Raw genomic sequence first — 57,671 nt, 5'->3', positions numbered from 1 at the left:
TTTCCGTTATTTTTTAAACTAGCCACACCCGAACAAGCCGCACGCGTTCATGACCGACTCAAAGCCGATTTTCTGCAGGCAGGCGGCTGGGTGACAACACTTAATCATACGGGGCAACAATGGGATTGGCCAAATGGCTGGGCACCGTTGCAATGGATTGTCTATCGGGCGCTGACCAATTATGGGTTTACCCAAACCGCCAATGAAGGGCGCGACCGATGGCTGGCTCTAAACGACAAAGTTTTTCGAGCTACTGGCAAAATGATGGAGAAATACAACGTCGTTGATGCGGCTCTAACTACGGGAGGAGGAGAGTATCCAAACCAGGATGGTTTCGGCTGGACTAATGGCGTTTACTTAGCAATGAATGTATATACTAAATAGTAAGTTATTGATGATTAGTGACTTGTGTTGATTTTGTATTTATGGCACTGAATTTGTAGAGTAAGTTTCTAACAACTTACCCAATAAATTTAGTAGGCTATGAAAAAGCTCTTCGTAACTGTGTTGGCAGCTGGTATGACTACTGCTGCCTTTTGCCAGAAGACGTTTATTCTATCGCATCAGGATAAAAAAGGTTTTTTTGCTGTATCGGCGGGGGCTAGCGTGCCCGTTGGCCGGTTTGCCAGCTGCTCAGCTACCGACGATCAGGCCTGCATGGCTGGAAATGGACTTGCCTTTAACGTATCGGCAGGTTACCGAATCGCGGGGCCTGTAGGCTTAATGATTCGGGGCGAGCAACATCGGAACTCGGTAAATACAGGTGCAATGCTCGATGCCCTGTATCGGAACGAATCAGATGTCTGGACGGCAAGGGCCGATAACTGGTCAATCCTTACAATGATGGTCGGCCCATACGTGTCGATTCCAGTAACGGGTAGATTATCGGTAGATGCTCGCCTGCTTGCCGGACGCGCACTGGCTGTGCTGCCTAACACATCGATGTCGGGTACATTCGGTCACACTGAAATGTCGCTTAAAACGACGGGTTCTCAGAGCAATGCAATGGCTTATGGTGGCGGGTTGTCATTGCGGTATCGCCTTGGGCGGAGTACGGCGCTTAACCTGAATGCCGATTATAGCCGTTCTGATTTTACGTTCAATAACCTTACGTCGATAGCTACCAGTGCGAACAGCGTTTCTAAAAGTTCAAACTACAGTAGTGACCGGACCGTTGGCGTTGTAAGCGTATCGGCTGGTGTATCATTGCTATTCGGTACTAAATACCGTCCGTTCTAGCAACCGTTTGCTAAGCTCAGTCGACAGTTCATCCCTATTGGGTTGTAGCCTTGCCGTCGGGAGTGTAGTTTAGTGGCTGATTCTTAATCAACCTAACGTATGACACCGACTCGCCGACATGCCGTTCTTCGGCGTGTAAAAGATATTACCCTTAGTACGACCCTTAGTTTAGCACTGCTTGGTGGTGCCGTTGCGCTTCAGAGCTGTGGTAACAACAACTCCGACTCCGACGAAGAGCAAACCGAAACTCGTTTTGGAAAAGGTGTACGAACCTATATCACCGAAACGGCCCCCGGTAATTTTAAAATCACCGACGAAGTCCAGGCCAATCCGGGGCAGGCCGGGGCTATTGTAAGTTATTTCGATGGCCACCGCGACACCTTAAGTGTTGAAGCCGCCAAACGACTTGTTGAAACCGATCAGTCCACCAGTACCTATCTTCATAACCCAGGCGCGTATCAGGCTCACCATCATAATGGCTTAGCGAATGCGCTATTGTGGGGTAGTCTTGGCTACATGTTGGGACGATCTACGGCGCCCCAATATCAGGATGACGCCCGTCGATACGGTTCCGGAATCTATGCGAATACCGATTTATATAATCGCTCCACACGCGTTGGCGAAAGTGTTCGAACTTCCCGTGTAACACGCTCTGTTCGGCCATCGAGCGGGCGTAGTGGATTTTTCGGAGGCCGTAGCCGTAGTTTCTCCTCATAAGTTGGATAAATTAAAGATAGTGAGGCAACTAATTGCCTGGCTTCTGCCGTTACCTGATTACTATAAGTCAGGGAATTGACAGGTAATATTGGTCTGAACACTTATGAATCGGAACGCAAATTGGGAGCGGCTACAACAGGAATCATTTGATGTATGTATCATCGGTGCCGGTGCCAGTGGTGCCGGTGCTGCTTTAGATGCCGCTCTACGTGGCTACCGAGTCGCGCTGATTGACCGGGGTGATTTTGCCAGTGAAACCTCTTCCCGTTCCACCAAACTGATTCATGGGGGCGTTCGCTATCTGGAGCAGGCGATTAAAAAGCTTGATCTGGCTCAGCTTCGACAGGTACGTCATGGCTTAGCCGAACGCCGGACAGTTATTCGAAACGCTCCGCATTTAGCTCATCCACTGGCTATTCTTACACCGGTATTCAGTTGGTTCGAAGGGCTTTATATGACTGTCGGGCTAACGCTGTACGATATGATTGCTGGGCATGATTCCTTTCCCAAAGGAAGCTGGCTCAATCAGTCAGAGGCTTTAGCTAAAAGCCCGATGCTAACGCGCCAAATGCACAGTGCCGTATTGTACTATGATGGACAGTTCAATGACGCCCGTTATGCACTTGCGTTAGCTCACTCAGCCGAAGAGGCCGGAACGGCTGTGGTAAATTATGCAGCTGTAACTGGTTTTACACGGGAAAACGGCCAGCTTAAAAGCGCTACGGTACAAGATCAACTCACGGGCGAAACAATTGACGTAAAAGCCACGGTATTTCTGAATTGCACTGGACCCTACTCTGACGCACTTCGCCTGTTGGCTAATCCATCAATCGACCAACGTATCCGGCCGAGTAAAGGTGTTCATATTGTATTGCCCCGCGAAACGCTGGCTACCGATTATGCTATACTCATTCCAAAAACTGCCGATGGCCGGGTTGTATTCGCGATTCCATTTGGTGATAAAGTATTTGTGGGTACCACAGATAATGATTACGAAGATCTAAATCTGGAACCCATGCTGGAGCCCGATGAGGTCGATTACCTGATCGAGACGGTGCGCCCTTATTTAGCTAAATCACCTAATCGTTCGGAGATACAGGCTGGCTTTGGGGGGATTCGCCCGTTGATTGTGAGTAGCCGGGCCGATACAAAAACACTGCTTCGCGATCACGAAGTAGAGCACGATCCAGAATCGGGCTTATTAAGCTTATTGGGTGGCAAATGGACGACCTACCGGGTTATGGCACAGGATGCTGTTGACCGTGTTGGCGAGTTACTGAATAAACCCGTCAAGAGTACGACCGAAAACCACTACTTGGTTGGGGGAGAAAACTATCGTTTCGATGATTGGCAACGGTTGCAAACCCAATATGGCCTTCCAGTTGATTCCTGCCAACATCTGATGCGGACTTATGGCAATCGTGCTGAAGCGGTTGCGAAACTAACGCAGCAATCAGTTCTGGCAGAAAAACTAATCGATAGCCAGCCTTTTCTGAAGGCAGAAGTTGTGTATCAGGTACGGGAAGAAATGGCGGTTACACTACGCGATGTGTTGGCCCGACGCTGGCGACTAGAGCTTTCGAACTGGCAGTTAACGGCTCAACTAACTCCTCAGGTTGCCGAGTTAATGGCGGCCGAACTGGGTTGGACTGAAGCGCACCGTTCGGAACAGATTTTGGCTTACCAGCAGTTACTAGGCAGGTTTATAAAACAAGCTGGACTGCCTTTCGAACAGTCCGTTGTTGCTTCGATATAAGTTCGTCTCTTGACTTGGTCGAGACAATATGGGGCGATTTATTGCTTCGCTTTATGCGCGTGGCTCACCTCCCGAACCATCGTCATCAACCGTTTCCAGCATCGGCCAATGGTTTTTTTGTCCTGCTCTTTGACGGTTGCCGTTGTCGTAGCTGGTGTTTCGGGTTTAGCCGTTGTATTACGGGCTAAAACGGGAGTTTCTTTTACGGATTCTTTGCCAGTGGTTGAGGGCGTAGTGAATGCAACTTGTGAAGGCATCGCGACAGTAACTGAAGTCACGAACGAACAGGCAACTAAGGAAGCGGTGGCTACGTAGCCTGCTGCTTTTTTCATCAAAAGAGTTCTCATGAGGTAGTTGGTTTTAGAATTACTGTCAGGTCATTCAGCAAGTCTTACAAAGAGGATGCATTCATCGCTAATATAACCAAGGAATAGTATTATTGCCTCATAGAGTTGAATTAAAATAAAAAATCTTGCTTCCTTCTATTTCTTATCAACTATAATGCCAAAAAAATATTGTTTTGCATCGGTGCCGAAAAACAGTATTTTTTTATTGCGTTCATGAGTCTTCACCGTCTTGTTCGTTATTTGGCAATTATTGACCGTTGGAAACTGTTATCTTTGCCACAAGATGGTCAATAAAGCTATGAAGCAAGCCACATATCGCGTTTTATTACGCAAAGAGCCAGAGGGTGTTTATACGGCGATAGTTCCGTCTATTCCAGGTTGTGTAACATGGGGAGAAACTATTGAAGAAGCGATAGCAATGGCTCGTGAAGCTGCTGAAGGATGTTTGGAAGTGTATGCAGAAAAGGGAATTCCGATTGAGGATGACAGTGAAACGTTTGAATATTCAATCAATCTACCGTTAGCCCCTTTGACTGATCAGGCCGCTTAAATTTCTAATGGATTACTCACCGAAACGATTGATTAATTTGTTGAAGGAACGTGGCTGGGAATTGCAACGCATAAAAGGTAGTCACCACATCTATTTTAATGAAGAACTAAATCGTACTATTCCTGTGCCCATGCATGGTAATCGGGATATGGCGAAGGGGACATTTTACACCATTTTAAAACAGGCCGGAATTGACCGGGATGAAATCTAATAACGCATGTTCGAGAATCTTCAGGATAAGCTAAATAAGGCCATTAAAACCCTTAAAGGGCAGGGCCGCATTACCGAAATCAACGTTGCCGCAACCATCAAAGAAGTCCGTCGCGCGTTGACCGATGCCGACGTAAACTATAAAGTTGCTAAAGAAATCACTGACCGTATTCGCGACAAAGCGCTTGATCGGAAGGTGCTTATTTCGGTTGAACCGGGCCAATTATTCGTCAAAATCGTTCAGGAAGAGCTGACGGAGTTGATGGGTGGCGAAGCCCAGGGAATCAATATCAAAGGTGATCCCGCTGTTATTCTGATTGCAGGGTTGCAGGGGTCTGGTAAAACGACCTTTTCGGGTAAGCTGGCCGCTTACTTGAAAAAGCAGGGACGGAATGTGCTGCTTGTTGCCGCAGATATCTATCGCCCGGCGGCTATTGACCAGTTGAAAGTGCTGGGTGAGCAGGTTGGCGTAGATGTACATGCCGAACCCGAAAACAAAGACGCGGTTAGCATTGCCAGGAATGGTATCGACCAGGCGCGTAAAACGGGTAAGAAAATCGTGATTATCGATACGGCCGGACGTCTGGCTGTCGATGAAGCGATGATGCAGGAAATTGAGGCCGTTAAACGCGCCATTAACCCAACCGAAACTCTGTTTGTGGTTGACTCCATGACGGGGCAGGACGCTGTCAACACCGCCAGAACGTTTAACGAACGCCTTAATTTCGATGGCGTTGTGTTAACCAAGCTCGATGGTGATGCACGGGGCGGTGCCGCATTATCTATCAAAACGGTTGTTAATAAACCCATCAAGTTCATTAGCACGGGTGAGAAAATGGAAGCCCTCGACGTGTTCTATCCAGATCGGATGGCGAGTCGGATTCTGGGGATGGGCGACGTAATTTCGCTGGTAGAGCGGGCGCAGCAGGCGTTTGACGAAGACGAAGCCAAGCGCATCAACGCCAAGATGCGGAAGAATCAGTTCGACTTCGACGACTTCCTGTCGCAATTACAGCAGATCAAAAAGATGGGTAACGTCAAAGATCTGCTCGGCATGATTCCGGGTATGGGCAAAATGATCAAGGATTTAGACATCGATAACGATTCGTTTAAGCCCATTGAAGCCATTATTAGTTCGATGACACCCAAGGAGCGCAGTCGTCCTGACATCATCGACGGGAGCCGTAAAAAACGCATCGCAGCGGGTAGCGGTACCAACATTCAGCAAGTAAATAACCTGCTGAAACAGTTTGACGAGATGCGGAAGATGATGAAGAAAATGAACACCATGCAGGCATCCGGCAAAATGAACAAAATGATGCGTTAGTAAATCGGGCATCCAGTACCTATAAAACAGGCTCCAATGTATTGTCACATTGGAGCCTGTTGTTTTTACACCTGTAGCGAAGAGGCAATTAATCGGTTGCCAGCGTCCGGCGCATGGGCTGAGGCTTCCAGTACGTCAAACTACGCCATACCCACTCAAATGGCCCAAACCGGAAATAATTCAGCCAGATGGGAGAGATAATCAGCTGAAATAGCCAGACACAAGCCACGACATAATACAACTGGTGGTAAGCGAGTTTTCCGTAATACCCCAGGCCATATCCGTAAAAGAAAAGGGTACAGATAATGGATTGCATGAGGTAATTGGTAAAGGCCATTTGACCCACTGCCGTCAGGGATTTCATCAGCCAGGGTACCACATTTGATCGGTAAATCAGTATCAACAAACTAGCGTGGCCAAGCGCCAGCAGGATTCTACGTACGTCGTAAACCTGAAACGGTATGGTTCGGAAGGTGTCAACTACCTGAGTAGGATGGACTAGCCAGGTTAATTCCGATTGTACATAGAACCAACTGATCGGCAACCCTATACCATAGCCAATCAGGAGCGTTAAGAGATAGGTGGATGTAGGGAGCTTATTTGCGAAAAATCCCCATTGCAAAAGAGCCATCCCGATGAACATCATTAGCAGCATATCCCAGCCTCCGAAGTAGGTGCCATATATTTCATCGTCGCTGTTGCGAGGGAGTAAATGAGCGAAGACGGCTCCGTAGTCACCCCGCATGGCTTTTAGTTCTTTAGCCTCTTTTTTAGGGTCACGTTTCGTATTCTTCTCGAATTTTTCCCAGGCAGCCTTCGCTTCTTTCTGTTTCTCTGTCGGCTTTTTATGGACCTTCTCTAAAGCAACCGCTTCCAGGTAACCCGCCCGATTAGCTCGTAACTCGGTATACCACAATTCGGTGCGAATGGTGTTGATACCCAGACAGGCAATAGCCAAGCCAATTAACCACGCTGCTTTGGTTCGACGGAAGGGATAGAGGAGCATACCACACAGGCCGTAAAAGAACAGAATGTCGCCAAACCAGAGTAAGATATAAGCGTTAAAAACTCCGAATAAAACCAACCATAACAAACGACGATAGTAGTATTCCGCTACTGTAGGACCATTTTCTGACTCTTGTTTATTTTGGGTAAACAAAACCATACCTGCGCCAAACAGCATCGAAAATAGGCCACGCATAGTGCCTTCAAAGGCAACGCCTACAATGGTAAAGGCATAAAAATCGGGCCCTTCTGGTTTGCTGAGTACTGTCCTGAGTGTAGTCCATAAAAAGCCAAATCCTGGAATGTTCATCATCAATATTCCCAATAACGCAAAGCCCCGAATCAGGTCGATCGTTTGAATACGGTCGGCTTTGGCTACGGGCTGTGGGACTCGTTCGTTTATTTCTGAATTGTGCGTTGTCAGTATGGTATCAGTGTAAATAGGAGCTGTGGTGTCAGTCGGTATGAGTGAGATTGGATTCGTTTCCATAGCTTAGTTTAGTTGAGAGGTGTGTATCAAAGTAAAATGGGCGCTGGGGCCGGAGTCGACTGCGTTAATCGCATGGGTTGCTGCTCACCATAAGTCAGCGAACGCCAGAGCCATTCCAATGGGCCGAATCGAAAGAAATGCAACCAGACTGTACTGAAGACCAGTTGGATCAACCAGATTTCAGCGACGACAAAATAGAGTTGATAGAACTTCAGATCGCCGTAATAGCCGAGTCCATAGCCATAAAAGAATAGTGTGCACAACACCGACTGCATTAGGTAGTTTGTGAAGGCCATTTGCCCCACTGCCGCCAACGATTTCCAGAGCCACTGCGCTACACCTGACCTATATAGCAGTAAAACCAGACTAGTCCAGCCAATACCCGAGAAGGCTCGTTCAAACGGCATCAGCAGATCGCTAAGCGGTACTATACTGGTGCTAATAAATTTGCTGTAGTCGGTTATAGCTAGTTCGTGCGAAGGAAGTGAAAGCCAGGCTATCGTTTGACCAATAAGCAAACCTCCAATTGCCAGCAATGTGTATTGGCCGGTCGTGAGTTGATTTGAAAAGAATCCCCATTTAAACAAGGCCATTCCTAACAGCATCATGGACGTAATATCCCACAGGCCAAATCGGTAGAAGAAGGGGGCTTCCATTTGCTGTGCTTTCGGAAGCTGATGATTCCAGACAGTAACGTAGTCGGAGCGCATGGCGAGGATATTCGCCCGGTCGGCCTTCTTATCGTACTTTTTGCTTTTTACAATCCCTTCCCAAGCCTCTTTATCGTCTTTTTGTTCGTCGGTCAGTTTTACTTTTTTTGGGGCAGACTTGGCAGCTTTGGCCTTTTTTTCGAATGCAACAACTTGTTGGTACTTCTCATATTTCTGCTTTTGTTCGGTAAAACTCCAGTAATTCTTTCCACTATAAATAAGACCTGCAACAATTGCACATACCAACAATGTCTTTGCCGACAGACGTTTGAATGGGAATAGAAAAATACCCACGATGCCATAGTTAAACAGAATATCTTGATGCCACAGCAGACCAAGCGCATTGACTAATCCAAATACTGCCAGCCAAAGTTGGCGTCGAATAAATAGTTCAGGTGCTGCCATACCCGAGCCTGACCGGTTTCTGTCCAAAAACAGAATGATTCCTGCGCCGAACAGCATGGAGAAGAGCGCCCGCATTTTATTTTCGAACAGAACGTAAATAAGGGTCTTCAACCAGTAATTGCCGCCGTGTGGCCCACGTATCAATTCCTGAACACTGGCTTCGGTCAGGCCAAAGCTGGGAATAGACACCAAGAGGATACCCAATAAGGCTACGCCACGGAGAATATCAATCGTAGGAATACGAGCAGTCTGAGCAACTGGTTGCAGGTTGGTCGTTAATCCAACATCGGTCAGATTAGTGGAAGAAAGAGTGTGTGGAATCATACGTGCGAGGAAGTTTAGTAGTTGCCTGACAATCAGTTGAAAATTGTAGTAATATACTTATTACTTTTCAAAAGTTTGAGAATCACTAAACGAACGAACTATGAATTAATTAACTGGTAATCAGGAAAGTGAAGGGTAGGGTATGGGTAGGGTTATATTGAGCGGTGTTCTAAGTAGAAATCTTTATAAATCCGCCGTTTATAAGTGTATTTCCACCACGTTCAAAGTGAAACACGCCTACTATATAGTCTTCACCTCAGGCGGGTTTGGGTTGTGTAGTTTTGATTCAACAAAATGGCAGACGTGTAGCAAACACTGCTCGAACCTAATGGATGTTGTAAAACCTTCTATCACCTGTAAAACGATGACTATTCTACCAATCAACGATAAGGCCGCTACAGCGCTAGCTATATCGGAAATTCATCAGAGTCCTATTCTCGTTCAACTTCCTACCGTATTCGCACTCTTAGCGGCCCCTACGAGCAAAGGTGTAGCCCAATTAGATAGTTTGAAGTCGAGATTGGGTGGCAAGAACTATGGCACTGTTATTGGGTCTCTGGACAATTTTATTGCGCAGGCCCAAAAGGATTATTTGCCCGATGCCTTTACAAGTGCCAAACATTATGCTCGCTTAAATGGAGCGTTTATCAGGCTTCCGTTTAGAGATAAAGCCTTTCAGTCTGAAACAATAAAAAATGGGACGCACCAGGGATTGTTACTCGCCGGTGCTTATTCTAACCTATTGATAAAGATCGAAGAATCCTTTGCTGGCTACCCACCCGATAAAATCTGGGGTGATAGGAATTACAATGCCCCCCTAGGCACTAGCTGTAATGTTAGTGGAGATCCAGATGGGTCGATTGTTAGCTTCGATAAGGCGCTAAGTTTTGCGAAGTCGCGTGGTGTTAAGTTGTTTCTTACGACTACTAAACAGGCTGCACAAAAAGGTTCTTATCCTATACTTGGTTTCGAGAAACACAGAGTTACCATTCACCGTCAAGGGCCAAGTCTGGAAGCCTTTAAAGCCAGAATACCGGCCTACCTTAGAAGTTGGTAGGTAAGAATTGACTCAATGTGAGTTGTCATAAATCCAGATAATAGCGTCTACGAGCAGGTTCGAATCGTTCGATGGCGTACCGGAGAGTCGTGCGCGGCATTTGGTGGACGTGGTCGTGCAGAAACTCTTCCAGGGCATCTACGTTTCGTTTGCCTACTTCGCGAAGCATCCAGCCAACTGCTTTATGAATCAAATCGTGTTTGTGTGTCAATAACAGTTCAGCAATGGCGAAGGTGTCGCCAAACTGGCCTAGTCGAATGAGGGCGAATGTAGAAACGATAGCGATACGTTGACTCCAGAGATGATTTTGGTTGGCGAGGTCGTAAAGAATTGAGCGGTCTCCCTGAATGACTGCTCGACCAACAATGTGTGGGCAGGTAACATCAACCAAATCCCAATTATTGACATACTGTCGATTGGCCAGATAATGGTCTAAAATTGCTGATCGCTGAACTGAAGACGCCTTTTTTGTCTGATTAACCCAAATCAATAAGCCAACCATGCGGCATTCATGATACGGGTCGCGGACAAGTAGTTCGGTTTCATTTAGTGGCAGATTTCTATATTCTTTAGCTACTACGTGCTGTTGGGGCATTGAAAGGCCCAGAAACAAATCCCCTGCACCATACTGACCAGGTGCAGTTTTGAAAAAACGAGCGAACAGAATAGCCCGTTCGGGTTGGGCTAAGCCGAGTAATGCATTTTTTACAGCTGTATACGTCAATTCCATTCGTAATAAAAAAGGCAGAGACTTAGAAAAGTCTCTGCCAGAAATAGACCCTAACTAGGGCTCAATTAATCATTTAATTTCGATCGTACAAACTCTTGTTCTGCCAATAACGGCAGCGAATAGAGTACAGTCTTGTTACGCTCAAACGTTGGGCGGTCGAGGTCGGCCGCCAGGTATTGACCTTTTACAAACGTGTCTATCGTTTTCCGAATCAACTCAGCATCGTTAGGCCGCTCCTGCTCATCCAATTCCAGCACATCAACGTCCTGGTCATCGTCTTTGAATGGCCCTGTATAAACAGGGGGCTCAGGGCGAACAATGGATGAGCCACCTGTATAGCCACCGGTGGGGGTTTGCTTATCGTCGGGCTTGATACTTACGCCAACAGGCTCCGAATCTGTTTCGTTGCCATCGGCGTCTACCAGCACCAGGTCTTCTGGCTTTTCGTCCTCATCCAGACCGCCCTGTGGTATATCGACGTCGGATTCAGTGGCGTTGTTTTCCACCTGCTCAGTGTCTGTTTCAACAGGATTCTTCAGCTGATCCATTAAGGTAGACGTACCATCGAAACCAGCAGCAATAATCGTGACCCGAAGATTTTCACCAAGATTGTCATCTGTGATAGCCCCGAACTTAAACATCTTGGCCTCACTCTGAATTTTCTTGGCAACGTGTTCCGAAATCGCCATTTGCTCTTTCAGCTTCATGGCATGCTGCGTACTCGACGAAATAGTCAACAGAATCCGCTTGGCTCCGCGAATGTCATGATCATTCAGCAAGGGTGAGTTCAAAGCTGCTTCGATGGCCTTAAGCGCACGCTCTTCGCCACCAATCTCTGCCGATCCCATTACCGACTGCCCAGCGCCTTCAAGCACTTTCTTTACGTCGGCAAAGTCAGCGTTGATGTCGCCCTGAGTTGTAATGATTTCAGCAATACTTTTCACCGCGTTGGCCAGTACGTCATCGGCATGGGCGTAAGCTTCGGTCCATGTTAATTCACTGTACAATTCAGCTAGCTTATCATTCAGTACAACGAGTACGGTATCGCAGCTTTTCTTTAGCTTTTCAATCCCTTCCCGCGCCTGTTCTTTCTTATCTGTACCTTCATACCAGTAGGGAGCCGTTACAACAGCTACGGTTAGCAGGCCCATTTCACGGGCTACTTCGGCCACTACGGGAGCAGCACCAGTACCGGTACCACCACCCATACCTGCCGTGATGAAGACCATTTTCGTTGGCGGAGCCAGGAGGTTTCGAATCTCATCGATACTGGCACGGGCGGCATCTTCACCGGCTTTGGCTTCGGTGCCTGCCCCCAATCCGTCGCCCAATTGCAATTTAGTTTGCACAGGGTTACTCATAAGAGCTTGGCGGTCTGTGTTACACACGGCAAAACTGACATCTCTCATCTTCAGTTTGTCCATGTGTTTAACGGCATTCCCTCCCATGCCGCCCACGCCGACAACCTTAATTATGATTGGGTTATCGTCTGGTATTTCGAATCTATAGCCCTGACTATTCATCGTGTGGGTTCTGGTGTCTGTTCATTTGCAAAATACGCATATAATCATTAAACCGATCAATAAGCCGATTTAATGGTATTGGCTAATAAGGATCGGTTTCGTTACCACGTGAAGGTTGAATCGCTTCCATAAGCTTATCGAACCAGCTCTTTTTGGGTGGTTCAACAGGATCTGGCTGCTTAACTCCGCCAATAGGTTTACCGGTCGAACCTCCGCCAATGGGGTAAACGGGTCTGCCACCTGAACCGATAGGTTGATCTTCTTCCTTATAAGCCCGATTTGGGTCGCTGATAAACGAAATACGGTTGTCGATTGTCTTATAACCTGCCCATACCAGCCCTACTGCGGTAGCATAAGCGGGATCGCCAACCAGGTCAGCACGGCCATTAGGCTCCAGATGTTCCGGAAAACCTACCCGCACTTCTTCAACTCCCGTTACACGTCCAAAAATATGTTCGACGCCCGGAATCAAGGCCGATCCACCTGTGAGTACCAGACCGCCCAGCAGTTTGCCATCGTAACCCGACCGAATAATTTCAGCTTGAACCAAAGCCGCAATTTCGCGGAGCCGATCTTCAATGATGACGGCTACATTTTTCAATAACACGTCTTTCGGCTTGCGATTACTGAGACCGGGAACAGCAACAACCTCGTTTAGATTGTATTCCCCAGGATTTGCGCTACCAAATTTCTTTTTAAGCAACTCGGCCTGATTCGGTAGAATTTTACAACCTGCCTGAATATCAGACGTGAGGCTATTACCTGCCCAAGGGAAAACGGCAACATGGCGAAGGACATTCCGATAATAGATAGCCATTTCGGTAGTACCTCCTCCAATATCGACCAGCGCAACGCCAGCATACTTTTCCTCGTCGGTCAGAACGGCCAGGCCAGATGCCAGCGCCGAGAGCATCATTGTATCCTGCGCCAGATTGTTGCGCGTAATACATTTGCGGATGTTTCGGGCTGCGTTTGCCTGAGCGGTAATTAATTGAAAATCAGCGCCAAGTTTGACGCCGTTTCGACCAACGGGTTGATTGATATTCGTCTCCGTATCGACCACAAAATCCATTGGCAAGACATGGATAATTTCCTTGTCGGCCGGAATGGACGTGCGGTACATGTCATTCAGCAGGTGATCAATATCTTCAGTCTGCACTTCATCGCCCGATGACGAACGGGTAATACTCCCACTCGATTTCACCGACGTAACGTGTGAACCACTGAAACTGACATTTACTAAATGAATGTTCAGGTTAGATTGGTTAGATGCCTCTGCTACAGCTCGCTTAATAGCATTCACTGTATTATTGACGTTCACAACAGACCCTTTGGCAACTCCATCGGTTAGATTCGTCTCGCCAACGCCCAATACTTCGAGCGTTTCCTGTTCTTTATTATTACGAATCAACCGTCCGGCCACCGCACACACCTTGGTGCTGCCAATGTCCAGACCCACTACAATTTTTTCGTCCATGCCCGTTGATGTCATTGGCAAACTATTTGATTTCGGTACTGAACGCTTACCCGGCTATAACGATCCCATCCTTTGGCTGGTAAAACGTCCGTATAGACTAATTTTAATTTCTTAAACTTGGCATCTAGTTCGGTAGGTGGGCCAAATTCAATCTGATGGTTGCCCATCTGTGGCCACATGATTACCTCCCCTTGTTCATCAACTGATAATTCAGCAATTTGTGCACGCCAGAATGGATCGTCATGTATTCGTTTTAACAAATTCAACAACGGCTGATTTCGTTCACTAGCCAACGAACGGTTCTGAGCGAAATAATTGCCGGTCAGAATTGGAACGCGGGCTGAATAATTCATCGAGATCGGGAAAAAATTACCATCCTCGCTTACATACTGTCCAGATACCATCCGCGCTCCATCGCCATTGGTTACTAACCGAGCCAATGGCCTGGGTTGTTCAATCACGACGAGTAAAGTACCCTCTAGGTCACGAGAAATTTGACAATTTTTTACTAATCCATGTTGTTTTAACCTTTTTTCTAGCCGACGCAGGTCAACATCGGCATAGTCTTTGCCAATAACTGGATCTGCTCCTTCATTGGTCAGGTAGCCTATAGCGTCTCGGCGAGTCAGAAAACGGTATCCATCAGTCTGATTGATCCGTATTTCTACTGCTTTAACGTGCTTCTGTCCATGCCGAATTTCGGTAAAAGCAATGAGCCCAAACAGACTCAAAAGCCCTCCAAAGGCGAACAACCACTTTTTGGATGATTTAAAGGTAGAAAACATCTGTAAATAAGATGAATTGTTTTTCAGTTATTTTATCTATTGGTATGTTACGATAGATTTTAATGTAGGCAACAATTGGTCAATATCTCCCGCTCCGATGGTTACAAGCAGAGAAGGCTTCATTTTCCGGACAACGTCGGGTAATTCAGCTTTGGTGCATTTTTGTTTACTTTTCGATTGTACGCTCCGAAAAATCAAGTCGGAGGTAACACCTTCCATCGGTAATTCGCGAGCTGGATAAATATCCAGTAAAATTACGTTATCTGCCAGCGATAAACTTTCGGCGAAACCGTCGGCAAAATCACGAGTACGACTGAATAAATGCGGCTGAAAAACCGCTGTCAATTCACGATCTGGATACAGCGCTTTCACCGATGACAAAAATGCCTGTACTTCGGCAGGGTGGTGCGCATAATCGTCGATGAGCACAGCGTCGTCCGTTTTGACAATATACTCGAACCGCCGACGAACACCTCTATAGGTACTTAGCGCCGAACGAATAGCCTCGGGTGATACACCAACTTCCAGCGCTACGGCCCCTGCTGCAACCGCATTTTCGACATTATGGAAGCCGGGTACCATTAGTTGGATATCGGTAATAATTCCGTTTGGGTGAACCAGATCGAATACAAAAGTAGCCTGTTCGATTCGTAGATTCTGGCTGTAATAATCACCCGTTTTGAGAGAATACTGTCGAACCTCGGCTTTTGTTTTGTCGGCCAGCGATAAACCCTGCTTCATAAACAAAACGCCATCAGTTTCGATCTGGCTGACGAATTTGCTAAATGACTCGAGCACGGCATCGTGGGCCCCATAGATATCCAGGTGATCGGCATCGGTTGAGGTGACGATAGCATAAGTCGGGAACAGTGTCAGAAATGATCGATCGAACTCGTCGGCTTCGACCACACAAACCACTGAACGCAGATCATCGGCAGGCTCGTTAAGCAGGAAATTCGTGCCGTAATTATTCGTAATGCCACCCAAAAAAGCCGCACAGTTTACCCCCGCATCACGCAGAATATGCGCTACCATCGATGATGTTGTGGTTTTCCCGTGGGTACCGGCCACACCAATGGTCGTCATCTGACCAGCCAACAAACCCAGAACCTGAGATCGTTTTTGGAGGGTAAAGCCCTGTTCGGTCAAGTAAATGTACTCTACGTGCGTTTTAGGAACGGCGGGTGTGTAAATGACTAACGTCTCGGCAGGGTTTTCTCGAAAAGCGGCAGGTATCTGATCAACATCTTCCGTGAAATGAATCGTCATACCTTCCGCTTCCAACGTGTCCGTTAACGCAGTTGGTGTTTTATCGTAGCCCGCTACCGTGTAGCCGTTAACCCGAAACCAACGGGCCAGGGCACTCATGCCGATACCACCGATACCAAGAAAATAAATGTATTTAAATTGATCTAATGTCATTTTCTGGGGGAGGAAAGGGAGGAAGGAGAAAAAAGGAATATGCAAATCCTCCTTTTCGTCCTTCCTCCATTTTCCTTATTTCGTTAATTTAATTACTTCGTTTGCAATGTCGCGAGCAGCATTGGGTTTCGCTAACGTTTTGATTTCGGTACTTAGTTGCTGGCGCTGTACTGGATCATTCAGCAAATTTAAGGCTGCGGTGACAAGTTCTTCACGAGCAGTCCGATCATTGACCAACAAAGCAGCTTTATGATCGACCAAACTCATAGCATTCTTGGTTTGGTGATCCTCGGCAGCCGTTGGCAAAGGCACTAATATGGCCGGTCGACCGACCAGGCATAATTCAGATACAGATAGCGCTCCAGCTCTAGAAACGACAGCGTCGGCAACCGCATACGCTTTATCCATATCGTAAATAAAATCGTAGGGTTTAATTAATGGCGAACCAAGGGTAGCTACAGCAGCTCGTGCCCGCTCAATGAAAGCTGGCCCTGTTTGCCAAACTACCTGAACGCCTGCTTCAACAAAACGTGAGAGTCCGCCTTCGATACTTTCGTTAAGCGTTCGGGCTCCCTGACTACCCCCTATAATTAACAACGTGGGCCGGTTAGCCTCAAGATCGAATAATTTCCGACCAGCCTCCACTTGCTGATCGGCAAATTGTATATCACTTCGAACTGGGTTGCCGGTTAGTTTAATCTTATCAGCCGAAAAGAAGGCATCCATGCCTGGGTAGGCAACACAAATGCGTTTTGCCCAGCGTGCCAGGACTTTATTAGTAAGTCCAGCGTACGAGTTCTGTTCCTGGATGAGCGTCGGAATTCCTTTTAAAGAGGCTGCTAGTAACAGTGGACCACTAGCATAGCCCCCTACACCTACGGCAACATCGGGCTGAAAGTCACGGACAATTTGTCGGGCCCGGAGCAAACTTCGGCTTAGTTTCAGGGGGAAACCAAGATTGGCCAACGTTAACTCTCGTTTTATCCCAACGACAGGCAAGCCCAGGATTTCATACCCTGCGCGAGGCACTTTTTCCATTTCCATTTTGCCTTCTGCCCCAACAAACAGAATTTTCGTTGTCGGGTCTATTGCCTTCAGCTCGTTGGCAATGGCAATGGCTGGGTAAATATGTCCGCCGGTTCCGCCCCCGCTGATAATAACTTTCATGTAATGATTTACGATGTACGGATTACGATGTACGATTTGTTCATCGTAACCGAGAATTTAAGAAGGATGATTCATTTCTGGATTTGAAAAACCAACTGTATACTCCAATGCTTCCTCTTTAACTATATACTTTTGACTATTGGCTTTTGATGTTTTACTAATCTTTGTGAAAATGGCTGTTAATTGATCTGCTTCACTCCAAATTGGTTGAATAACTTCATTAGAGAGTATATTTCCCTCCATAATTAATTCAAGCCAATAACATGATTCATCGGCTTCTTCTTCAACATTATCAATTTTTGATATGAAGTCAGCAGTTGATTTGGCCCGGCAGGCTGCTCTATAATTTGCACCAATAGCCGTTCCACTACGAATTAACTGATTACCTATGGCTCGGCCAGCACTTGTATTGGGTAAAAGACCAACTAAATTGATGACCATTAGCCCAAATTGCTTTGTTCGCTGTTTCAGTTCACTGCTATTCATATACTGATTTACAGTTTTTAATTTACGATTATCTGGACTGTTTCGTTAAAGTTTAAGGTATAGAAAGTTGCAGGTGTTTTCAGTAACAAATTCCCTACAGCAACCTATACATCATAATTCGTACCGCACGGGCGGCCCCGATCGTAAACCGTAAATCCCTATATTTTACTTTCATCGGCCTCATCACGGCTAACGCTGAGAACAATACCTATGGCTAAACCAGTGAATATCAATGAGGTTCCGCCCATACTTAATAAAGGCAGTGGCTGCCCTGTTACGGGGGCCAGACCAATAGCTACGCAAATACTGGCAAAGGCCTGAAACACAATGCTGAACGTAAGTCCTGCTGAGAGTAACCCCCCGAATGGACGAGTGGCTTTCTGAAGAGTTTTCATCCCTCGCCACAAAAACCATAAATAGGCAAGCACAACGGGGATGCCACCGAGTATAAGACCATATTCTTCGACAATAATGGCGTAAATGAAATCAGAAAATGGGTTCGGGAGTGTGTTTCGTTGATGGCTATTTCCGGGGCCCTGACCAGTCAACCCGCCATTCGCTAGGGCGATGTACGATTGTTCGACCTGGTAAAGAATAGTATCGGAGTCTGAAAAACTTTTAACCCGATTCATTGCCGTTCCTAATCGCTCACCTGCAGCCAGAGCGATACCGCCAAATACAACGCAAACAGCAATCATATACCCCAGATAGCGAACGGGGACCCGGCCAATGTACATCAGCAGGAAGCAGGTTGCCCCCAGCAAGAGAGCCGTAGATGTATTGGAAAGAATGATGAGCGAGCAAATAAGGCCTATCCACAGAATCAGATTGAACAACACCGTTGGGTCATTCATGAAACGTTGGCGTTTGGCTAGCATAGCTGCCAAATTAGAGATGAGCGCCAACTTCGCTAAGTCAGATGGCTGGAACGTCTGATTGATAATCGGAATCGTTACCCATCGAGAGGCATCATTTAACGTAGACCCTTTGAAAAAAGCCCATAACAATAAAGGCACTGACAGCCACAGTCCATATTTCGACAGTCGGGCGTAATACACATAGTTAATCTTATGGGCAAAGTAGGTACAGGCTAATCCAATGAGGAGCAGAGACCCGTGCTTTAGTAGAAAGACTTCTGTATTTCCGTCAAGTTCACGAAACGCCTTTGTGCCGGTTGCACTGTAAACAACCAGAACACTCATGATCGAGAGATACAAAACGATCCACCAGATTTGGCGGTCGCCTTTGAGGTTAGTACGAATCCACTCGCGGAGGGCCATGTTTTCTGAATGATGAATGATGAATAATGAATGATGAATGCAGCAGACCGAAATGCATTCATTATTCATCATTCATCATTAGGTTTTTAACCGCTGCTTTGAATTGGTTGCCACGGTCTTCGTAATTTTTGAATAAATCAAAGCTGGCACAAGCAGGAGAAAGTAGAACAACCTCCCCAGGTTTCGCCAGTTCAAGCCCTTTTACGACTGCATCGGTAATTGACTGTGTTTCGTAAATGACCGGTACTTTCGAGCCGAAGTACTCAACTAATTTATGATTATCTACGCCAAGGCAAATCAGCGCTTTTACTTTCTTGTCAACTAAGCTATCCAATTGACTATAGTCATTGCCTTTATCCTGGCCACCAGCTATCCAGACTGTCGGGACATCCATACTCGATAAAGCGTAGAAAACAGAATCGACATTGGTTGCCTTCGAATCATTGATGAATTGGACATCGTTGATAATTCCGGCTGGCTCAAGTCGATGGGCGGCATTCTGAAAGGTTTTTAACCCTTCTGTAATAGCCTCGTTTGTTACGCCTACTGACTGCGCGGCTAAAATTGCCGCCAGCATATTGATTGCATTGTGTGGCCCCTTCAGAGGAGTATCAGTTTGCGCAATTGTAAAAGAATGCCCTTTATTAACGGCTCTTAATTGCCCATCGGCTAAATAGCCATCTGTTGAAAGGGCTTTTTCTAATGAAATCGGTAACTGATTGACAACCGGATTTCGCTTGGCCAGTTCGTCTAGAATAGGCTGACTTTCTGCAAAATAAATGAAGTCATCTGTTGGCTTCGCGTTTTGCAGAATTCGGAATTTAGAGTCTACGTAGTTCTGGAAATTGTACTCGTAGCGGTCAAGATGGTCAGGTGTAATGTTTAATAACACCATTACATCAAGATGCGTCTTGTACATATCATCTAGCTGGAAACTACTTAGCTCCAATACGTAATAGTCGAATGTGTTGGAGATAACCTGCTCTGCGAAGCTGTCGCCAATATTACCTGCAAGCCCAACATTCAGTCCTGCCGTTTTGAGCAGGTGATAGATTAATAAGGTTGTTGTTGTTTTGCCATTGCTACCGGTTATGCCAATTAGTTTGGCGTTGGTGTAGCGGGCGGCAAATTCGATTTCCGAAATAATGGGTGTTCCCTGGGCCCGAAGTTTTTGAACTAACGGTGCCTTCTCTGGAATACCAGGGCTTTTCACGACTTCGGAGGCACTCAGAATGCGTTCTTCCGTGTGATATCCTTCTTCAAATGGGATATTGGCTGCCCGTAGCGTTGCCCGGTAGCTTTCTTTTAGTGCGCCTTTGTCAGATAAAAAGACCTCAAAACCCTTGGCTTGTGCCAGCAAAGCAGCACCTACACCGCTTTCACCTCCGCCAAGAATAACTAGTTGATGGACTGCCATAGTAAATCTATACTATTGGCAAAATAACGCATAAATGAAGAAGCCCCGACTATAGGCCGGGGCTTTTCAAGGAAATTTTGTAAAAAGATTTATTCTTTCGGTGCCATTGAATTTGATAGCCGGGCACGATTCGCCACTTTCACAATTAAGAAGACAACCCAGGCGATAAGTAAGAATTGAATAAATGTATTCAGGAAATTACCGTACCGAATGGCAACTTCGGGAGTTGTTCCTACCGCTTCTTTTAAGACAATCTTTAACTGACTGAAATCAATTCCTCCAAGTACTAAACCCAGTATCGGGTTGATAATATCCTCTACCAACGAGGTCGTGATTTTACCGAAGGCAGCGCCAATAATAACACCGACAGCCAAATCAAGTACATTGCCCTGGGCAATAAACGTCTTAAATTCGTTTAACATAAAGGCTAAGTTTTAAGAGTTGTACATACGATTTAAAGGAACACATATGTAAAGTATATACTATTTAGTTCAGATCAAAACCTACCAGGAAGTGGGTCTGTAGCCTTCACCGGATCTTTTTTCGTTTTGAATGAACTAATATTATACGACAGCCCAATCGCCAAGGTTTGCTGAATTTGTAGTGATGAACTAAAGTCTTTATTATAAAGTAAAATTAGACCGAAGGTTGTACTTAGATAACGGCTTGCTTTGGCCGTCATAATCAGATCGAGTCGGTGATTAATATTATCTAAGCTAGCATACTGTGTGAAAAGCTGGTAACGGGCATTTATTGCTACATTTTGGCTTATATTTTTATTCAGCGCAGCCTGAAGCTGAAAGGCCAGCCATTCTGTCCGGCTACTCTTGCCGGGGGCTACTCCGTAGGCGGTTTGGGTAGCATCAGGAACGTAGGTACCATCTGCCAATTGCCGTACCCGTACACTTTGGTCGGCTAAGAAAGTAAAACGCGGAGCTATGGGACTCATTCGGAGTGCGAACCAATCGTTGGGCTTATACGCTAAACCGGCAGCAATCGTAATTTGAGCAGGGGCGAAAAAGTTAGATACTTTTAGACGAGTTTGATCGGCAGGAAGTTGATCATAGCGATAACCGGGCGCAAAAAACGTATTGAACGTTCCAGAAACAAACAAATCCCATTTAGGCGCAATTTTATGGCCTACTACCGAAATAATCATAATTTGGTCGGCCGCTTTTCGGGTGTTACCTAATTGCGTAACATAGCCCAATTGCATATCTGCGGTATTATCCCAAGAGGTTTTCCCTTTTTCATAAAGGGCACGTGCTGCTATAACACCACCAATAGCAATTGAATTAACGCCCCCTCCAGACCAGTTACTAAACGAAGCCTGGTTAAAGTTGACTCCTCCACTAAAGGATCGCTGCCAATAGGATGTGTCGGGCTTAACCGCCACGATATCCTTAAAGTTTGTTGTGACTCGAACAGAGTCAGATGGTACCGTTTTGGGAGCGTCCTGAGCCAATGTATGACCCAGGCAAGCCCAACTTATAAGTACAGTTAGCGCACTTGTTTTCATAGCGTATTTTGTTATCCACCATCAGACTCCATAGATGGATTTTGGTAACAGCTATTTAGACCGATGCAGGCGTATCAAACACTTCTACTTTTTTCATTTGCAGTGTCTGGAGTGGAACTACAGTCGTTGTGTCGCCAGTGCGGAGTGTAAGCGAGAGATTATCCATTTTTATGATTTCGCCTTTTGCATCGTCGATCTGGATAATCTGCCCTTCTTTATACTTGTTCTTTGTGTAAAAAGAGGATAGAATATTTGCCATCAAATCGCGTGAGGCAATCCCATAACCAATTGCAAATGCGAAGATGACCCCACCAATAATAAGATTAAAGCTTGATTCAAGAAGTTCTGTGTTGATACCTGCCTGACCCAATGCACTGATGATTGTAATTACTAGAAAGAATACAAAGACAATCATGCTTAATAGCCTACCTGAAGCTATATTAAACGACTGGCAGACACTGACTACAGCTCCTCGTAATGTATCAGCCAGCAAAACGCCAACTTGTAACATAATGGCAGCTACAACCAGCTTGGGAATAAAATTTACCAGCGACGATACCATCTCGGTAATAGCAGCTACCCCCAGAGTTTCGGTGGCGGCTGTTATAAACATCAAAAGAATGTAGTAGTAGAGAACTTTAGCGATAATTTCGCTTAACTTGATTTCGGTTTTGAGCTGTTTTATAATACTGATTTCATTCAGCCGATTACCGATTTTATCGAAACCTACCCGGCCCAGAACCCGTTGAATAATATAAGCCGTTAGTCGGGCAACGCCAATACCAATAAGCAGGATAAGCATTGACCCAAATATGCGCGGTACAAATTCGACGAATTGGTTAATTAAATTCTGAAATGTATTCTGTACTACTTCTGCCAGTTTAGGAATTTGTTTCATAAAGGAAGGGTGGGGTCTTCAGAGGTTACGTAAGGTGGGTTCATCAAAGCAGATGCCAAATCGAATAAGTCGCCGATATACAGATCAACAATCGTTATAGCATTTCGAATTAAGTCGATTTCCGAAACGAGTTCTGTTTTTAGATTCGGTGGACAGATAGCATCGGACTCAAGTTGTTTAAATGGGTTTTGGTTTTCCATAATGTTAGGTTAACGAAAAGGCCAACGAATTGATAAAGCCATTTTAATGGCAACTAACAGCCAGAATACAGCCCCTTCCAGGTAGTGTTTGCGAAGTTTATCTCTGGACCGTTTAAGGCGCATCTTAACGGCACTCTCCGTTATACCATTTATATTGGCAATGTCTCGAATACTGATATCGTCCTGATATTTCATCAGGAGCATAGCCTGTTCATCGGGTGGTAGTTGATGGAGCGCACGTTCAAGCTGTCGTGCTTCCATTTCGGCCAATTCGGCTAATCCATCATCTGTTCCTGCATCCAATCGCTCCCAGCCATCATCCATGTAGACTTCCCGGCGCAGATTGTGCGATCGAAGTTGGTCAGTGCAATAATTATAGGTGATTGAATACAGCCAGGTTGAAAATTTAGCTTGTTCCCGAAAGCCACTAAGCTTAACGACTAGTTTCAAAAAAATGTCATGCGTTAAATCTTCAGCCCGTACAGGATCTTTCGTAAATGATAAACATTTCCTGTATACTTTGTCACAGTAACGTTCGTATAGTCGCTCAAAATAGACGTTCCGCTGTGTCTCGACATATTGCCGAACCAGTTCCTCGTCCGAATAATTTTCCATTTTTGTACGGCGCGGTGGATATTAAGACTAAAATTTTAATAAAAGTAACTGACCCATGAGTCCAATATTAGTAAAAAAAATGGTTACATATTCATTAGAGCAAAAGCTCGGCCAAATGGATACGCTTATATAGTAATTAAGTCTATTTTTTATTGTTTACTACTGATTATCATTTACGAACCGTTTGGAAAGTAAACGTTATATATTTCTATTTATCGTTAATATGGCTAACTATTTAATCGCTTAAGCTTCATTTTTAAAGCTTTTTTAACTTAAGAAGCTCCCCTCATAAATCACTAAATGCTGGATTGTTTTGCGATAGATGTTTTGTTGACTTATGCCAACAATCTTAAAGAGGTAGCTTAAGTTCTAAGCTCACGAGTTGACTAGCGTTAACAATGCCAGACTAATGAAATGGCCTTTAGAAAATGGGAATGAGCTATAAATGAAAATACCCAGCTATGCGGCTGGGTATTTTCATTTGTTTTGTATTGAAAGGTTAGCCGATAGCTACACGTTTGAAAGCAGATACGGTTAATCCCTTGCTGGTTTTCTCTAACAGTTGAGAAATAGTCAATGAACTATCTTTCACAAATTCCTGATTGAGCAGGGTATTGTCTTTATAGAACTTGTTCAGTTTACCCATTGCAATACGTTCGAGCATTGCTTCTGGCTTACCTTCCTGACGAGCCTGTTCTTTACCAATTTCGATTTCGCGTTCTACAATAGTAGCATCAACGCCATCTTTATCTAAAGCAACAGGTTTCATCGCTGCAATTTGCATGGCAATGTCCTTACCCACTTCAGTCACATCGGTACCATTGGTGTTAACAAGGCCAACTAAAACGCCAAGTTTACCATTCGAGTGGATATACGAAACAACTTTATCGGCCGAAACGATTTCGTAAGAGGCTACATCGATTTTCTCACCAATTTTACCCATCAAATCGGTAATGTGATCTTGCAATGGGCGACCGTCTGCCTGAGGAGTAGCTAACAGAGCAGCTTTGTCTGCAGCATCTGTAGCAACAGCAGTGCTCATAACGGCCATAGCTAGATTTTGGAAGTCGGCAACTTTCGATACCGGTTCTGTTTCACAAGCCAAGGCAATTACTCTACCTGTTGCACCATCTGGGCTAACATGGGCTAATACAATACCTTCGGCAGTTGCGTTGTCAGCCCGTTTATCGGCTATTTTTTGCCCCTGCTTACGCAGGATTTCTTTTGCTTTTTCAAAATCGCCATCAGCTTCGGTAAGGGCTTTTTTGCAGTCCATCATACCGGCTCCGGTCTCTTGCCGAAGTTTATTTACGTCAGCAGCAGTGATTGCCATAATAAAAGGGTGTTTATTTATTTAAACGCCAAAAAAAATTGGGAGTAGTAGAATTATAGTCTGAAATGGAATAGCCCATAGCGGCTGGCTACGGGCTATTTTTGATGTTGTAAAGTTTAATAGTTGTAGAGTTATAACGTTTTCATCTGCTGGAGAAAACACTATACAACTCTAGAACTTTACAACTCGTTTTTATGCTTCCTGCTCGCCTTCAGCAACAGCTGCTGGGGTAGCCTCAGCTTCAGGTTGAGTAGCTCCTTCAGCACGAGCCTGGGCCAGGTCTTCGTTCCGTTTCGCTTCTTCTTCTTCCTGAACGCGTTGGTCGTCTTTATCCTGTTTACGCTCCATTAGACCTTCTTCGATGGCCTTACCAATGGCAAGCGTAATCAGAGCAATTGACTTATAAGCATCATCGTTAGCCGGAATTGCGAAGTCTACTTCTTCTGGGTTCGAGTTTGTATCGCACATGGCAAATACAGGGATACCCAAACGGTGTGCTTCGGCAACAGCAATGTGTTCGCGCTTTACGTCAACTACGAACAGAGCAGCTGGCAAACGAGTCAGGTCGGCAATACCACCCAATACACGCTCCAGTTTCTCTTTATCGCGGGTACGAGTCAAACGCTCACGCTTGGCAATGCTCTTGACGGTCTCCTCGTCTTTCAGCATTTTGTCCAGCGTTTGCATTTTCTTCAGCGACTTACGGATTGTAGCGAAGTTCGTTAACATACCGCCCTGCCAGCGATCAGTAACGTAAGGCATTTTCAGGCGACGCGCTTCCTCCGAAACGATTTCCTGAGCCTGTTTCTTCGTAGCTACAAACATTACTTTCCGGCCCGAACGTACAATGCCTTTGATTGCATTACAAGCTTCGTCGAGCGCAGCTACTGTTTTATTGAGGTCAATAATATGGATACCGTTCTTCTCCATGAAGATGTATGGAGCCATCCGGGGATCCCATTTGCGCGTAAGGTGGCCAAAATGCACCCCAGCGTCTAATAGGTCTTTATATTCGATCTGTGCCATTTTCGTATTGAAAAATGAATGTTATAAAAAATACGCAGCACCACCCGTCGGCATCATCTAAGGGCAGTCTGGACAATTTTGCATGGGGCAGGGAGCGAAGGGCAGGGGAAACCATGCGCCAAGTACCAACCACCGCGCTGAATTAACGTTTCGAGAACTGGAACCGGCGACGGGCTTTTTTCCGACCTGGCTTTTTCCGTTCAACCATACGCGAATCCCGTGTCAGGAAGCCTTCTTTTTTGAGGGCAGGACGGAATTCAGCGTTCAGTTCAACCAGCGCCCGAGCAATCGCCATGCGAGTAGCTTCGGCCTGACCAGCCACACCACCACCACGAACGTTTACTTTTACGTCATAGCCACCTACACCGTTAACGGTTGCAAATGGTTGGTTCAGAATGATTTGCAGGACTTCGGTAGGGAAGTATTGTTTGTAATCTTTCCCGTTTACCGAGATGGCTCCGCTGCCCGCCGACATGTAAATGCGGGAGATGGCAGTTTTACGGCGGCCAATGGTATTAATACGATCCATTATGACTTAGAATTTAACTGCTGTTGGTTGCTGAGCCTCGTGCGGGTGTTGATCACCAGCGTAAACGTACAGGTTGGTGTACAACCGCCGACCAAGACGGTTTTTCGGTAACATACCTTTTACAGCATGCTCGATGATGCGCTCGGGATGTTTTTCGAGCAACAACCGGGGCGTCGCGAATCGTTGACCGCCAGGATAACCTGTGTGGCGAACGTAAACTTTATCGGTCATCTTAGCACCCGTCAGGCGGACCTTATCGGCATTGATGACAATCACGTTATCCCCGCAGTCAACGTGTGGCGTGAAGTTGGTTTTGTGTTTGCCGCGAATCAGGCGTGCGATTTGGCTGGCCAGCCGACCGAGCACTTCACCCTGAGCGTCAACCACAATCCAATCCTTCTGCACCGTTTCTTTGTTGGCAGAGATGGTTTTGTAACTGAGCGTATTCACTGTTATGGAGACTAATTGTTTGATTTATAATTGCTTACCCCTAATAAATATGGGTCCGTTCTGAAACGGGAGTGCAAATATAGGTGGTATTAGTCTGAAAAACAAGGGTATATAAAACTTTCCTTACCGAAGCTTCAGTGTCACCAATGCCAGAACGGCCAACATGATGCCTACGATCCAGAAGCGAGTGACGAGTTTAGCCTCGTGGTAACCTTTCTTCTGAAAGTGATGGTGTAAAGGCGACATGAGGAAAATGCGCCTGCCCTCGCCGTATTTACGCTTTGTATACTTGAAATAGCTGACCTGCATAATTACCGATACGAGTTCAACCAGGAAGATGCCGCAGATAATCGGAATCATCAATTCTTTTCGGATCGCCAGAAATAAAACGGCTATAACGCCACCAAGCATCAAGCTGCCCGTGTCGCCCATAAAAACCTGAGCAGGGTAAGAGTTATACCATAAAAATCCGACGCAGGCGCCCACAAAAGCGGCACAGAAAATCACCAGCTCCCCCGCATTCGGGATATACATGATGTTCAAGTATTGCGAGAAAACTTTGTTCCCTGACAAATAAGCTAATACGCCAATAGTCAGGCCGATAATAACGGAAGTGCCGGCTGCTAATCCATCAATACCGTCCGTAATGTTCGCTCCATTAGAGACCGCCGTAATAATGAAAATACAAATCAGTACATACACGATCCAGGTATAACTGTCCGGTACAAATCCGAACAGAAGCGAACTATAATCGAACTCATTATTTTTAACGAAGGGTACCGTCGTCAACGTGGATTTAATGTCGGTATAGATATCAGGTACGTTTGAGGTACTGAGGAGCCGGGGAGCGTATTTTCGGATTTTGACGTACTCATTAAACGATAACGTAAGGCCAACAATTAAGCCCAAACCCACCTGACCGACAACTTTGAACTTGCCTTGTAAACCTTCTTTATTTTTCTTGAAGACTTTAATATAGTCGTCGAGAAAGCCAATCATGCCTGTCCAGACAGTCGAAACAAGCGCCAGAACCACATAAACGTTAGATAGTTTAGCGAATAATAGAGCCGGAATCAACAAGGAAGCCAGAATAATAAAGCCACCCATCGTTGGGGTGCCTCGTTTTTGCATTTGCCCCTCCAGGCCAAGGTCGCGAATAGACTCGCCAATTTGCAGATTACGGAGTATGTCAATAATACGCCGACCAAAGACTGCCGCAATGAGTAGCGAAGTTATAACTGCACCGAGTGCACGAAAGGAAATATATTGGAAAACCCCGGCACCAGGGAAGTTGTAACGTTCGTCGAGAAACTGGAAGAGGTAATAGAGCATAAGTAATTGAGTGATTGAGTGATTGAATGATTGACCGGAGCGCCGGAGCGGTGATTAAATGACCTGTGTCACTCAATCACTCAATCATTCAATCACTCAATGGCAAAGTTACTGATTTCCGCGTTCTGAGAAAGCCTCTTGTAGCACGGCACGGTCGTCGAAGTCGTATTTGACCCCTTTAATTTCCTGATAGGTTTCGTGGCCTTTACCGGCAACCAGAATAATATCGTGGGGATGGGCGAGGGAAACGGCTTTGCGGATAGCTTCGTGTCGATCCTCAATAGTTTGTGTTTTTTTTACATCAACTAGAGGTACACCCGCCTGCATCTGTTCCAGGATTGCCATTGGTTCTTCATTGCGCGGATTGTCGGACGTCAGAATAACGCGATCGCTAAACTTGCAGGCGATTCCGGCCATAATGGGACGCTTGGCTGCATCGCGATTGCCACCACAGCCAACCAGGGTAATGATCTGCGGAAAATACCCTTGTTCATCAACCTGACGCAATTCATTAATCGTTTCCAGTACGTTTTGTAACGCATCGGGCGTATGCGCATAATCGACGATACCAACAATTTTAGTATCGGAAACAACCTGTTCAAAGCGCCCTCGGGGTGGTTTGATGCCTGATAATAAGGTTAATACATCGGTTGGCTCTTCGCCCAATAAGACTGCCGCGCCATAAACACTTAGCAGATTGTAGGCATTGAAGCGACCGATCAATTTAAACCAGACCTCGCTATCATCAACTAGCATATGAAGGCCAAACAAGCTATCGGCCAGGATTTTACCCTTGAAGGTAGCCAATGTTTGTAAGGAGTAAGTCTCTTTACGAGCTGCTGTGTTCTGGAGCATCACTAACCCACGCTTGTCGTCAACATTAGTTAACGCGAAGGCAGATGCTGGCAGTTGATCGAAGAATCCTTTTTTTGCCCGAATATAATTATCGAACGTTCCGTGAAAATCGAGGTGGTCGTGGGTAATATTCGTGAAAATGCCCCCTGCAAAATGCAAGCCCGCAATACGCTCCTGCACAACGGAATGTGAACTGACTTCCATAAATACGTGTGTACAACCATGCATGCGCATTTTCACCAGTAACTGATTCATAGTGATTGCATCGGGCGTAGTATGGGTGGCCGGAATCACCTCATCGTCAATCTGATTCTGAACCGTAGACAGTAATCCGCAGCGATAGCCCAGGGTGCGAAACAGTCGGAAGAGTAAAGTGGCAACAGATGTTTTGCCGTTCGTTCCGGTGACGCCCACAAGTTTTAGTTTCTGGGAGGGATGTTCGTAGAAATTTGCCGCAGCTAACCCCATCACTCGAGCCGAATTCTGAACCGCTACATAGGCTACAGATGGATCAATTTCGGAAGGCAATTCTTCGCATAGGATAGCGGCCGCTCCCTGACTAATAGCGGTTTGGATAAAGTTATGGCCATCAGCTACGGTTCCACGAATGGCAATAAACAAACTACCGGCCCCAACTTTGCGGGAGTCCATGGTCAGGTTGGTAATCTCGGTATTCATGCTGCCTGATGTAGCCAGCAGAGGAATTTTATAAAAGAGGTCTTTAAGTTGCATACGAATAGAACGAACAGAGTGCTCGTTTGGCGTTTGCAAAAAAACGGTTTGCGTGCGGGACTACCTAATTTGCGGGTCAAGTCCTTTCTATAAATTAGCCTAGTGTTAGCGTTATGGGCTTGCCTATTGTTTTTTCGATGCCTACCCCTGGCGAAACAGATTGCTCTTTAACTTTTCCACGACCTTCCACGGACACCCGGAAGCCCCGATTTTCGAGCAGGAATAGCGCGTCTCGTAGTGTTAATCCGCGTACATCGGGTACCTGATCGGGTCGGGTTGTGCGCGATTTCCAGCGCCCGCCTGATGATGACTCAACCCAGCCTTCGGTTGATGGCTCGTTGGGAATGTTCAGCGTTGAACTAATTGTGTGGAGATCATCTGCGTAGCCAGCCATCAAACCTGTTGTTGAGCGTGGGCTTGATGAGCGGGCCTTTATTGGCGAGTGTATACTGTAATCATAGGCTACAATCCGGTCGGCTACGGTTTTGAATACGGGAGCTGCTACGGCACCCGCATACAGTAAATCAATGTTTTCGCCTTGCGGGCTGTCGACTACTGTAACCATGCTGTATTTAGGGTTATCGGCTGGGAAATAACCAATGAACGATGTATAATATTTGCCTACCTGATATTTCCCATTGACGATTTTCTGCGCGGTGCCCGTCTTTCCGGCAATGGCGTAATAGGGGTTGTTGATGTGCTTCGCCGTTCCCTGAACAACCACACCCCGGAGTAATTGCTGGGCTTTGCGAATTGTGGCCGGTGAGCAGATCGCTTCTGGAGCTACGTAAGGCTTGTTATCTTCAATGATCTCATTGGCGAGCTTGATCTGTTTCACAATAACGGGGCGAACCCAGTGACCGTCATTGGCTACCGCATTGTAAAACGCCAGCATTTGCAAAGGAGTAATCTGCATTTCGTATCCGTAAGACATTGATGTGAGCGACACTTTGCTCCATCCCTTCATATCTGGGTTGCGTACAACGGGAACGGCTTCCCCTTTCATATGGATACCCGTTGGTTTTGTCAGGTGGAACTGACGGAGATACTGGCAATACAAGTCGGGCCGTCGGTAGAAATAACTGCGCATGAGCAAGTGAGTGCCAACATTGGATGACTTCTCGAATACCTGTCGAGCCGTAATTGTGCCATGACCAGCACGACTGGCGTCATGAATACCTAATCCATTGTAGGTTGTAGAGCCGTTGCCGGTAGCTACTAACTGATCGAGCGAAATAGCTTTCTCTTCCATCAACGCCATCATGGTGGCTAACTTGAACGTTGAGCCGGGATCAGTTCGATCGGCCAGCGCGTGGTTGAAATTTTCGACATAGCCATCACCCTGCTTGGTGAGGTTTGCCATCGCGCGGATTTCGCCGGTAGCTACTTCCATCACAATGACACAACCTTTGGCTGCATTGTATTTTTCCAATGCTGAACGCAGGGCCGATTCGGCCATATCCTGATAATTAACGTCGATCGTCGTGTACAGATCCATGCCGGGTTCTGGCGTCATATCAGGTCCATCTTCAACAGGTTTTCGAATACCTCCCGATAATACTTCGACTAGACCTACGGCATTTTTACCCGCCAAAGCTGGTTGGAAACTGGCTTCCAGACCAATCAGACCTCGATTAGTTTTAGCATTAAGGTTGCCAATGGTCCGCTCAGCCATCTGGCCATAAGGGTGATAACGCTCGTAATACGGGCGCAGAACTCCACCACGAGCAGCGACTTTGGCCGATGATCTGAAAAATGGCCATTTAAGCATTTCCTGCCGCTCCTTAAACGTAACCCGCCGACGGTTCAATAACAGGTACCGGCGTTTATGTTTGCGAGCGTTAATAATATCGTCTTTGTAATCATTGACAGACCGATCGCGATAAATCCGGGCGAGTAAAAGAGCCAGCGAATCTATTTTTTTATCAAAGTATTCAGGTTTCGCCATCGTTGGGTCAAGCCCGACAACGTAAGTTGGCAACGAAGTAGCCAGTAAGCTTCCATCGTTCGCATAGATGTTACCCCGCATGGCCGGAATAGTATCGCGACGGATTAACGTTTCTTCGACCCGAGCGCTATAGAATCGACCTTTTAAATCCTTCTTAAAGTACTGAACAGATACAAGGCGCACGATGATGCATAACGCGAGGGCAATGACAAAATAGAAAATGTGATTGGCCCGCTGAATAATGTCCTGTTTAATGTTCATCTGACTTGACGACGATTTTATGGGGTGGTGTTTGGCTATCGGCTAACCCAAGCTCAACAACGCGCTTGCTGATTTCAGACTGTTTACCACTTTTATTGAAATCTGCCTGTAACACAGTAAATTGAGAACGCAGTTCATCGACCTGTGTTTTGGTACGCTGAATACGTCGAACCAGTCGTTCGGCGTTGTGATTCAGGCCGATATAGAGAATGAGCAGAAACGTGACCCACAGAATGCGGTCGATATGCTGAATTGGCCAGGCATTATCCTCGCCGAAAAGCCTATCGAGGCCAATGGCGTCATTTAGCCAGGAGGCTAGTTTGAGTTTGCGCCGTTGCTGTTTTTGTTTAGCAACTCGTTCGGGCTGACGAAAGGTATTTTTAGCCATGGCTGGGTTAGGACACGATGGTACTACAAATAAACAAAAACATCGTTGCCTAACCGATACCCAATTTTTCTTTCACTAGAAAATTACTCTTTCCAGCGCCATTCGTTGGCAATCTGTAACGGTGTACGCAGGCCTTGTGTCACCAGATAATCGCGGGTTTGCGTATCGGTCTGGCGTTTTGTTGGAATGGCATCAGCATCAGCCAGCGCATACAAAAGCATCGTTGAGTACCGAACCGTATTTTTTAATTGGTCGGCGTTAACAAGATTCATGCGGTCGCAATTGGCATGATAGCAATCGAGTACTTCTCGGGCAAGATGGCCGTTCATTCCCACAACCGGAACCCCTTCGAGCATAAAAGGTTGGTGATCAGAGTGTAACCCAGCCTGATTTTGCATCTGGTTTGGAAATACGGGTTCGACTTGCTTCATCATCTCGCCAACCTCATTCAAAAATGCCACCATATCGGTACGGCCAAAGGCATTCAAACCCGTCGGGTCGTTCGTCATGTCGAGGTTCATCATGTAGCGAACATTGTCTAACTGACTCGATTTTTTCAGGTTTTCAACCATGGCCTTAGAACCGAGTAAGCCTTGCTCTTCGCCCATAAACAGGACGAATTCAATTGTCCGTTTAGGCTTCAATTTCAGGGCTTTAAACGTTCGGGCAATATCCATAACCGCAAACGAACCAATACCATTGTCAATCGCTCCAGTAGCCAAATCCCACGAATCCAGGTGACCGCCGACAATGATTTTTTCTTCGGGAAATTTCGAGCCTTTCAGGGTAGCGACTACATTTCGGGCCCGAATTTTTCGACTGGTATTCGTCATGTTAATCTGGGCATGAAACGGACCACGCTCTTCCTGCATCCAGGACCGCAGCGCTTCACCACTTTCATAGGAAATGCAGACCGATGGAACAGGAATTAGCTTGCCCGTAACCGAAGCCGTTCCCGTCAGTAACACATTGCCAGGAACTAAATTGACCATAATAACGCCCGAAGCGCCATACTGAATAGCCAGTGCTGTTTTTTCGGAGCGGTGTAAATTTCGGGCTCCTTTTGTTGGCGCAGCCAGACCAATATTAACCAGCGCGACTTTGCCTTTTAGTTTGCCTTTTAAAGCCGCAAAGTCACCTTCTAAGCCATTGCCTACATCAACGATCTCGCCTTCTACGTGTGCTTCAACGGGGGAGTGTGCCAGTGAGACGACGGGGACATCGCGGAAGTTGTCACTTTTGTTAGGAACAACAGAAAGCGTAACGGTATCGCGCATCCAGGCTTCTACCTCAAATGGCTCATAGCGAACCTCTTTGAAGCCATAAGACGATAATAAATTGAATGCATAAGCTTCGGCACGTGCGCCATTAGGACTGCCCGTTAGGCGGTGACCAACTTGTTCAGATGCGTTGGCAAGTGTTTCGTAGGCACGACTGTGCTCACTTACCTCTTTATTGATTCGCGTAAATGCCTTCTGAAAAGAAAGTTTGTTGGGGTAAAAAGCGGTTAGCGTACCGGCAGTACCGATACAGAACAGCACGAGCCTAAATCGGGGCACGTAAAATGTTCGGGCCATGAGAGGATGGGTAGAATTCTTGGCTAAAGATACAGAAAAGGCAACTGATTTCGATGCTGACTGATTAGACGCACGAACCTGCAAAAGCGTTCGGATAGACTGGCGAAAAAGTATAAAATTTATCTAAGTGACACCATTCGTGGTGTATTTTCTATTAAACGGGGCTCAATAAATCAATATTAATCAAGCTAAATGAAAAAGAGGCCTCTTAATGGCGGTTTTAGTTTAACCAATCTGCTGGTGTTTCATTGGTTTTAGTTGGACCGTTAAACGTCCGTCCAGCCAGTCAGGATCAATGCCGACTACATCAAAAACGCGATCCCAGCTTCGCTCGAAACAATGGGCCGCATCAGGAAAGGCTACTGACACCTCTAAAGCGCGTTCGTAGAACGATACGGGCTTTTGCTGCAAAAGGTTGCGATGAATAGCAAATTGGGCGCCCAGCACAAAGGTGTATAGAGGTGGCCCATCATTATCGAAAAGAGCACGATGAAACCCAACCAGATCGAGGCCGCGACCATCTTCATTTTTGCTCCAGGGCTGAAAGAGCCGCTGTCCCTGGTTGTCGTCGGTATCAATCAGGTGACCGAGCCAGTGGAATTCTTTATTTTTTAATACCAAAGCGTTGGCGGCCATATCTCGCAGCGTTTTTTTGAAATCGTACGCATGATCGAACGGTTTCCCCTGGCAAAAAATAGTCCATTCGGCTAAGGTGTCATAACGATTGACAATATGGTGCAGGTACGTATGAGCTTCTCGGCCAACATTAGGTAAAGGAATGACGGTATGCTCTGCTTCGCTGTCAGGGCCTTTGCTATAAACGGTTTTTTGCAAAGTAGCGGGGATGTTCCGAAGCCAGTTCAGGTTTTCGGTATAATGAGCAACAACAAGTTCAAGCATAGTTAACTTATAAGGTTTCAAAAATCGTATAGGTTTCGTTAATCATCCTCTATTTTTACTGTCGATCTTCCGAAACAAACTGAAACGACGTCCTTCTATGAAACGGACTTGTCTCTTACTTATAAATTTCCTCACGCTATACAGCATGACTCAGGCACAGAATCCAGCGATAACTCCGCCCAAAGCGGCTATCAAACCGAAAGAGTTGATTACAAACGGTCATAAGCGGATCGATAATTATTACTACCTCAACGAACGCGAAAATCCGGAGGTTATCAAGTACTTAAACGCTGAAAATACCTACCTCGATCAAGTATTGGCGCCTGTAAAAGATCTGCAAACCAAGCTGTTCGACGAGATGAAAGGGCGGATTAAGCAGCAGGATGAGTCTGTACCCTACAAGGAAGGCGCTTATTACTACTACAGCCGATACATTACGGGGGGCGAATACCCAATTTATTGCCGTAAAAAAGGCTCGCTGGAAGGCGCCGAAGAGATACTATTCGATGGCAACGTCATGGCCAAAGGGCATAACTACTATCAGCTCGGAGGGTATGAAGTGTCAGACAATGACGAGTTGGCCATTTTTGCGGAGGATACCGTTAGTCGGCGACTATATACCTTACGGATTAAAAATCTGAAAACAGGTAAACTCTATCCCGAATCCATCCCCGATACCGAAGGCGGTAGCTTTGCTTGGGCGACAGATAACAAGACACTCTTTTACATCAAAAAAGACCCACAAACGTTGCTCGGTTATCAGGTGTACCGGCATGTGCTGGGCACTGATCCGAAGGCCGATGTACTGGTCTACGAAGAGAAAGACAACCAGTTTTACATGGATCTGGGTCGCTCAAAATCAAAGAAGTACATCACCATTGGTTCCGATCACAATGGCGTTTCAACGGAATATCGACTTCTGGAAGCCAGTAAACCAACCGGTGAGTTCAAGGTGTTTTTACCGCGCGAAAAAGGACACGAATATGATATTGTTCATTATAACGACAAGTTTTACGTTCGTACGAACTGGAAAGCCGAAAACTTCCGGCTCATGGAAGTGCCGGAAGGGAAAACAACCGATCGGACTGCCTGGAAAGAGGTAATTGCCCACCGTCCTGATGTGTATTTGGCCAATATGGATGTGTTTGTGAATCACCTTGTTTTGGGGGAACGTAAAGCAGGGTTAACAAATATTCGGGTCATTAACCAAAAAACGAAGGCCGACGAATACCTCGATTTCGGCGAACCAGCTTATGTGGCAGGCATCGGCTATAATCCCGATTTTAATACGAATATCCTCCGGTATAGTTACTCGTCATTGACAACGCCTAATTCCACCTTCGACTATAACATGGATACGAAGGAGAAAACCCTGAAGAAGCAACAGGAAGTTTTGGGTGGCTTTGATAAGAACAATTACGTATCGGAGCGCGTGTACGCTACTGCTCGCGATGGGGTAAAGGTGCCCGTTTCGTTAGTGTATCGAAAAGGGACAAAGAAAGATGGTACAGCACCTTTGCTGCAATATTCTTACGGTTCCTACGGCTACTCAACCGATCCCGGTTTCAGTTCTACGCGCCTGAGTTTGCTCGATCGGGGTTTCATTTTCGCCATTGCGCACATTCGGGGTGGGCAGGAAATGGGTCGGCGTTGGTACGAAGATGGGAAGATGCTGAAGAAGAAAAATACGTTTAACGACTTTGTGGACGTGTCGGAATACCTGATTAAAAACAAGTACACCAGTGCCGATAAACTCTTTGCTATGGGCGGTAGCGCTGGTGGTTTGCTAATGGGTGCCATTATCAATCAGGCTCCACAACTGTATCGGGGCGTTGTAGCGGCTGTTCCCTTTGTAGATGTTGTTACAACGATGCTCGACGAGAGCATTCCGCTTACCACGGGCGAATTTGAGGAGTGGGGTAATCCCAAAAATAAGGCCTATTACGACTATATGTTGTCGTATTCGCCCTACGATAATGTTGAAAAGAAAGCCTATCCTAACCTGCTCGTAACGACTGGCCTGCACGATTCTCAGGTACAATATTGGGAGCCTGCTAAATGGGTGGCCAAGCTTCGGGCTTTGAAAACCGATACCAATCAATTGTTACTTCATACCAATATGGAAGCCGGTCATGGTGGTGCATCGGGCCGGTTCCAGGCGTTGAAAGAAATCGCGTTAGAGTACGCCTTTATCCTTAATCTGGTTGGGCAGCGCCAGTAACTTAAGTATAGAACGCAGATCAATATGATAGCTGAAATCGTAGATTAATCATATCGATCTGCGTTCTATTTTCTTTACAAAGTCAGGGTTTGCAATAATGATTTCGAAAAAAACGCCGTTGAGTCAAGCCTATACCTGGATTCTAACGTTAGCCGTTGCTGGAATACTGGTTGGCAGTTGCCAATCTGGTAAGGATGCTGCACTGAATAACCCGGTTATTGCCGAAGGCAAACAGTTGGCTCAAAAACATTGCGCATCGTGCCACCAGCTGCCAGCACCAGAGCTATTGGATAAAGAAACGTGGGTAAAGCATGTTTTGCCCGCGATGGCAGTGAACCTGGGACTGGAGGTTTACCCGGCGGATGGCTTGTATTATGCGGGACCCAAATCTGCGATTTCGTTTAACGATTGGCAAAAACTGATGGCGTATTATCAGGCGCTGGCTCCTGAGAAACTAAAACCTGCCGATAAGCCGGAATCTACTGTAGATGATTGGGCCATGTTTGCGTTGGAAAAACCGCAGGCCGATACGTCCCAAACGGCCATGACAACGCTGGTGGCTATTGATACAATTGGCCATCGATTGTTCTCCAGCGATGCGTTTCGAAGTGACGTAACGCGTTGGGATCAACAGTTGAAACCGGCCTTATTTCGACAGCTCAATTCAGCTGCGGTTAATGCCCAGTTTTTTCGAGATGCCACGGGCAACGAGCGTGAGTTGTTCACCACATTGGGCACAATGAAAGCCGCTGATATAGAAAAAGGGGAGCTTATCCTTCTCCCATCGACTGGTCAGGGCAAGGCAGATTCATCGGCAGTTGCCATCGATTTACCAAGACCTTTACAAACTGTATCCGCCGACTTTAACAAGGATGGGCTGACGGACTGGGTTGTTTGCGGATTTGGGCATTTGAAAGGGGGCTTGTACTGGCTGAAACAGCAGGCTAATCACCAGTTTTCGAAATTGCCCATTAAAGAAGTACCGGGTGCTAGTCAGGCCGTTGTTGGGGATTATAACGCTGACGGTTGGCCCGATCTAATGGTTTTGTTTGCCCATGCCGATGAGGGCGTCTGGCTATTCCTGAACGATAAAAAAGGTGGATTTACCGAACGAAACCTGCTTCGGTTTCCGGCGGTTTATGGCTCAACCAGTTGTCAACTAGTTGATTTTAACAAAGATGGCCGTTTGGATATTTTGTACACCTGTGGCGATAACAGCGACTATTCGAAAGTACTGAAACCCTATCATGGCGTCTATATCTACCTCAATCAGGGCGATTTTCGATACAAACAAGCCTATTTCTATCCTATAAACGGCTGCACCAAAGCCGTCGCCACCGACTTCGATCAGGACGGTGATTTGGACATTGCGACGATAGCCTTCTTCGCTGATTTCAAGGATGATCCATCCGAAGGTTGCCTGATTTTTGAACAACAAAAACCGTTACAGTTTAGTCCGCATGTTATGCCCGTCAGCGACTATGGGCGCTGGATTTGTATGGACGTGAACGACATTGATCAGGATGGCGATGCCGATATTGTTCTCGGTAATTTCTCGAAAACATTCATCATTCAGGAAGGATTGAAACCGACCTGGGATACGCATTTGCCGTTGATCGTCTTGAAAAATAAGACGAGATAACAACAATAAATTCTTTACTTCAACCAGCCTCCCGTAAAACCAGCGCGTTCTAACCCTTTGCGAATATGAGGATTTCGCTTCATCAGGTTCCAAACAAAATTTGTTCGGGCGTTCTCGGCCATGAGTAGAATCGGTCCCTGATCGATACCAAGATAATCGATGTCGAACCAGCCGTTGGCCGTGGAGCCATTGGCATAAGCTGATGGATAACGATAGGTAGGATTGAAAGCATCCCGAAAACCGTATTGTCCATACAGTTTGCTGCCGTAATCCGTCTTCATGGCTTTTAACGCAGGCAGGCAGATTTCAGGAGCGAAGGCTATTGACCCACCTGCCGCTGTAGGGGCAATAGTGCCATCGTCTACAATTTGCTGAATGGCTGCTCCCCGCGCCCGATACGAAAAGAAGTTTCGATCAGACACGGTTGTATCTTTTGGGCCATCGCAGGCAGTTAATCCCCAAATCGTTGGGCTGTAGTCTTGCCATTTTGCCGGATTCTTTACACAGTAGGCCCGATTCGCGTAAGTAGCCCGGCGCGAGTTCTCGAAGTAATCGATGCCTTTCGTTTGCATGTATTGATCCTTGATACTTCGGAAATCGATCCAGACGTGGGAGTATTGGTGACCAAAAAGCGGGTCGAAATTGACATGCTGCTGGCCCTGAAAATTTGCCCAATCGTAGCTTTTAGTCCAGGCAGTCCAGACGTCTTCGCCAACTGGGTGAGTGGGTGAACCTAGAGCCAATACATACAGCAACATGCCTTCGTTGTAGCCTTTCCAATCGGCAGGTATAAACCCTTTTTCGGGATGCCAACCCATTGATACAAACGGGCGACGCGCCTGAATCCAGGTCCAGTCCACACGCGCATAAATCTGCTCGGCCAACTGGCGGATTTCGGTTTCAACGGGTGTGTTCTTGTCGAAGTAAGTCTGAGAACTTAATATACCTCCTAGTAAAAGCGCCGTATCAATAGTAGATAATTCAACTTGCTTGAAGCGTTCCCCGGTTTTCATATCCAGAAAATGGTAGAAAAATCCCTTATAGCCTGTAACGCCCGTTGCTTTGTCAGATTGGGGCGCTTTGGCGAAAAAGCGAAGGGTTTTGAGTGTGCGTTCTGCGGCTTGTGTACGAGTAATATAACCCCGCTCGACCCCTACCAGGTAAGAGGTAAGGCCGAAACCCACAGCGGCAATACTCGCAAATGAGTTGGTTGGCGCACGGTCGGGAATCAGACCATTTTCGGGATTTGTTGTATCCCAGAAATACCGGAATGTATCTCGTTGAAGACTATCCAGAAATGCATTGTCTGCTGCCGTGAACCTGTAAGTTGGTTGCGGCTGGGCAAAAGCGATGCTTATGGTCAGGAAAAAGAAGAAAAGTGTTTTCATAATTCGTTTTTGGATAACTGTAGCGCGGCTGGAAAGCCGCGCTACAGTATCAATTCAGATTGGGGCTTTGGAAACCCAGGCCTTTCATGCCTTTCTTGACTTCGGGACAGCTCATGAATAATTTCCAGAGCAGTTGCGAGCGTTGATTTTCAATCATTACGATAATGGGCCCCTGATCGATGGCTAAGAATGAATCGGCAAACCAGATGTTGCTTAAATTGAAGGCATCGACAAAGCCGTAGTCTTTCCAGATTTTATCGCCCAGTTTGTAATAGAAAAACCGGAGCGCCTGCATCGACTCGGTAGGCGTGTAGGGCATCGACGATAGGGCTGCCGTTGGGGCAATTGTGCCGTTATCGTTTGTTGGATCACGGGCGGAGTAGCCATCCTGTTGATCGCTGGCGGTTAGGCCCCAGCAGTCAGCACTATAGCCGCTGTATTGTTTTGGGTTGGTTTTGCAATACGTGTAGTTAATCTGCGAATGGGCTGTGTTTTGTTGCCAATAATCGGCGTAGGTATCCGTCAGGTCATGCGGATTGATCCCTAAAAAGGAATATTGGGAGAAGAACAGCGGGCCTCCATAAGCTGGTCCCAGTGGGAGTTTTATGCCATAATAGCTGTTCCCATTCTTCATTTGGCCGTTTTGCGCCCAACTGTTGTCGTAAATGGTTTTGGCGATGGGTGACGTATTGGACGAAGCCGCCAGCACATAGGTAATTAAGGCCTCATTCCAGCCACGAATGGGCAGATTCATGTCCCAATTGTAGTTGGGCGACCAGTGCCAATACAAGTTGGTTTCGGTGCCGTTTTTGGTAAACCAATTCCATTCAACGCCGTCCCATAGGGCATTTATGCTTTTTCGTAAGGCGATCTCATCGGCATTGGTTGTACTGTTGAAATACTGTCGGGCGGTTAATAGCCCTTGCATCAGATACGATGTTTCGACCAGATCGGCTCCATCGTCTTTGGTGCTAAAGGGCACCGTTGCCCCCGTTGCCCCATTGAGCCAGTGCGGAAAGGCACCGTGATACCGTTTCGCGTTGTTGGTCAGGAAATTCGTGATTGTCGTGAGCCGGGTCAATCCTTGCTGACGAGTGATAAAATTCCGGTTTATCCCCACCAGAATCGTCATAATTCCAAAACCACTACCACCCGATGTAACGATGTCGCCCGACGAATTACGCTCACGAGCCAGACCTGAAACCGGATGGGCAAAATCCCAGAAATACTTAAACGTTTGTTTCTGAACAAGATCAAGTAGGAGCGAATCGCTGATACGCGGAAATTTATCGGTGTTATCGAAAGATGTTGTCAGGTTGACTGTTACGGTAGAATTCAAAACCGAATTCCGGGCTGATGTTAGCGTTGGTTGTACGGTAAACTGGTAAGCTGTCAGTGCGCTAAGTGAACTCTGAGGGGTTGCTGTTATAACCGTATCGCCACTGGAAACGGTATAGTTTAAGGGAACAGATACTCCCGTCGATTTCAGGGCGAGCTGAATAGCTTTTGCAACGGATTCCTTTTGAAGGGGGGCCGAAAAAGATATCGTTATGACTGGATTGGCACCAACATTCTGAAAGTTCATGCTTGATGATGCTTGCCCGTTTACCTGAACTGAATGGAAGTAAAATGATTCAGGCGGCTCAACATCCTGCGTTTTTTTGCAGGATAAGCCAGCGACTACCAGAAAAAGTAGCCCAATTAATTTGGTATTATTCATATCTCGTTTTCAGAACGTTAGTAATAAGGGCTGTTTTCATCCTGAAAACAGCCCTTGATGGTATGTCTTTTTTGGGCTTAGCGTCCTGCTGATTCGAGTTGATACAGAGAGCCAATATCAGTACCTGATAGTGCTTTGTTATATACTCGGATTTCATCAATCGAACCTACAAACAATCCCTGAAACGCTTGATTAGCTGATTTTGGATACCCCGTGTCCACATTTGGCCAGCCACCAATCAGAACTTGTGTTGGAGTCGCCAGCGTGATGGGGCCAATTCCTACGGGAGGAGTACCCGTGGTTCGATTTCGGAAATTTTTATTTGAGACGAGTTGGCCATTAGCGTAGATGTCAATGTTTGAGCCACTGCCATCATACACCATAACATAATGAATCCATTTGCCTCCCCCTTTTACAGTCTGGAAATCAGTTCCCCGAACACCATAATCATTTATGTTGTCTCCCCCAAGACTATAATTGCCTCCTGAGTATGTATGAAAAGCTGCATGAAGCGCCAATGTATCACTTTTAGTAAGCGGAGCCCCTGTCTCAACATACATATTTATAGGCCCTTGGTTCCAATCGGCTTGGGTCGCTTGCGCCTGAGTTAGGGCAAAAACAGACGATCCTGTCTTTCCATTATTAGCTACATTTATCCAGGCACTAACCGTTACACTTGAAATGGCGTTGGCACTACTTAAAGCATTGATAGTTGGATATACTAGAAAACCACTGGCTAGGCTCAGAGACTGACCTTTAGGTCCTCCGGTGCCGAATGTATTGTTTTTTGCAGTTGTTGCTGCCGTTTTTGAAATATCCTCGTTTGTAGTCCCTTCAAAAGACCAGTGAGCCAACAGGTTGGTTGCGGCTACATCATTAGAGGTATTATAACCACCAATAGGCGGTAGCGTAGCCACATCATCACTTTTCTTACAGGAGGTAAACGCTGCACTCATTACCAGCCCTGCCATCACCCACGCTGAGATTTGTCTCGTTTTCATGATAAATTGGTTTTAATTGTACTTGGAAATTGGGTTTGATTGTAATCGAAAAAGCTTGTATTCAGTTGTTTGTATTGGCGTTTTTGTCATCCCGACGCAGGAGGGATGACAAAAGCAAGAAATCATCAATAGCCAGGATTCTGATCCAGTTTGCCACCACTCAATTGGATTTGCAGACTCGGTACGGGCAGCAATTCGTTTTTACCCGCCACGAAATTCTTGCCGGCAGCCTGCATCACTTGAGCAGCACGACCTGTTCGGACTAAGTCGAAGAAGCGGTCGTGTTCCATGGCCAGTTCAATCCGGCGTTCGTTCCAGATAGCTGTACGCAGGTCGCCCTGAGCAGCCGCTTTGGTCGCGGCTAACCCGGCGCGGGTACGTATCTGGTTTAGATAAGTAATCGCCGTTGCCGATTGGCCTAATTCGTTATTGGCTTCGGCATTCATGAGCAACACGTCCGCATAGCGCAGTAGACGGACATTTTTCTGCTTTTTGTCGCGGTTGCCCAGGTACGGTTCTATGCTTGGGTTCTCGCTGGCATAGGCTTTGTAGTTGTAGTAGAGGTTCTGTACTGAATCGGCGCTGGGAATGCGGAATCCATCATACAATACCGTTCCAACGTGTTTGCCACTATTGTCAATAGTAATAATGGTGGAGGCTTTGCGCTTGTCGCCCGTTTCATAAGCGTTTACCAAACTCTGGCTTGGGGTATCGAAACCAAAACCTAAATCGGTCCAGCCGCCTTTTCCACCAACGCGTGGCCCCTGCCAGGTGCAATAACCACCAACGGCAATGTCGCCGTTATTGAAGGTGCCACTCTGGGTTTCAAAAATGGACTCACTGTTATTGTCACCCACATACCGCCAGATGGTCGTGTAATCGGGCACCAATGAATATTGACCCGAATTGATCACCTCTTGCGTGAGCGCCTGTACCTGCTGCCAGTTTTTACGATAGAGATAAGTTTTGGCCAGAAGCGCCTGGGCTGCTCCTTTATTCGCATGACCTACGCCCGCCTGTGCCCGTAGCGGTAAATTGGCAATAGCATATTGGAGGTCCTGCGTGATGACATTATAAATCGTGTCGACTGGAGCCCTTGTCTGAAACGCGGGGTCGGTATTAGCATCCTGTGCGTCTTTGGGTACCCGAACTACTTTGGGCACCTTACCAAAAAAGCGAACCAGGTTGAAGTAGTAGTAGCCGCGAATAAACCGAACTTCTCCAATAAGTCGAGTCTTGGTTGTGGCATCTATAGAAGCTGTTTGAAGGGCGGCCAGTGCCTGATTGGCTCGAGAAATGCCACTGTAATAGCCATTCCATAAAGCCGCTACGAAGTTATTGGTTGGCGTTGTCGTAAAATTGTCGATATCCTTCAGGCTTGGCTGATCACTATCGAAACTACCCTTGTCGGCGTCGTCGGAAATGATGTTCGTAGCCGCAATGAAGCTGATGCCGTGTACATCGCCCCCGTCTCCGCCAAAAGCCTCACTGTTGTACAGGCTGTTATACACGCCCGTCACCAGATTGATTGCCAGATTGGGGTCAGTAGCGGTTGTTGCCTGACCTTGAACGGGCACATCCAGAAAACTTTTCTGACAGGAAGCCGTCAGTAATAAAGCTGCGAAGCCCGTGCTTATATAAAGAAATGTTATACGTTTCATGTCTGTCGAGTCGGTTAAAAGCCAATGTTTAGCCCAGCCACAAGCGTACTGGGAGTTGGATAGGCGTTTAATTCAATTCCCTGGGTAGTTGGGCTGCCTGTCGTTACGATACCGGCGCTGCTGGTAGCGCTAAAGCCAGGTAGCTCTGCGGTAAAGCCGCTGTATTTTTTGAGCGTGAATAAATTCTGACCCGTCACAAAAACACGCACGTTGCTAGCGCCTATTTTTTTCAATACCGCATTGGGTACGCGATAACCCAACGTCAGGTTGTTGATCCGCGCGAAATTGCCCGATTCAATGAAGTAGGTAGAAGGGGGGAGGTTGCCGCTGTTGGCGGCTGGTTCGGTCTGAATACCACTACCCGCCGACCAGCGCTTGTATGCAACTGACTTCTCGACGTTGTCTAGTGCGCTCTGACGGAATGCCCGTTTGCCGTTGTAAATCTGGTTGCCTACGTTGCCGTAGAAATCAACACTCAAGTCGAAACTTTTGTAAGTCAATCCCAGATTCAAACCGAAATAGGCTTTCGGTTGGTACGATCCGGCAAATACCCGGTCGTTGTCGTCGATCTTGCCGTCGCCATTGGTGTCCTGGTACTTAAAGTCACCCGCATTGGCCGATGGTTGAATAGCCTGCCCCGCTGCGTTTTTGTAATTCGCTACTTCGTCTGCGTTCTGGAAAACGCCGAGTACCTGCAATACATAAAAGCTACCAACGGGTTGTCCATTATCGGTTCGGGTAGTGTATTGCTGGTTAGCCCCGATGCCTCCGTCGAGAATGGGTTGTCCACCGTTCAGGCCAATAACTTTGTTCTGATTCAACGTGGCATTACCCCCAATTCGGTAGGAAAGATCGTTGGTGATTTTGCCCCGCCAGTTCAGCGTAAATTCAAAACCCTGATTCTGAATCGAAGCGGCATTGGTTAGAACGACCCCATCGGCATCACCTGATACAGATGGCACTTTGACATTGATCAGCAGGTCACGGGATTTCTTGTTGTAGTAGTTGATTTCGCCCGTGAGTTTTCCGGTCAGTGCCGTGAATTCAACTCCTAAATCGGCTTCTTCGGTGGTTTCCCATTTTACATTCGGGTCTTTGATCTGGGTAATGGCGCTTCCGGGCGTCGCAATGCCACCACCAAATGGGTAAGCCAGATTAGGTGCCACCGTTACAGTATAGGCATCGGTCGGAATCCGGTCGTTGCCCACTTTACCCCAACTAGCCCGTACTTTTAGCAGGTCGAAAATCTGCTGACTCGACATGAAACTTTCATTGCTGATCACCCAACCTGCGCCTACCGAGGGGAAATAACCCCAGCGATTCTGAGCCGGGAAACGGGATGACCCATCGGCCCGAATGGTTGCCGTGAACAGGTACTTATCGTTGTAATTGTAATTAACCCGACCGATGTATGAATTCCGGTTATATTGATCGCCAGAGCCATCGTTGGTCGATGTATTGGCATTCCCGGTGTTGATATACCACAGGTTTTGTGCGGCTGGAACATCTTTTCGGAAGGCCGTAAAGCTGGTAAGTGTGTACTTTTCTGCCGTTGTACCAACCAGCACGGTTAAGGCATGCTTATCAAACTTCTTGTTGAACGTGATCAGGTTATCCCAGGTCCAGTGAAAGGTTCGGGTGTTAATGAACTTCAGGTTGCTGTTGGGGTTTCGCTGATTACCACCGGGATTGATAAAGGTGGTTGTATCGTTGTTGAACTGATAATTGTACTCGCGAGTATTGAGGTTAACCCAGTCGCCACCAATATTCGTGCGGTAGGTAATCCAGTCAACGGGCTTGATTTCGAGATAGGCTGATCCTAGCAACCGGTTGTCTGTGGCATGGTTGTTATTGTTCTCAATATCCAATAGTGGATTACCTACATTCTGGTAAACCGATGTGTTACCATACTTGCCATTCACTTTGGATTGAATGAGCGGTGCAGCCCGGTAGGCATCATTGTAAGCTGTTCCGAGATTGGCAATTTGATTATCACCATTGGCATAGGACGCCGATATGCCTACTTTAACGTATTTGTTGAACGTGAAATCGTTGTTGGCCCGAATTGAAAACCGTTTGTATTGATTGTCGATGACAAGCCCCTGATCGGTATAATAACCCGCGCTCAGGAAGTAGGTCGATTTCTCGGTGCCACCGTTTATGGAGATGCCGTGATTCTGCTGGAAGCCGTTTCGTAGAATCTGTTTGTACCAGTCCGTAGAGGTCGTTCCCGGACTAACGATGTTGCCCGTGGCGGCACTGACGTAGTTGGCGTATTCGGTAGAATTGGCCATCGGAACTAGGTAGGAAGGCATCCGAAAACCCGCGTTGCCTGTGTAATTCACAGTCATTTTGCCAACCGTACCCCGTTTGGTGGTAATGATTACGACACCGTTTGCCCCGCGTGATCCATAAATAGCTGTTGCTGACGCATCTTTGAGTACATCGACATTGACAATATCGGCGGTATTGATGTTTGAAATATCATCGGTTAACACACCATCGACAACGAATAGAGCCGCCGTACCACCCAAGGCGCTACCCGTTCCCCGAATTCGAACCACAGGTGAACTACCCGGCTGTCCACTGCTGATGATCTGAACCCCGGCCGCCTTACCCTGAAGTGCCTGAGTAGCTGTTAAAACAGGCTGTTTTATTAATTCATCGCCTTTGATGGTGACCGTTGCCCCCGTAACATCCGATTTGCGTTGCGTGCCATACCCGACGACCACTACCTCATTCAAAGATTTGGTGTCTTCTGCTAAAGGGACATTGATTGTTGTTCGACCACCGACTGCGATTTCGACCTTCTGGTAACCAATACTTGAAAAAATGAGGGTGGCGTTGTCTTCGGCCTGAATTGAAAAAGCACCAGTACCATCAGTGACAGTACCCGTCGTGGTTCCTTTTACCTGTATTGTAACCCCTGGTATGCCAACTGTTGACGCACCGTCTGTTACCTTACCCGTAATACGGATAGGGGGCCCTCCAGCCTGGGGCATTTCTGCCAAAGCTGGTCGAAAAAAGAGCAGGACGAGTAAGCCTATGAGCAGGACTACGCGCCTTTGGAGCTGCTGATGAAGTGAAATGTTTTCCATAACTATTCGTAGTTAAGCCGTTATTACTACAGCCTACATTGTTAATAGGTGAGTGATTTACTGCGCCTATAACAAAAAAAAAGAGCACTAACTTTCTAATAAATTTTTGCACAAAAGTAGGGTAGTTGTAACTTGGTCCCTAAAACGGGCCTACATCATTACCACATCATATTGGCTTTTTTAGCCTGATTTCGATGTTTTTTAACACATCATGACCTTTTATGTGATTCGTATGGGTGAGGTTAAACGCCATTTTATGTCGATCATTTTTCGACAGCTTTTTATCTGTCTTTTGCTGGCTTTCGGTAGCCGGTTTGTAGTTGCTCAGTCGCCCTACAGTTTCTGTGGGCCTGAGTTGATTCAGTACACCAAGCAGATGTACGGGGCATACAACCAGAATTGGGGAGTTGCCCAAAATAGAAAAACGCGCTTTCTCTATTTTGCCAATTCGAAGGGGTTACTCGAGTTTGATGGCAGTAGTTGGAAAGTGTATGAGTTACCCCGAAAGCAGCGCGTTCGATCAGTAGCAGTGGACGAAGAAGGCCGGATTTATACAGGGGCTTTGGGTGAATTTGGGTATTGGTTTCCCAACGAGCAGGGTAAATTGGTATACCATTCGCTCGTCTCATTGATTCGGGAGCAGGCCTTTCGAAATGAGGAAATATGGAATATCCTAATTACGCCCCAGGGAGTTTTATTTCAATCTTTCGCCTTTATTTATCGGTATCAACAGGGTAAGGTTCAATTGTTACAGCCCCCGGCCACAGTGCTATTCGTTCATAAGGTTCGTAATCGACTGCTTCTGGAAGTCCTGGAGAAAGGACTTTTTGAGTTACAGGGCGATCAGTATCGATTTATTGAGGGTAGTACATTTCTGGGCCGGGAAACCGTCAATACTATTTTGCCCATTGGCGATAAGGATATTCTAATCGGTACAGAACGGGCTTTGTATCGCTATGATGGGAAGACGTTTAGACCCTTTAATGTTCAGATTAATGACTTTATGCAGCGGAATCGACTTAATCGGGGATTGCTGATTGGTCCCGGACTCTATGCGTTTGGTACATTGCTGAATGGCGTTCTGATTGCAACCGCCGATGGTAGGATTCAGTATCATTTCAATCAAAAAAATGGTCTGCAAAACAATACTGTTCTATCCATGTGTCAGGATGCCGATCATAACCTGTGGGTGGGTCTGGATAAAGGAATCGATCTGATCAATTTGAGTTCCCCCATTCACTATTTTATCGATCATGCCGATGATCTGGGGACCGTATATGATATGGCTCATTATGGTGATAATCTGTACCTGGGTACTAATCAGGGCGTTTATTACAAACCCTTGAGCCGGGCAAGTGAGCCTTTTCGGTTAATCGCGGGTACGCAGGGGCAAGTTTGGGATCTGGCCGTTGTGGATAATCAGCTCTTGTGTGGACATAATAAAGGAACCTTTCGGATTGAAGGAACACAGGCTCAGCTATTGTCTGATATTACCGGCGGTTGGGTATTGAGCCGGTTGAAAAACTATCCGGATAAACTCATTCAGGGAACCTACACAAGCTTATGTATTTATCAGAAAGATGCTCATGGGAAGTGGGTTTTCGCTCACAAAGTGGATGGTTTTTCGGCTCCAGTCCGGCAACTAGACGAAGATGGTGAGGGCAATGTCTGGGTAAATAAAGCCGCTAATCAGGGATTGCAACGACTTCGCTTATCGACCGATTTACGACGCATAGAGGATAGCAAAACCTATACGGATGCAGAGCTTCATAGCCCCGTACTGAACCTTTGCCGGATTCAAAATCGAGTAGTTATTACAACTACAAAAGGCTTACTTGTCTATGATTCCCAGCACGATCGGTTTGTGCCTGCACAGACGGCTTATCCCTGGGCTGAGTCAACCATTCGTAAGATTTTTCCAATGCCCGATTCGACGCTATTTCTTCTTCGGCAGGATGGCTCAGTAGGCTGGACACAGCCGCAGGGACAGATTTCGAGTGATATACCGCTCAAAACCAATCAGTGGGTCGAGGATTTTGAGAAAATTGTGCTGCTTGATTCAGGGTATATAGCCCTTTGCCGTGAAAACGGATTTGCTTTACTACCCCGAACAGAGCTGCATCACCTCGGCGATTCGGTGCCGAAGCCGGTCATTCGAACGGTAACCTCTGTCGATGATCCCTCCGTGAGCTATACGTTTCAGGGTACATCAATGGTGCCGCAACTCTCATTCGCGTATACCCAATCGAATCTGCTGATTAGCTTCTGCACCCCTTACTATACCCAGCCAGTGAAGTATAGCTACTGGCTCGAGAACAGCATGAAGACCTGGTCATCCTACGGATCTGGTCAACAGAAGGAATTTAATAACTTACCGCCGGGAAAGTACATATTTCATCTGAAATCCAACCTGAACCCGCAGGAAAGTTTGCTAACCTTTGAAGTGCAACCGCCCTGGTACTGGAATGCCTGGAGCAAGTTACTATACCTGTTTTTGCTGCTGGGTTTATGCTGGTTCTTTTATCAATTACACCTCCGGCGCGTTGCTGTCCAGCAGAACCGAGTTCAAAAAAAGCTGGAGCGGAAACTACGTCAACAGGAAGAGCGAAGTCAGCGAAAAATTATTCTGCTGCAAAAAGAGCAATTGGAGCAGAGTATTATTCAGAAATCGGAAGAGCTGGCCAACTCAACAATGGCGCTTATTCAGAAGAATGAGTTACTGGTACAATTAAAAGAGGAGTTGAATCGAGTGAAAGCCCGTTCGGGAAGTCGGCTACCGGGCGACGATTTTCAGCGAATAAACACCCTGATCGATAATAACATATCGAGCGAGCAGGATTGGAAACTGTTTGAGTCAAATTTCAATAAAGTACACGAGCAATTTCTGAAACACCTGCTTGAAAAATACCCTGATCTGGGACAGGGCGATTTGAAACTAGCGGCTTATCTGCGGATGAATCTTTCGACCAAGGAAATAGCGCAACTCCTAAACATCACCCACCGAAGCGTTGAACTGAAACGGTATCGACTTCGGAAAAAACTTGATCTGGATGGTGATACGAACCTGAGTGAGTTTATGATTAAGTATTGATAGGAGGTATTCTGTTTATGGTTTATGGTTTACGGTTGGCTGGCGAAAGCAAAACTTGTGCGTCAGCCGACCGTAAACCATAAACCGAATACCAAAAACATTCTTACATCAAATCCCACCCTTTCCGGTATTCTCGGGATAACAGCGCATTGGCTGCCGAGTTGTGCCTGAATTTCTCTTTTTTGGCGTTCCATTCCAATGGCTGACCGAGTCGATACGAAATCAGGCCGAGGTGCATTGGCATTGTCATTTGTCGGGCGTAGGCCAGATTCGATTCGGGCTGCTTGCGCGATTTGACCGAATTGATAAAGTTTTGCTGATGCCCCGGCGACCGCTCAAGCGTAATTGGTACTTCAGGTACGTCCGTCATCGTAACACCGTTAATCGTGATTTCGCGGGTATTATAGTCGCAAAGAAGCGTGCCCTTATCCCCCTCGAAGTAAGCGCCGATGCCTTTTTTCTCCGCACCCGGTACATTGGGGGGCGTACTGGTCCAGTGTAGCGATAAGCCATCGAATTCGTAATCAATATCAATCCACTTCGGGGCATCACCAATTCCTTCAGGTGCTCCTCCCTTAGCACTAATACTTTTTAAGCCAGTTGGATTGATTGCCCACCAGACAACATCGGCAATGTGGCACCAGAAATCCTGAAATACCCCACCTGAGTAGTCCAGAAAATAGCGATAGGTAAAATGGCAACGCTCGGGTGTGTACTGTGAGGCTGGAGCTGGTCCCTGCCACATATCCCAATTCAGCGTAGCGGGTGGTGTTTGGTAATTAGCTGGGCCAAGTACCGGAGGGAAGCCCGTTTTCCAAAGCCTCACAGTATTCACTTTACCTATGGCTCCCGATTGAATGATTTCGACAACCCGATGGTAATTGTCTCCCGCATGAATCTGGGTACCGAGCTGAAAAATACGGTCGTACCGATTGAGGGCTTTCAACATCTTCTGTCCTTCCCGAACGCTATAGGATAATGGTTTTTCGCCGTACACATCTTTCCCGGCCTGAAACGCCATAATGGCAATTTGAGCATGCCAATGATCGGGGGTGGCGCAGGTGATGGCGTCGATATCGTTACGGTCGAGCAGGTAGCGGAAATCGGAATATGTTTTGGCGCTGGTGTTGGGCTGTAACGTCTGTAGTGTACTGAGCGCTTTGGCCAAATGGGTTTCATCCACATCGCATAACCCAACAACCTCTACTTCGGGCAACTTGGCGAACCAGTTAAGGTGGTTGGTGCCCATGCCATTAATACCAATATGAGCAACCCGAACCCGATCGCTGGGGGCGACTTTACGAGTCAGGCTAGGAAATAACGCCATGCTGAGGGCAGCGGCACTACTCTGCTTCAGAAAATCACGGCGATTAGGCTGATGTGTCATGGTTACTAAAAGGGTTGGGGAAGTGAATGAGACTATTTACTATACCAAATGGAAGGGAAAGGATGAAATCTACTCTTCGTACGCGTTTAACTATCATCTAATTTAATGTCGATACATTTAACGTTAAGACATACTTCTTGCCAAATAATATGTTTTTTTTAGACAGGGTTACATTAATCTACTTTTATAAGGCCGATTGGGGTGTTGCGTAAATTAAAGTATGATGTATTTGGCATGATATGGCAATTAGGTAACTTCTAATGGGCGCTCGTATTTTTTAGACTAACGTTTATGAAACAAATCTCTACACCCTTATTCAGCAGGGGTATCTCTCACTGCCTTGCGTGGGCCACATTCCTTCTAGTTCTCTGTCTGGGTTTTCGAGCTAATGCTCAACAGAGCAATTTAGGCGCTCCCAATTCGACTACGTCAACACCTTGGGTTAGTCCAACTTTCTCATTAAGTACAAACCATGCCAGCCCAGGATTATCTTGTTGGGGAGGAGATGCTTTATGTGCTTCTGGTGGCGACCCTGCTAATGTTACGAATTCCACACTTACTGATTATGATGAGCTAGGAATTCTTATTTCTGGTGCAGGCTCTTTTACTGTTGGGGATAATAATCCCGCTAACATCTATGACGCTGGTAATTTTGCTGGTTTTTTAATTAGTAATAGCTCCTTAGCAGATGTTACTTTATTGGGAGCAGTTACCATTACAACGTATAAAAATGGTGTACAGCGCGAACAAAAAACAGCGGCTAGTCTTATTGGAATAAACTCCGCATTAGTTTCAGGAGCTTATGAAGTGGGATTTCACACAACATTAGATTTCAATCAGATATCGATTGCCTTCACAAACCCGCTGACTGTAGCTACTTCCTACCGTTTATATTATGCTCTTATGAGACGGTATGCTTCGGCAAGTACCCCATTAGTCTGTAATACGCCTAGTTCGTTGACGGCACCTGGAAACTCAATATTCATTTCAGACCGCACTGGTGTAACCACTGGTGCTACCTGTGCTCTTTGTTCTGTTAGTAATGGCGACAATATTATTGATGGCAACAGTGCAAACTCAGCGAGTATTAACTTAACCGCAGGAGTAGCGGTAACGGCAACGATAGGTGTCAAAAACGCATTTATCACCTATCCTGCCAGTCAGACAAACACGTTTGTTGGGTTTGATATATCGAGTACTGATTTAGTGAGTTTAGGTGTTAATGATAAAATTACCGTTTCTACTTATAAAACAGGTACTGCTGCTGCTATACAATCAGTAACATACGGTGGAAATCTAGTTGCTGTAGGTAGTGCAATTTTATCGGGTACTGGTAGACGAACCATTGGCTTTGTGGCAACAGCCGATTTTGATGAGGTGGTATTGACTGTCACTAGGGCCGTATCGGCTGTAGATGTGGGTATCAATGTATTTGGTGTTGTTATGACGTCATTTTGTAATGGTCCTAGTCTGGCTTGTTCAGATAATACAATTCCAGGTAATACCCTTACACCAGTTACTAATCCTACACATCCTGTATATGTAGATGGAGCCCGAACTGGTATCGTTGGCGGTGTAGCTTGCGCTGCTTGCCAAATAAATAATTCTGAAAATGTGGTTGATGCCAGTACAACAAACTCAGCAACTATGGTAGTGACTGCGGGTGTAGCTGTTACAGCATCCTTTGCAGTTGCCAATGCATTACAGACCTATCCTGTAGGTAGTTTTGCTGGATTTGATGTAGAGACTAACTCACTATTGTCGGCTAATGTCTTTAGTACGGCAACCGTCAGATTATATAATGATGGAAATCTAGTTCAGACTAGTACCGGTAATGCATTAATTGTAGGAGCAGCTAGTAGCCCTTTGCTCAATAACAGAAGCCGACAATACCTCGGTGTTGTTGCAACAGCCCCTTATGATGAAATACAGATTTCCTTCGTCAATGTAGTAGGTGCTGATTTGGGAAATATAGTTATTTATAATGCGGTATTCGAGAAAACCTGTGCGGCCGTTATTGTCTGTAATACAGCTTATAACCTGAGCAGTCCGACTTTCCCTGTTGTGATTGACAATGCGAATACGGGAGTTACAGGCGTAGTTTCGGCGGCAACTACGGTAGAAAATCCCTGGAATGTTGTTTCGTCGAGTACAACTGATTACGCTAAAATTAACACAACGGCATCGGTTGGGACCGTTGCTTCAATAGCTGTATTAGATCCGATCAGTACCTATCCTGTTGGTACCTTTGCTGGCTTTGCAGTTCAGAAGGTTACGGGTATAGCGGCTGTTGATCTGTTTGCCAACCTAACCATCTCTACCTATAACAATGGAACATTCGTAGAGTCGAGAAGTGGTGTTGGGCTGTTGGACTTGGCAATCAATTTGTTTGGGACAACCAGCCAGTTTTTCAATGTCGGTTTTGTAACCACGAAACCATTTGACGAAGTAAAAATAAGTGTGAGACCTTTGGTAGGAATCGCAGCTCTGTCGGCCCTGGGCGGCAGCCTGAATGTATTTGGCGCATTCATCGACACCCGGACAACCACTGGCGGAGGTTTAACCTGTGCTTTGAATACCAATCCTGACTTTGCTGTCACGAATAAGAATGTACCGGTTAGTGGTAGTGTTAAAACCAATGACATCGTACCAGTTGGAACTACCTATGGCACTAGCCCCACCACGCTTACGCAGCCAGCAGGTTCTACACCGAGCCTAACAGTAGACGCCAATGGGAACTATACATTCTCTAGTGCCACGCCTGGTGTTTACGTATATAGTATACCGGTATGCGGTTCTGGTTTGTCTGGAACGGGCTGTGCTACACAGACACTGACGATTACGGTGCTCGATCCAACCGTCAATGCGAACAAGCCTGTTGTAAACCCAGACGTTGTTTCGATGCTTGGTAGCGACACGTCGCCTTCGCCTGTTACTATTAATGTGAAAGTAAACGATGGTCCTGGTAACCCTGGCGGAACGTTAGGTACACCTACCATTGCTACCGGTCCAGCCAGTGGTACTGCCACTGTCGATGGAAGTGGTAATGTGGTCTATACACCAGCGGCTGGTTTTTATGGAACAGATAAGTTTACCTATACCGTTTGCGAAACACCTGGTACTAGCCTCTGTGCGTCAACAACGGTCACAGTCACGGTTAGTGCAACAGGTACCCCCAATAGTACACTGGCGGCAGATGACTACATCAGTACTTATCAGAGTACGTCGGTTGCCGGAAATGTGAAAACAAACGATAGTGATCCAGAGGGCAATACCCAGACAATCACTACTCAAAACACAACAATTCCTGGCATTGGTACCTTAGTATTGGCTGCAGATGGTTCCTATACATTTACGCCAGTGGCTGGTGCTACAGGACCTGTAGACTTCTCGTACACCACAACCGATAATGGTTCACCAAACGTTTCGGCCAGTGGTACGTTACATATTCTGATCAATCCGTTTAATCCAAATCCTGACTTTGCGGTTACCAATATTAATGTACCAGTACCAGGTAGTGTTAAAACGAATGATGTTGTACCGGTGGGCACTACTTATGGGCCAACACCTACGCTAACCAGCTCACCAGGAGGCTCTACTCCTTCACTGGTATTTACCTCAACGGGTAGTTATACATTTACCACGGGTACGCCAGGCGTATACACATACAGTGTTCCGGTTTGTGTGACGGGCACCCCACCGGTTTGTACAACCCAGACGTTGACAATTACGGTAAGTAATACGGCAATTACCACCAATAATCCGATTGCTAACCCCGACTTTGCAACCACCACAGGATCGCCGACAAGCCCAACTGCAATCACGGTGAATGTTAAAGCCAACGATGGACCAGGTAATAAAGGTGGCGTCTTGCAAAACCCAACGGTTCCTGTTCAGCCTGCTCATGGTAGTGCAACGATCGATGGAAGCGGCAACTTGGTGTATACGCCGACAGCTGGTTACTATGGCACAGACATCGTAACCTATGTAATCTGTGAAACACCTAGTACGCCTGCATGTGGCACGGCTACAGTGACCATAACTGTTAAAGCCCCCAACAGCCCAGCAACGGTATCCATCAATGATGACTATGTGGCAACAGCAGGTACATCAGTTAGTGGAAATGTAATTACCAACGATCTGGGGACTGGTTTGTCTGTATCCAATACGGGTACAACTGTAGTTTCGTCGGGAACATTGGTGTTAACCTCAACAGGTAGCTTCACCTTTACACCAGCACCTGGCGTTACAGGGCCTGTTGATTTTACCTACACTGCCTGTGATAATAACACCCCGTCAACCTGTGGTAATGCAACGCTGCATGTGTTGGTGAATCTGGGATTACCTGATTTAACACCAACCATTACGATGCCACAAGCTAATTTCGGGGCATCACCTAATAATGTTAGAAACTTCGTTGTAAACATTCAGGAATTAGCAGGTATAGCGACTTCTAGTGGTAATGTCGTTATAACGTTATCAGTGCCAACTGGTTATACTATTTCCTATTCTAATGCAATTACTAGTATTGATGTTACCGATGGCGCTACAACGAATGTGGATAACACGAAATGGTCAGTTACTGCCAGCAATAGTGTACAAATTACCTTAACAATTAATGCTGGGCAGTTTATTGCTGCTAATGCCACTGCAAGGCTAGGTTTTACGGCTACGCGTACAACCGCTAACACGGGTAGTATATCGAACATCACTGTAAACGTGGCTAATGATCTTGGTACCAATGCTACGCTACGATATGACGGTAACCCGTTAAATAATGTTTATGCCAGAATTATTGCTGGTATATAACAATTAATATACCCCAAGTGTCTTTTTTTCTAGATATTTGGGGTATATTGACTCATGTTCATTTAATTTATAAACTTTGTGTTTACGACTATGATCAGGAAACTTTTACTTGTAGTCTTATTGGGAATGTGTAGCGGTTATGCGGCTTTTGCGCAGGACCCTTATGTAATCGCGCCAGTTATTAACCCTAACCCTATTGCAACGAGTCAGGCAGGGAGTATTACCGTTACATTTGGTAATTCAACCACGGCTACTGCTGAAATTCCGCAAAGTGCCACTGCGACTTATACCGTTAATTTGCCTCCCAATATTGGCGCAACCGGAACCGCTATTACGCTACCCGCTGGAGCTACCTACAACTCTGCTAACCTGGTAGTAACGCAAGGGGCTTTCAACAGTGGCAGTGGAACCATCATTACAGTAAAAAGCAGCCTGGGGCCCATTCCAGTGGGTGCCGCTTATAATTTGGTTATCTCCATTGTGGGCGTCAATCCAACAGTTTTTGATGCAAACGTACTGGCCAACGCAGTTGGTACTGGAATCGGTACGAATGACAACACAAACGATAATCGCAGTTCGACGATTTCTGTAACAGGTCCAATGCCTGTAGCTTTAGTGTCCTTTTCGGCCAAGGCTCAGGAAGATCATACCGTGAGTCTGGCCTGG

At 46.4% G+C, this 57,671-nt stretch carries 45 protein-coding genes and 1 pseudogene (1 of these 46 running past the window's edge); 13 read left to right on the top strand and 33 right to left on the bottom strand.

The genetic code is table 11. From position 1 onward, the window contains the following. The 4 genes from treF to ACYVGR_RS26935 form a co-directional block, all read left to right on the top strand. On the top strand, positions 1 to 384 hold the end of the coding sequence (treF, locus tag ACYVGR_RS26950; RefSeq protein WP_460962662.1) for an alpha,alpha-trehalase TreF. Its footprint begins 1,140 nt before the window's first position; 384 of the gene's 1,524 nt are visible here — the last part of the coding sequence; its start codon lies beyond the left edge, outside the window; it ends in the stop codon at positions 382 to 384. A 99-nt stretch (positions 385 to 483) separates the two neighbouring features. Next, the gene (locus ACYVGR_RS26945) at positions 484 to 1,239 is read left to right on the top strand and encodes an outer membrane beta-barrel protein (RefSeq protein ID WP_182458927.1); all 756 of its coding nucleotides are present in this window, start codon (positions 484 to 486) and stop codon (positions 1,237 to 1,239) included. 99 nt (positions 1,240 to 1,338) lie between these two features. Then, positions 1,339 to 1,956 (top strand): hypothetical protein, encoded by a 618-nt coding sequence (locus ACYVGR_RS26940; RefSeq protein ID WP_460962660.1) that lies wholly within the window; start codon positions 1,339 to 1,341, stop codon positions 1,954 to 1,956. A 103-nt stretch (positions 1,957 to 2,059) separates the two neighbouring features. Continuing rightward, positions 2,060 to 3,712 carry a glycerol-3-phosphate dehydrogenase/oxidase gene (locus tag ACYVGR_RS26935; RefSeq protein WP_460962658.1) on the top strand — a complete coding sequence of 551 codons (1,653 nt, stop codon included), beginning with the start codon at positions 2,060 to 2,062 and terminating at the stop codon, positions 3,710 to 3,712. Positions 3,713 to 3,750: 38 nt separating this feature from the next. Here the strand turns inward: ACYVGR_RS26935 and ACYVGR_RS26930 are convergent, their stop codons facing one another. Then, entirely contained in the window at positions 3,751 to 4,059 is a 309-nt protein-coding gene (locus ACYVGR_RS26930) for a hypothetical protein (protein WP_460962656.1), read from the bottom strand. A gap of 298 nt (positions 4,060 to 4,357) precedes the next feature. On the opposite strand from ACYVGR_RS26930, the gene ACYVGR_RS26925 reads away from it, so the two are divergent. The 3 genes from ACYVGR_RS26925 to ffh are packed head-to-tail and all read left to right on the top strand — an operon-like array spanning position 4,358 to position 6,146. Continuing rightward, positions 4,358 to 4,609, top strand: a complete 252-nt coding sequence (locus ACYVGR_RS26925) for a type II toxin-antitoxin system HicB family antitoxin (protein ID WP_460962654.1) — start codon at positions 4,358 to 4,360, stop codon at positions 4,607 to 4,609. 7 nt (positions 4,610 to 4,616) lie between these two features. After that, entirely contained in the window at positions 4,617 to 4,820 is a 204-nt protein-coding gene (locus ACYVGR_RS26920) for a type II toxin-antitoxin system HicA family toxin (protein ID WP_460962652.1), read from the top strand. A 6-nt stretch (positions 4,821 to 4,826) separates the two neighbouring features. Then, complete coding sequence (gene ffh / locus ACYVGR_RS26915; protein WP_460962650.1) at positions 4,827 to 6,146, top strand: signal recognition particle protein; 1,320 nt, start codon at positions 4,827 to 4,829, stop codon at positions 6,144 to 6,146. A gap of 88 nt (positions 6,147 to 6,234) precedes the next feature. On the opposite strand, the gene ACYVGR_RS26910 is transcribed toward ffh, so the two are convergent. After that, on the bottom strand, positions 6,235 to 7,641 hold the full coding sequence (locus ACYVGR_RS26910; protein ID WP_460962648.1) for a DUF418 domain-containing protein: 1,407 nt from the start codon (positions 7,639 to 7,641) through the stop codon (positions 6,235 to 6,237). Positions 7,642 to 7,667: 26 nt separating this feature from the next. Next, positions 7,668 to 9,080 (bottom strand): DUF418 domain-containing protein, encoded by a 1,413-nt coding sequence (locus ACYVGR_RS26905; protein WP_460962646.1) that lies wholly within the window; start codon positions 9,078 to 9,080, stop codon positions 7,668 to 7,670. A gap of 364 nt (positions 9,081 to 9,444) precedes the next feature. Here ACYVGR_RS26905 and ACYVGR_RS26900 point away from each other — a divergent pair, with 364 nt between their 5' ends. Then, positions 9,445 to 10,137, top strand: coding sequence for a hypothetical protein (locus tag ACYVGR_RS26900; protein WP_460962644.1), 693 nt, complete (start codon positions 9,445 to 9,447; stop codon positions 10,135 to 10,137). A 25-nt stretch (positions 10,138 to 10,162) separates the two neighbouring features. On the opposite strand, the gene ACYVGR_RS26895 is transcribed toward ACYVGR_RS26900, so the two are convergent. The 24 genes from ACYVGR_RS26895 to ACYVGR_RS26780 form a co-directional block, all read right to left on the bottom strand. Beyond that, positions 10,163 to 10,867, bottom strand: coding sequence for a DNA alkylation repair protein (locus tag ACYVGR_RS26895; protein WP_460962642.1), 705 nt, complete (start codon positions 10,865 to 10,867; stop codon positions 10,163 to 10,165). 65 nt (positions 10,868 to 10,932) lie between these two features. Next, positions 10,933 to 12,390 (bottom strand): cell division protein FtsZ, encoded by a 1,458-nt coding sequence (gene ftsZ / locus ACYVGR_RS26890; RefSeq protein ID WP_460962640.1) that lies wholly within the window; start codon positions 12,388 to 12,390, stop codon positions 10,933 to 10,935. Positions 12,391 to 12,472: 82 nt separating this feature from the next. Continuing rightward, on the bottom strand, positions 12,473 to 13,867 hold the full coding sequence (gene ftsA / locus ACYVGR_RS26885; protein ID WP_460962638.1) for a cell division protein FtsA: 1,395 nt from the start codon (positions 13,865 to 13,867) through the stop codon (positions 12,473 to 12,475). Positions 13,868 to 13,878: 11 nt separating this feature from the next. Further along, positions 13,879 to 14,652: a cell division protein FtsQ/DivIB gene (locus ACYVGR_RS26880; RefSeq protein WP_460962636.1), complete on the bottom strand. Its 774-nt coding sequence runs from the start codon at positions 14,650 to 14,652 to the stop codon at positions 13,879 to 13,881. A gap of 36 nt (positions 14,653 to 14,688) precedes the next feature. Further along, a complete protein-coding gene (murC, locus tag ACYVGR_RS26875; RefSeq protein WP_460962634.1) occupies positions 14,689 to 16,074 on the bottom strand; it encodes a UDP-N-acetylmuramate--L-alanine ligase in 1,386 nt (461 codons plus the stop codon). 75 nt (positions 16,075 to 16,149) lie between these two features. Beyond that, positions 16,150 to 17,241, bottom strand: a complete 1,092-nt coding sequence (gene murG / locus ACYVGR_RS26870) for an undecaprenyldiphospho-muramoylpentapeptide beta-N-acetylglucosaminyltransferase (RefSeq protein ID WP_460962632.1) — start codon at positions 17,239 to 17,241, stop codon at positions 16,150 to 16,152. A 57-nt stretch (positions 17,242 to 17,298) separates the two neighbouring features. Continuing rightward, a complete protein-coding gene (locus ACYVGR_RS26865; protein WP_460962630.1) occupies positions 17,299 to 17,727 on the bottom strand; it encodes a four helix bundle protein in 429 nt (142 codons plus the stop codon). Positions 17,728 to 17,885: 158 nt separating this feature from the next. Beyond that, positions 17,886 to 19,007 carry an FtsW/RodA/SpoVE family cell cycle protein gene (locus tag ACYVGR_RS26860; protein WP_182458910.1) on the bottom strand — a complete coding sequence of 374 codons (1,122 nt, stop codon included), beginning with the start codon at positions 19,005 to 19,007 and terminating at the stop codon, positions 17,886 to 17,888. 61 nt (positions 19,008 to 19,068) lie between these two features. Then, positions 19,069 to 20,424, bottom strand: coding sequence for a UDP-N-acetylmuramoyl-L-alanine--D-glutamate ligase (gene murD, locus ACYVGR_RS26855; RefSeq protein WP_460962628.1), 1,356 nt, complete (start codon positions 20,422 to 20,424; stop codon positions 19,069 to 19,071). Between the two features lie 89 nt (positions 20,425 to 20,513). Further along, positions 20,514 to 20,846, bottom strand: coding sequence for a large-conductance mechanosensitive channel protein MscL (mscL, locus tag ACYVGR_RS26850; RefSeq protein ID WP_460962626.1), 333 nt, complete (start codon positions 20,844 to 20,846; stop codon positions 20,514 to 20,516). A 74-nt stretch (positions 20,847 to 20,920) separates the two neighbouring features. Beyond that, positions 20,921 to 21,943, bottom strand: coding sequence for a DUF3078 domain-containing protein (locus ACYVGR_RS26845; protein ID WP_460962624.1), 1,023 nt, complete (start codon positions 21,941 to 21,943; stop codon positions 20,921 to 20,923). 55 nt (positions 21,944 to 21,998) lie between these two features. Then, positions 21,999 to 22,841 carry a mechanosensitive ion channel family protein gene (locus tag ACYVGR_RS26840; protein ID WP_460962622.1) on the bottom strand — a complete coding sequence of 281 codons (843 nt, stop codon included), beginning with the start codon at positions 22,839 to 22,841 and terminating at the stop codon, positions 21,999 to 22,001. Beyond that, positions 22,838 to 23,041 carry a hypothetical protein gene (locus ACYVGR_RS26835; RefSeq protein ID WP_460962620.1) on the bottom strand — a complete coding sequence of 68 codons (204 nt, stop codon included), beginning with the start codon at positions 23,039 to 23,041 and terminating at the stop codon, positions 22,838 to 22,840. The genes ACYVGR_RS26840 and ACYVGR_RS26835 overlap by 4 nt, the downstream gene beginning before the upstream one ends. A gap of 9 nt (positions 23,042 to 23,050) precedes the next feature. After that, entirely contained in the window at positions 23,051 to 23,656 is a 606-nt protein-coding gene (locus ACYVGR_RS26830) for an RNA polymerase sigma factor (protein ID WP_182458904.1), read from the bottom strand. Between the two features lie 499 nt (positions 23,657 to 24,155). Beyond that, the gene (tsf, locus tag ACYVGR_RS26825; protein ID WP_182458903.1) at positions 24,156 to 24,989 is read right to left on the bottom strand and encodes a translation elongation factor Ts; all 834 of its coding nucleotides are present in this window, start codon (positions 24,987 to 24,989) and stop codon (positions 24,156 to 24,158) included. Between the two features lie 192 nt (positions 24,990 to 25,181). Further along, complete coding sequence (rpsB, locus tag ACYVGR_RS26820; RefSeq protein WP_460962617.1) at positions 25,182 to 26,015, bottom strand: 30S ribosomal protein S2; 834 nt, start codon at positions 26,013 to 26,015, stop codon at positions 25,182 to 25,184. Between the two features lie 142 nt (positions 26,016 to 26,157). Continuing rightward, positions 26,158 to 26,544 (bottom strand): 30S ribosomal protein S9, encoded by a 387-nt coding sequence (rpsI, locus tag ACYVGR_RS26815; RefSeq protein WP_093825819.1) that lies wholly within the window; start codon positions 26,542 to 26,544, stop codon positions 26,158 to 26,160. A 6-nt stretch (positions 26,545 to 26,550) separates the two neighbouring features. Beyond that, a complete protein-coding gene (gene rplM, locus ACYVGR_RS26810; RefSeq protein ID WP_182458901.1) occupies positions 26,551 to 26,994 on the bottom strand; it encodes a 50S ribosomal protein L13 in 444 nt (147 codons plus the stop codon). A 123-nt stretch (positions 26,995 to 27,117) separates the two neighbouring features. Continuing rightward, the gene (mraY, locus tag ACYVGR_RS26805; RefSeq protein ID WP_182458899.1) at positions 27,118 to 28,326 is read right to left on the bottom strand and encodes a phospho-N-acetylmuramoyl-pentapeptide-transferase; all 1,209 of its coding nucleotides are present in this window, start codon (positions 28,324 to 28,326) and stop codon (positions 27,118 to 27,120) included. Between the two features lie 108 nt (positions 28,327 to 28,434). After that, positions 28,435 to 29,913 (bottom strand): UDP-N-acetylmuramoyl-L-alanyl-D-glutamate--2,6-diaminopimelate ligase, encoded by a 1,479-nt coding sequence (locus ACYVGR_RS26800; RefSeq protein ID WP_460962614.1) that lies wholly within the window; start codon positions 29,911 to 29,913, stop codon positions 28,435 to 28,437. Positions 29,914 to 30,007: 94 nt separating this feature from the next. Continuing rightward, positions 30,008 to 32,122, bottom strand: coding sequence for a penicillin-binding protein (locus tag ACYVGR_RS26795; protein WP_460962612.1), 2,115 nt, complete (start codon positions 32,120 to 32,122; stop codon positions 30,008 to 30,010). Beyond that, positions 32,112 to 32,510: an FtsL-like putative cell division protein gene (locus ACYVGR_RS26790; RefSeq protein WP_182458897.1), complete on the bottom strand. Its 399-nt coding sequence runs from the start codon at positions 32,508 to 32,510 to the stop codon at positions 32,112 to 32,114. Before ACYVGR_RS26790 ends, ACYVGR_RS26795 begins: the two co-directional genes overlap by 11 nt. Positions 32,511 to 32,593: 83 nt before the next feature. After that, positions 32,594 to 34,087, bottom strand: coding sequence for a M20/M25/M40 family metallo-hydrolase (locus ACYVGR_RS26785; protein ID WP_460962609.1), 1,494 nt, complete (start codon positions 34,085 to 34,087; stop codon positions 32,594 to 32,596). A gap of 225 nt (positions 34,088 to 34,312) precedes the next feature. After that, positions 34,313 to 34,987: a DUF3431 domain-containing protein gene (locus tag ACYVGR_RS26780; RefSeq protein WP_460962607.1), complete on the bottom strand. Its 675-nt coding sequence runs from the start codon at positions 34,985 to 34,987 to the stop codon at positions 34,313 to 34,315. Positions 34,988 to 35,132: 145 nt separating this feature from the next. Here ACYVGR_RS26780 and ACYVGR_RS26775 point away from each other — a divergent pair, with 145 nt between their 5' ends. Both ACYVGR_RS26775 and ACYVGR_RS26770 read left to right on the top strand, forming a co-directional pair. Further along, positions 35,133 to 37,208, top strand: a complete 2,076-nt coding sequence (locus ACYVGR_RS26775) for a S9 family peptidase (RefSeq protein ID WP_460962605.1) — start codon at positions 35,133 to 35,135, stop codon at positions 37,206 to 37,208. Between the two features lie 97 nt (positions 37,209 to 37,305). Beyond that, positions 37,306 to 38,850, top strand: coding sequence for an FG-GAP-like repeat-containing protein (locus ACYVGR_RS26770; protein WP_460962603.1), 1,545 nt, complete (start codon positions 37,306 to 37,308; stop codon positions 38,848 to 38,850). Between the two features lie 14 nt (positions 38,851 to 38,864). On the opposite strand, the gene ACYVGR_RS26765 is transcribed toward ACYVGR_RS26770, so the two are convergent. The 5 genes from ACYVGR_RS26765 to ACYVGR_RS26745 form a co-directional block, all read right to left on the bottom strand. After that, positions 38,865 to 40,238: a glucoamylase family protein gene (locus tag ACYVGR_RS26765; protein WP_460962601.1), complete on the bottom strand. Its 1,374-nt coding sequence runs from the start codon at positions 40,236 to 40,238 to the stop codon at positions 38,865 to 38,867. A gap of 49 nt (positions 40,239 to 40,287) precedes the next feature. Further along, positions 40,288 to 41,958, bottom strand: a complete 1,671-nt coding sequence (locus tag ACYVGR_RS26760) for a glucoamylase family protein (protein WP_460962599.1) — start codon at positions 41,956 to 41,958, stop codon at positions 40,288 to 40,290. 77 nt (positions 41,959 to 42,035) lie between these two features. Further along, complete coding sequence (locus ACYVGR_RS26755) at positions 42,036 to 42,959, bottom strand: LamG-like jellyroll fold domain-containing protein (protein WP_460962597.1); 924 nt, start codon at positions 42,957 to 42,959, stop codon at positions 42,036 to 42,038. A 125-nt stretch (positions 42,960 to 43,084) separates the two neighbouring features. Continuing rightward, on the bottom strand, positions 43,085 to 44,620 hold the full coding sequence (locus ACYVGR_RS26750) for a RagB/SusD family nutrient uptake outer membrane protein (RefSeq protein WP_460962595.1): 1,536 nt from the start codon (positions 44,618 to 44,620) through the stop codon (positions 43,085 to 43,087). Between the two features lie 14 nt (positions 44,621 to 44,634). Then, positions 44,635 to 47,718 (bottom strand): SusC/RagA family TonB-linked outer membrane protein, encoded by a 3,084-nt coding sequence (locus ACYVGR_RS26745; RefSeq protein ID WP_460962593.1) that lies wholly within the window; start codon positions 47,716 to 47,718, stop codon positions 44,635 to 44,637. A 211-nt stretch (positions 47,719 to 47,929) separates the two neighbouring features. Between ACYVGR_RS26745 and ACYVGR_RS26740 the strand changes: the two genes are divergently transcribed. Then, positions 47,930 to 50,809: a ligand-binding sensor domain-containing protein gene (locus ACYVGR_RS26740; RefSeq protein ID WP_460962591.1), complete on the top strand. Its 2,880-nt coding sequence runs from the start codon at positions 47,930 to 47,932 to the stop codon at positions 50,807 to 50,809. A gap of 103 nt (positions 50,810 to 50,912) precedes the next feature. Here ACYVGR_RS26740 and ACYVGR_RS26735 read toward each other — a convergent pair whose 3' ends face one another. Beyond that, positions 50,913 to 52,196 (bottom strand): Gfo/Idh/MocA family oxidoreductase, encoded by a 1,284-nt coding sequence (locus tag ACYVGR_RS26735; RefSeq protein WP_460962590.1) that lies wholly within the window; start codon positions 52,194 to 52,196, stop codon positions 50,913 to 50,915. A 291-nt stretch (positions 52,197 to 52,487) separates the two neighbouring features. Here ACYVGR_RS26735 and ACYVGR_RS26730 point away from each other — a divergent pair, with 291 nt between their 5' ends. Together ACYVGR_RS26730 and ACYVGR_RS26725 are read left to right on the top strand one after the other, a co-directional pair. Beyond that, the gene (locus tag ACYVGR_RS26730; protein ID WP_460962589.1) at positions 52,488 to 57,005 is read left to right on the top strand and encodes a beta strand repeat-containing protein; all 4,518 of its coding nucleotides are present in this window, start codon (positions 52,488 to 52,490) and stop codon (positions 57,003 to 57,005) included. A 90-nt stretch (positions 57,006 to 57,095) separates the two neighbouring features. Continuing rightward, positions 57,096 to 57,671, top strand: a pseudogene (locus ACYVGR_RS26725) (T9SS type A sorting domain-containing protein); the annotation flags it as partial.

The organism is Spirosoma litoris, assembly GCF_054776755.1.
The sequence above is the reverse complement of the archived record's forward strand: the minus strand, read 5'-3'. Positions and strand labels throughout refer to the sequence as shown.

Bases quoted from the DNA above. Each gene is read 5' to 3' on its own strand.
- ACYVGR_RS26790 (WP_182458897.1), bottom strand. From the start codon at position 32,510: ATGGCTAAAAATACCTTTCGTCAGCCCGAACGAGTTGCTAAACAAAAA.
- ACYVGR_RS26935 (WP_460962658.1), top strand. From the start codon at position 2,060: ATGAATCGGAACGCAAATTGGGAGCGGCTACAACAGGAATCATTTGAT.
- rpsI (WP_093825819.1), bottom strand. From the start codon at position 26,544: ATGGATCGTATTAATACCATTGGCCGCCGTAAAACTGCCATCTCCCGC.
- ACYVGR_RS26905 (WP_460962646.1), bottom strand. From the start codon at position 9,080: ATGATTCCACACACTCTTTCTTCCACTAATCTGACCGATGTTGGATTA.
- ACYVGR_RS26735 (WP_460962590.1), bottom strand. From the start codon at position 52,196: ATGACACATCAGCCTAATCGCCGTGATTTTCTGAAGCAGAGTAGTGCC.
- ftsZ (WP_460962640.1), bottom strand. From the start codon at position 12,390: ATGAATAGTCAGGGCTATAGATTCGAAATACCAGACGATAACCCAATC.
- ACYVGR_RS26930 (WP_460962656.1), bottom strand. From the start codon at position 4,059: ATGAGAACTCTTTTGATGAAAAAAGCAGCAGGCTACGTAGCCACCGCT.
- ACYVGR_RS26745 (WP_460962593.1), bottom strand. From the start codon at position 47,718: ATGGAAAACATTTCACTTCATCAGCAGCTCCAAAGGCGCGTAGTCCTG.
- ACYVGR_RS26880 (WP_460962636.1), bottom strand. From the start codon at position 14,652: ATGTTTTCTACCTTTAAATCATCCAAAAAGTGGTTGTTCGCCTTTGGA.
- ACYVGR_RS26835 (WP_460962620.1), bottom strand. From the start codon at position 23,041: ATGGAAAACCAAAACCCATTTAAACAACTTGAGTCCGATGCTATCTGT.
- ACYVGR_RS26920 (WP_460962652.1), top strand. From the start codon at position 4,617: ATGGATTACTCACCGAAACGATTGATTAATTTGTTGAAGGAACGTGGC.
- ACYVGR_RS26775 (WP_460962605.1), top strand. From the start codon at position 35,133: ATGACTCAGGCACAGAATCCAGCGATAACTCCGCCCAAAGCGGCTATC.
- ACYVGR_RS26765 (WP_460962601.1), bottom strand. From the start codon at position 40,238: ATGAAAACACTTTTCTTCTTTTTCCTGACCATAAGCATCGCTTTTGCC.
- ACYVGR_RS26840 (WP_460962622.1), bottom strand. From the start codon at position 22,841: ATGAAACAAATTCCTAAACTGGCAGAAGTAGTACAGAATACATTTCAG.
- ACYVGR_RS26755 (WP_460962597.1), bottom strand. From the start codon at position 42,959: ATGAAAACGAGACAAATCTCAGCGTGGGTGATGGCAGGGCTGGTAATG.
- murD (WP_460962628.1), bottom strand. From the start codon at position 20,424: ATGGCAGTCCATCAACTAGTTATTCTTGGCGGAGGTGAAAGCGGTGTA.
- ACYVGR_RS26945 (WP_182458927.1), top strand. From the start codon at position 484: ATGAAAAAGCTCTTCGTAACTGTGTTGGCAGCTGGTATGACTACTGCT.
- mraY (WP_182458899.1), bottom strand. From the start codon at position 28,326: ATGCTCTATTACCTCTTCCAGTTTCTCGACGAACGTTACAACTTCCCT.
- ACYVGR_RS26780 (WP_460962607.1), bottom strand. From the start codon at position 34,987: ATGCTTGAACTTGTTGTTGCTCATTATACCGAAAACCTGAACTGGCTT.
- ACYVGR_RS26860 (WP_182458910.1), bottom strand. From the start codon at position 19,007: ATGGCCCTCCGCGAGTGGATTCGTACTAACCTCAAAGGCGACCGCCAA.
- murC (WP_460962634.1), bottom strand. From the start codon at position 16,074: ATGACATTAGATCAATTTAAATACATTTATTTTCTTGGTATCGGTGGT.
- ACYVGR_RS26910 (WP_460962648.1), bottom strand. From the start codon at position 7,641: ATGGAAACGAATCCAATCTCACTCATACCGACTGACACCACAGCTCCT.
- mscL (WP_460962626.1), bottom strand. From the start codon at position 20,846: ATGTTAAACGAATTTAAGACGTTTATTGCCCAGGGCAATGTACTTGAT.
- ACYVGR_RS26785 (WP_460962609.1), bottom strand. From the start codon at position 34,087: ATGGCCCGAACATTTTACGTGCCCCGATTTAGGCTCGTGCTGTTCTGT.
- ACYVGR_RS26740 (WP_460962591.1), top strand. From the start codon at position 47,930: ATGACCTTTTATGTGATTCGTATGGGTGAGGTTAAACGCCATTTTATG.
- ACYVGR_RS26895 (WP_460962642.1), bottom strand. From the start codon at position 10,867: ATGGAATTGACGTATACAGCTGTAAAAAATGCATTACTCGGCTTAGCC.
- ffh (WP_460962650.1), top strand. From the start codon at position 4,827: ATGTTCGAGAATCTTCAGGATAAGCTAAATAAGGCCATTAAAACCCTT.
- ACYVGR_RS26845 (WP_460962624.1), bottom strand. From the start codon at position 21,943: ATGAAAACAAGTGCGCTAACTGTACTTATAAGTTGGGCTTGCCTGGGT.
- ACYVGR_RS26795 (WP_460962612.1), bottom strand. From the start codon at position 32,122: ATGAACATTAAACAGGACATTATTCAGCGGGCCAATCACATTTTCTAT.
- ACYVGR_RS26730 (WP_460962589.1), top strand. From the start codon at position 52,488: ATGAAACAAATCTCTACACCCTTATTCAGCAGGGGTATCTCTCACTGC.
- ACYVGR_RS26830 (WP_182458904.1), bottom strand. From the start codon at position 23,656: ATGGAAAATTATTCGGACGAGGAACTGGTTCGGCAATATGTCGAGACA.
- ACYVGR_RS26750 (WP_460962595.1), bottom strand. From the start codon at position 44,620: ATGAAACGTATAACATTTCTTTATATAAGCACGGGCTTCGCAGCTTTA.
- ACYVGR_RS26940 (WP_460962660.1), top strand. From the start codon at position 1,339: ATGACACCGACTCGCCGACATGCCGTTCTTCGGCGTGTAAAAGATATT.
- ACYVGR_RS26800 (WP_460962614.1), bottom strand. From the start codon at position 29,913: ATGCAACTTAAAGACCTCTTTTATAAAATTCCTCTGCTGGCTACATCA.
- ACYVGR_RS26770 (WP_460962603.1), top strand. From the start codon at position 37,306: ATGATTTCGAAAAAAACGCCGTTGAGTCAAGCCTATACCTGGATTCTA.
- tsf (WP_182458903.1), bottom strand. From the start codon at position 24,989: ATGGCAATCACTGCTGCTGACGTAAATAAACTTCGGCAAGAGACCGGA.
- ftsA (WP_460962638.1), bottom strand. From the start codon at position 13,867: ATGGACGAAAAAATTGTAGTGGGTCTGGACATTGGCAGCACCAAGGTG.
- ACYVGR_RS26900 (WP_460962644.1), top strand. From the start codon at position 9,445: ATGACTATTCTACCAATCAACGATAAGGCCGCTACAGCGCTAGCTATA.
- ACYVGR_RS26760 (WP_460962599.1), bottom strand. From the start codon at position 41,958: ATGAATAATACCAAATTAATTGGGCTACTTTTTCTGGTAGTCGCTGGC.
- murG (WP_460962632.1), bottom strand. From the start codon at position 17,241: ATGAAAGTTATTATCAGCGGGGGCGGAACCGGCGGACATATTTACCCA.
- rpsB (WP_460962617.1), bottom strand. From the start codon at position 26,015: ATGGCACAGATCGAATATAAAGACCTATTAGACGCTGGGGTGCATTTT.
- ACYVGR_RS26865 (WP_460962630.1), bottom strand. From the start codon at position 17,727: ATGAATAGCAGTGAACTGAAACAGCGAACAAAGCAATTTGGGCTAATG.
- ACYVGR_RS26925 (WP_460962654.1), top strand. From the start codon at position 4,358: ATGAAGCAAGCCACATATCGCGTTTTATTACGCAAAGAGCCAGAGGGT.